Source organism: Photobacterium aquimaris (assembly GCF_002954455.1).
Classification (GTDB): domain Bacteria; phylum Pseudomonadota; class Gammaproteobacteria; order Enterobacterales; family Vibrionaceae; genus Photobacterium; species Photobacterium aquimaris.
Genome location: NZ_MSCC01000005.1, coordinates 85913 through 137544 on the forward strand (window position 1 = coordinate 85913; position 51632 = coordinate 137544).

Below are 51632 nucleotides of genomic sequence, written 5' to 3' on the forward strand. Positions count from 1 at the left end.
AGTTATCATCGAACTTATCGGTGAACTACTACTGTGAAGTATTAGTCTTAATGTGGTATTCCTGGGGTATTCGATTACCGATATCATCAGTGTACTGCTTCAAGTGTTTCTAGTTTGACTACGAAGCCCACTTAGAAGCAATCAGCTTCGATTACATCATCTGCTATTGATTATGCAACCTAACGGTTGTTTTTTTCATCTTAGCTATTTGCAAAGATGTTTGTAATATCAATATTGCCATATATATAAGGCAAACGCTCTTTTCCTAGCATTGATACGTTGTTCTTACTACTTTATAGCAACATTGTGGTTGGTTTTTATTTGTTTATAAAAGATAGAAAACACATGATAAGTTGTTATTTTTTTAAGTGTTTTTAATTTATTGCACCGTTAGATCACAGTTCAATTAACAGAGTTATCCACATAAGATATTCTGTGGGTAAGTTGGTTGATTAGATGTGATAGCTAGGTGTGAATAACTTTAGAACAAAAGTATAACTTAAAACTATTCTCCTTATTAATCGTAAAAAGCTAACAGGATAACTGTATGTTTTTTATTAATTAATTTATTTTTATCTACAATTTGCACACAGTTCATTTAGTCCTTTCTTTACTGGGATAACCGTCTTGATTATGTTATCCACTCCCTGTGTTTAATCTTTCTTTTTACTACGATTTTTGACGTCATTAAAAAAGTTTTCCACATATACCCAGAGTGTTATGCGTCTCGAGGTAAACCTTTTTCTATAATTCTCACTAAACGTTTGGTTGCATTGGGTAAAACATCAATAACCATTTGTTGACGTTTTTGATTTTGTTGCTCTAAAGCCCATTCAATATGCACATCGACGAGCGGGTGCTCACCCTGACGAGCGCTCAATGCCTCGATGATGTCAGCTTGGTAGGGCGCATTACCTAATGCAATCGTGATATTACGTAACCATTGGGTATGACCGATACGACGAATGGCTGAACCTTCGGTATTACGTAAGAATGTAGCTTCATTCCAAGCATAAAGCGTCACTAGATCTTGCTGGAATAACGTTTCTCGACAATGGTAGTCTGTTTCTGAGGTGATCTCTCCGTGACGATTAAATGGACATACTAATTGGCAATCATCACAGCCATAAATTCTATTACCTATTGCTGCGCGATATTGTTCTGGAATGATACCGTCAAATTCGATAGTTAGATAAGATATACAGCGTCGTGCATCAACGACTCCAGCTTCAATAATAGCGCCTGTTGGGCAACTGGTCATACAGGCGACACATTTACCACATTGATTGACAACAGGTGTATCAACTGGCAGTGGTAGATCAATTAACAATTCACCTAAAAAGAACCATGAGCCAGATTGGTCGTTAAGAATTAGAGAGTGCTTTCCTGTCCAACCTAATCCAGCTTTTTCAGCTAATGGACGCTCAAGAACTGGCGCAGAATCGACGAATGGTCGACAGCCAAACTCACCAACAACGGCTTCAATTCGTTGACCAAGCTGTTTAAGGCGGTTGCGAATCAATTTATGATAATCTCGCCCAAGAGAGTAGCGGCTAATATAGGCTGTTGTTGGTTGCTTAAGTGTTTGAGCAAAACCTGCTTGTGGCGGTAAATAATTCATTCTGACACTGATTACACGTACTGTACCTGGTAGTAATTCTTGCGGTCGTGCACGCATCATACCGTGACGTGCCATCCAGTCCATATCACCGTGATAGCCAGCATCAAGCCAGCGTTGTAATTGCGTTTCATGCTGCGACAAATCGATATCACTGATCCCTACAGCTTGAAAGCCGAGTTCTTGTCCCCAAGTTTTAATTTGAAGTGCGAGTTGTTGATAATCGATCGTCATAGTGTCAGCTTTATCTTCTTGCCAGTAAAAATCAGGGAACGGATTCTAGCACATTCTTATTTTAGAGTAGTCATAAGCTGACACCCTATTGTCAATAGTAGTAATCATTGCTGAGATAATCATTGAACGTGTAAAGCTGCACCTGTGCTGAATATATGCATGACATAAATTGAATGGCATTGCTTTATTGCGGTAAAATTGCGACGGTCATCGTAGACTGAGATCGTTATTTCACGCCGTATATCGCTTGGTTTTGATTTATCGTAAAGTAGCAGATTTATGTGCGCAGCGCGGTGAGCGTGGTATGCTTGCGGCAGATCTTTTTCCATTTATTCGTCAATTAGTCAATCCAAGATAAAATATAATGCAAACATTTGAAACTTCCCTTGCTGATGAGCAGGCAACGGTAGATTTTGGCCTTAAATTGGCTAAAGCCTGCACGCAACAAACAACAATATATCTCCATGGTGATTTGGGTGCAGGTAAAACCACATTTAGTCGTGGCTTTATTCGTGCACTTGGTCATCAAGGAAATGTAAAAAGTCCAACTTATACATTGGTTGAACCCTATGATCTCGCACCTTGGCAAGTTTATCATTTTGACTTATATCGTCTTGCCGATCCTGAAGAATTAGAATTTATGGGGATTCGAGATTATTTTACCAATGATGCTATTTGTTTAGTTGAATGGCCAGAAAAAGGTATAGGTATGTTACCAGAGCCAGATCTTGAGCTAGAACTGCGTTATCACGGTGAGCAAAGAATGGTATTAGTGACGTCGAATACGGACTATGGTTCAGCGTTGATCAACCACTTACAGTTAGGTTAAATTAGAATGGCGTTACGGACGTATGCAAATCTTTTAATTTTGGGAGTGGGATTAGTTAGTTCTACCGCTTTTGCTAATGAACTCAAAGGAGTTCGAGTGTGGCCGGCTCCTGACGAAACGCGTGTTGTGCTAGATATGCAAAGCCAAGCGGATTATTCGCAGTTTATGCTATCAAATCCGTCACGGTTAGTGGTCGACTTAAATAAAACTTCACTCAAAACCAAATTGCCAATCACTGTTGCTAAGAGTGAGATTTTAACTAAAGTCCGTAGTAGTAATGCACCCGAAAAAGGCACGACGCGATTAGTGTTTGAGCTTAAGCGTGCCACAACCCCTCAAATTTTCTCACTATCACCCACGCCTGATGGTAGCTATGGCTATCGATTGGTAATGGATTTACCTAATGGTTCTGGTGCTGGTGCTGTTGATAAAGAAGAACAAGCTGAAGAAAAAGCCACTGAAAATAATTTAGCCAAGTTGCCATCTGGTACTGCTGATATTGTGGTTGCTGTTGATGCCGGCCATGGTGGTGATGATCCTGGTTCTATCGGGCCAACTCATAAATATGAAAAGAACGTAACTTTGGCGGTTGCACGTAAATTAGCTGCAAAAATCAATGCGACAACAGGTATGCGTGCGGTCATGACCCGTCGTGGTGATTATTATGTAGGATTAAGTAAACGTTCAGAGATCGCTCGTAAAAATAAAGCGTTACTGTTAGTTTCCATTCACGCCGATGGTTTTAGTTCACCTAAGCCTCGTGGCGCGTCTGTATGGGTATTAAACACCCGCCGCGCTAATACTGAGATTGGTCGTTGGCTAGAGCAGAGCGAGAAACAATCAGAGCTACTTGGTGGTGGCGATGTACTTTCTAGTAATCCGAAAGATAAATATTTAGGTCGTGCGGTACTTGATCTGCAATTTAGTTATTCGCAGAAGGAAGGCTACGATGTGGCTAAGCGAGTATTAGCGAATTTACGTCATATTGCACGTTTACATAAAACAGTGCCGCAATATGCCAGTTTAGCGGTATTAAAATCGCCTGATATTCCGTCATTATTAGTTGAAACAGGCTTTATTACTAACCCGATTGAAGAGCGTGAATTAACCTCTAATGCTCATCAAAATCAACTTGCGAATGCTATTTATAAAGGTATTTTGCAATACTTCACAGCGCATCCGCCAGAAGGCACACTTTTTGCTTCGCGTTTGAAAGCTGGTGGTGCCAAGCATAAAGTGATATCAGGGCAAACATTAAGCGGTATTGCTGTTAAATATGGCTCTTCGATGACGGTCATTAAAGCGGCCAATAATTTGAAGTCAAATTCAGTTAATATTGGTCAAGTGTTAGTGATCCCTGGTACTGCGGTGACGACAGCACCAGCTGTTAAAACGACGGCAGTAAAGGTGACGTCCAAAGCAACGCCTGCTACCCGTATTGTGTGGCATACTGTGACTCGCGGTGAGTATCTTGGCAAAATTGCGGCTAATTATGGGGTAACCATGAGTAGCATTCGTCGAACTAGTCATCTAAAGTCTGATAATGTCATGGTTGGTCAGAAATTAAAAATTGCGGTTTCTGCCGTAAAAACTGTACGTCATAAAGTTCGCCGTGGTGAGTTTTTAAGTAAAATTGCGGCAAAATATGGGGTATCAGTAGCAACTATTCGTGATGCGAATAAGCTACGTTCTGATAAACTAGCAGTAGGACAGACGCTAATCATTCCAAGAAGTTAATTATGCCGATTCAGATTTTACCCGCTCGGCTGGCTAACCAGATTGCAGCGGGTGAAGTTGTTGAACGCCCAGCATCGGTAGTCAAAGAGCTTGTTGAAAATAGTATAGATGCCGGCGCCACTCGAATTGATATTGATATCGAAAAAGGTGGTAGTCGGCTGATTCGTATTCGTGATAATGGTAAAGGGATAGCTAAAGATGAACTTGGCTTAGCCCTGAGCCGGCATGCAACCTCCAAAATTGCCTCATTAGATGATCTTGAAGCCATAGTGAGCTTAGGATTTCGTGGTGAAGCGCTTGCCAGTATTAGTTCTGTATCGCGGTTAACCCTAACCTCTTGTACTGAAGGTCAAACGGAAGCATGGTCTGCGTATGCGGAAGGTCGTGACATGGATGTGCAGTTAAAACCTGCTGCACACCCTATCGGTACCACCTTAGAAGTATTAGATTTATTTTTTAATACCCCTGCACGACGTAAGTTTTTACGTACTGAAAAAACAGAATTCACCCATATTGATGAATTGATTAAGCGTATCGCGCTGAGTCGATTTGATGTCGCTATTACCCTGCGCCATAACGGTAAGTTAGTGCGTCAATACCGTATTGCTGACAATCCACTACAACAGGAGCGGCGCTTAGCTGCAGCTTGTGGGCCTGCTTTTTTACAGCATGCATTAGTGGTCGAATTAGCCCATGGTGATTTGAAATTATCAGGCTGGATTTGTAGTCCGCAAGGGGCTCGTAGTCAAAATGATATTCAATATTGCTATGTGAACGGTCGCATGATGAAGGATAAATTGATCAATCATGCAATTCGTCAGGCTTATGAATCAAGCTTACGATCGGAACAATATGCTGCTTATGTGTTGTATATTGAGGTCGATCCGCATCAAGTCGATGTTAATGTCCATCCAGCTAAGCATGAAGTGCGTTTCCATCAAGCGCGATTAGTGCATGATTTTATTTATCAAGCATTACAAAGTGCACTTCAGCAAGGGGCGAGTAGCGATGATGCGCCTCAATATCAAGCACCTATCAGATCCAGTGCGCATGCGCATACTGAAGTTACCACTGCGGCGATTGATCGTGTTTCTCATACTATTGCTGCGATGCCTGATTACCCGAATAAGGCTAAGCCTGAAAGTTGGTTAACAGCTTCAGATTCTTCTATTACCACGTCGACAGCGACATCCTCTTTCGATATAGAATCTCAGACTAACATGACTAATAAAGAAACTTTATTAGTAAATTCAGTTAGTAAAGATGCTCAACAGAGCTATAGTCAAAGGAGTAGCCAAAAATTATCGCCGCAATCAACCACGAGAGATCGCCAGCAAGGTGTAACATCAACAGTACCTGCTAATAGTACTTCTCGTCATTATGGTGAATCAGGCCCAACAGCAGCAGAGTTAAAGGCCTATCAACAACTGATTTCAACTAATCGTTCGGGATCAGCGCAATCGACACCAGTTACAGCACCATTAGATGTTAATACCACTCAGATAGCAGAACCTCGGCGAGAGTGGTCAAGCGAGACTCCGGCGCCGCCGACCAAGCGGATAAGTAGCAAAGATACTGGGTTAGGGAAACCGTTGGTTGTTGTTGATGAGCAGTTTTTATTATTAAGTCAGCAGCCTGAAATGGTGCTATTACATTTAGCGGTTGCAGAGCATTTACGTTATGTTGGTCAATTACAGTTGGCTCAAACGGTAGGTTTAAAGCCGCAGCCATTGTTGATTCCATTATCGGTGCCAGTTGAGGCTGAACTGATTCAATGCGCAGAGCAACACGGGCAATTATTAAAGCAGTTAGGGATACAGCTGAAATCGAAAGGACGTAATAGCATTATCATTCTGTCAGTTTGTATGCCATTAAGGCAGCAAAACTTACAACAGTTAATCCCAAATTTGTTAACCTATCTTCATTCTGTGAGCGATGATCCCGATGCTCAAGGATGGGATAACCTTTTATTCTGGCTCGCTAAACAATGCCATACGCCAGTAACAAGTTACACTTTGGCACAAGCGATTCAGTTAATTACCGAATTAGAGCAGCTATGGGGAGAAGAGTTGATGACATTTAGAAGCCAACTTGTTCGTCCGGTAGATATGCAAGCAGCGATAGAAGCATTTAAGTAATTTATGACGAAGCCACAAGCTATGACGAAGCCACAACCACAAGCTATTTTTTTAATGGGCCCGACAGCGTCAGGCAAAACTGATTTAGCTATTCGTTTACGTGAACAGCTACCAGTTGAGTTGATAAGTGTCGACTCCGCCCTTATTTATAAGGGAATGGATATCGGCACTGCGAAACCAGATGCGCATGAATTGGCACTAGCACCACACCGTTTAATCGATATTCGTGATCCAGCGCAAAGTTATTCTGCTGCAGACTTTCGTTCGGATGCACTAAAAGAAATGGCTGATATAGTGGCAGCAGGGCGGATTCCTTTGTTGGTAGGTGGTACTATGTTGTACTACAAGGCATTATTGGAAGGTTTATCACCATTACCAGCGGCAGATAATACTGTTCGTGCCGGAATCGAAAGTGATGCTGCTGCACGAGGTTGGCAAGCACTGCATGATGAATTGGTGGCCATTGATCCTGTTGCAGGTGCAAGGATCCATCCTAATGATCCGCAGCGATTATCTCGTGCATTAGAAGTTTTTCGTATTTCAGGTAAAACATTAACTGAGTTAACGAAAACTCAAGGTGAATCGTTACCTTATAAGGTTCATCAATTTGCAATTACGCCCACGGATAGGGCTGTACTGCATCATCGAATTGAGCTTAGGTTCAAAAAAATGATTGAAGCAGGGTTTGAGCAGGAAGTAAGGGCATTATATGACCGTGGTGATCTTCACCTAGAGCTTCCTTCCATTCGCTGTGTCGGTTATCGACAGATGTGGGAATATTTGGACGGGAAACATGACATAGATGAAGCGGTTTTCCGTGGTATCTGTGCTACTCGTCAATTGGCAAAGCGTCAAATTACCTGGCTTCGTGGCTGGAATGATTTGACTTGGTTGGATAGTAGTGATGTTGATAGCGCGTTACAAACCGTCACAAACTCAGTTAGATGTGATGTTTAATTAACGTGTATACTCTGAACTGCTTTGCGTATTTTTAGTTTTTGTTCGTTGCTAAATACAACTACAAACAAATAAGGAAAAGAAATAATGGCTAAGGGGCAATCTCTGCAAGACCCGTTTTTGAATGCGCTGCGTCGTGAAAGAATCCCGGTCTCTATTTACCTAGTAAACGGTATCAAACTACAAGGACAAATTGAATCATTTGATCAATTTGTTATTTTACTTAAAAACACCGTCAACCAGATGGTTTATAAGCATGCTATTTCTACTGTTGTGCCTGCTCGTCCGGTGAATCATCACCATGCGAGTGATCGTCCAGCAGGAACAGACCGTCCAGAGAAAACAGAAGAGTAAAATTATTTTCAAATAAGGAGTTGATTACTTGTTTGACCGTTATGAAGCTGGTGAGCAGGCTATTCTTGTTCATATTAATTTCACTCAAGATGAGGAGTGGGAAGACCTTAGCGAATTTGAAATGCTAGTGTCTTCTGCAGGGGTTAATGCACTGCATGTTGTTACGGGAAGCCGTAAAACACCACTTCCAAAATATTATGTGGGTGAAGGTAAAGCACAAGAAATCGCCGATGCTGTAAGAACTGTTGATGCAGATATAATTATTTTTAATCACGCATTGTCACCTGCACAAGAACGAAACTTAGAGCAGCTTTGTCAATGTCGAGTGATTGATCGTACTGGGTTAATTCTCGATATATTTGCTCAACGCGCACGTACCCATGAAGGTAAGTTGCAAGTTGAATTAGCACAATTACGACATATCTCAACTCGATTAATTCGAGGTTGGACTCACCTTGAGCGACAAAAAGGTGGTATTGGCCTTCGCGGGCCAGGTGAAACTCAGCTAGAAACCGATCGACGTTTATTACGAGAACGTATTAAAACAATCTTACGCCGTTTAGATAAAGTTGCTAAACAGCGTGATCAAGGACGCCGAGCGCGTAATCGAGCAGAAATCCCAACGGTGTCATTAGTTGGGTATACCAATGCGGGTAAATCAACATTATTCAATCGTATTACCGATGCTGGGGTATATGCAGCTGATCAGCTGTTTGCTACCTTAGATCCAACATTGCGTAAGATTGAAGTTGCAGATGTCGGTGCAGCGATACTTGCAGATACTGTTGGTTTTATTCGACATTTACCCCACGATTTAGTGGCTGCATTTAAAGCAACATTAAAAGAAACGCAAGAAGCAGATCTATTGCTTCATGTGGTTGATGCAAGTGATGATCGTTTTCGCGAGAACATTGAGGCGGTAGAAACCGTACTTGATGAAATCGATGCTGGCGATGTTCCTGTTTTACTTGTTATGAATAAAATTGATAACTTGGATAATGCACAGCCACGAATTGAGCGTGACGAAGAGGGTTTACCTCAACGAGTTTGGGTATCAGCCATGGAAGGGCAAGGCATAGACTTGTTATTCCAAGCCTTAACAGAACGCCTTGCAGGCACAATGATAAAACACAGTTTGCGTTTGCCGCCTGAGATGATCGGACGCTTACGCAGTAAGTTTTATCAGATGGGCTGCATTGTGCAAGAAGAATATGAATCAGATGGCTGTTTAATGATTGATATTCGCTTACCGATGGCAGAATGGTCGCGGTTACAAAAAAGAGAAAGTACTTCGTTAGATGACTACATCGTTGCTTAATGGATTGCTGAGTAATAAAAACTGTCGTCATATCACATTGATGGAGTTCTATAATGGCGTGGAATGAGCCTGGTAACAACGGCGGCCGTGATGATAAAGACCCTTGGGGTAATAAAAATCATGGTGGACGTGAACAAGGACCACCTGATCTGGATGAGGTTTTCTCAAAACTAAGTCGTAAGGTTGGTGGTGTGTTTGGTAATAAAAAAGGACCAACAGGCAGCGGTAGCGCTGTAGGTTTGGGTGCTGTTGCAGTTTTAGCTGTGGCTGTATGGGGATTTTCAGGCTTTTACACTGTAAGTGAAGCAGAACAAGGTGTTGTGCTACGCTTCGGTAAGTTTGATCAAATCGTCAAGCCTGGTTTGAATTGGAAGCCGACTTTTATTGATGAAGTCATCCCTGTTAACGTACAAGCAATTCGTTCGCTACGAGCTTCTGGCTTAATGCTAACCAAAGACGAAAATGTATTGAAAGTTGAGATGGATGTTCAATACCGTGTTGATAATGCTGAAAAGTATCTCTTTAGTGTTACCAATGCCGATGATAGTTTGCGTCAAGCAACAGATTCTGCACTGCGTGCGGTTATCGGTGATTCAACCATGGATCAAGCGTTAACTACAGGCCGTCAGACTATTCGTGCGAATACTCAAGCCGCTATTGATAAAATCATCTCAAAATACGACATGGGTATCCGTGTTGTGGACGTTAACTTCCAAAGTGCACGTCCACCTGAAGCGGTTAAAGATGCCTTTGATGATGCTATTGCAGCACGAGAAGATGAAGAGCGTTATGTACGTGAAGCAGAAGCTTACAGTAATGACATTTTGCCAAAAGCAACCGGTCGTGCTGAGCGTCTGAAGAATGAAGCAGAAGGTTATTCACAACGTGTTATTAATGGCGCTTTAGGTGATGTAGCACAGTTTGATAAGCTGCTGCCACAATACGAAGTTGCTAAGAAAGTTACTCGTGAGCGTATGTACCTTGATACGATGGAACGTGTATATAGCAATACCAGCAAGGTGTTAATTGATACTAAGTCTGGTGGTAATAACGTGATGTATTTACCGCTAGAGAAATTAATGAATCAATCAAATAACCAAGCGAAAAAGCCAGTAGATTCTGGCCGATTAAGTGGTATTGAATTGGAAAAAGTGGAAACACCGACGCCAGTCGCTCCAACACCACGCGCTGATACTGGCCGTCAAGGGAGATATTAATTATGCGTAAGTTAATCATCCCAGTAGTTGTGATTTTTATTGCACTATTATTGATGTCTATGTTTGTCGTTAAAGAAGGCGAGCGTGGTATCGTGGTGCGTTTCGGTCGTATTCTAAAAGATAACAATACCGAAGTTGCCCGTATTTACGAGCCAGGTTTACACTTTAAAGTGCCTGTGTTTGACCGTGTACATGATCTTGATGCACGTATTCAAACCATGGACGACCAAGCTGATCGTTTCCTAACTGCTGAGAAAAAAGACGTTATTATTGATACTTACGTTAAGTGGCGTATCAAAGATTTCGGCAAATATTACTTAGCAACAGGTGGTGGTAATACATCAACAGCAGAATCATTGTTAAAGCGTAAAGTGGTTGATAGCTTACGTGCTGAAATCGGTGCGAAAGAAATCAAGCAGATCGTATCTGGAGAAGACAGCATTTCAACACCAGCAACAGCGGATATTGCACAAACTAAAGCGGCTAAAGCTGCTCAAGCTGTAATTGAAGGTGTAGTACCGGTGAAGAAAGTTGAAGGCCAACGTGATCAAATCATGGCTGATGTACTTGAAGAAACGCGCGAAAGTGCGAAAGACTTAGGTATTGAAGTGGTTGATTTCCGTATTAAGAAAATCAACTTACCAGATGAAATCAGTGAGTCTATCTATCGTCGTATGCGTGCAGAGCGTGAGTCAGTGGCGCGTAGCTACCGTTCTCAAGGCCGTCAACGTGCTGAAGAGCTTCGTGCTCGTTCAGAACTTGAAGTGGCAACAGTTTTAGCTGACGCAAAGCGTAAAGCACAAGTTGTACGCGGTGACGCAGATGCGAAAGCGGCTGAGATTTATGCGAAAGCATATAATCAAGACCCTGAGTTTTACAGCTTTTGGCGTTCTTTGAAGGCGTATGAAACGAGCTTTAATTCGAAAAATGACATTCTTGTTGTTGATCCGAATAACGAGTTCTTTAAATACATGAACCATTCAGAGCTATCAGCAAAGTAAGCTCGCTTTAATAACAGCGTAATCGTTATAATAAAGACAAGGCCTTCGCCTTGTCTTTTTTTTGGATGAAATCTATGATGAATACAGTTTTGTTAGCTATTGGTTTAGTGTTAGTTGTTGAAGGCTTAGGACCATTATTAGCCCCTCAAGGCTGGCGTAATATGGTTAGCCAATTAAGCCAGCAAAACGATAACGTGCTGCGTCGTATTGGAGGCTGTCTGGTCGTTGCTGGTAGTGTTATTGCTTATATGATGTACATGAGAATGTAGATAAACAGCCATAAATAATCGTCGAAAGTAAGCGTATAAGAAGCGCTCTGAGCCAAAAATGACTGCAAGCTGGCGGCTAAGGTGCTAGAATCCTTTTTTAACTACTGATAGATGAAGAAAGATGGCAAATAATGTAGTCGTTCTTGGCACCCAATGGGGTGACGAAGGTAAAGGTAAGATCGTTGACCTCCTGACCGAAGATGCAAAATATGTGGTTCGCTACCAAGGTGGACACAACGCCGGTCACACCCTAGTTATTGATGGTGAGAAAACAGTTCTTCACCTGATCCCATCAGGTATCCTACGTGACAATGTTAAATGCATCATCGGTAACGGTGTTGTACTTTCTCCTGATGCACTAATGAACGAGATGGGTCCACTAGAAGCACGTGGTATTCCTGTTCGTGAGCGTTTGTTCCTGTCAGAAGCTTGTCCACTAATTCTTCCTTACCATATTGCTCTTGACCAAGCTCGCGAAGCGGCTCGTGGTAAAAAAGCAATTGGTACAACAGGTCGTGGTATCGGTCCTGCTTACGAAGATAAAGTTGCTCGTCGCGGTCTTCGTGTTGGCGATTTATTTGATAAAGAAGCATTTGCAGCAAAGCTTAAAGAAGTTATGGCTTACCACAACTTCCAACTTGAGCATTACTACAATGCTGAGCCTGTAAGCTATGAAGAAGTATTAGCAAAAGTACTTTCACAAGCTGATCTACTTACCTCAATGGTAATCGACGTAACGACTGAACTTGATGATGCGCGTTTACGTGGCGACAAGATCATGTTTGAAGGTGCGCAAGGTACGTTGCTTGATATCGATCACGGTACTTACCCATATGTAACGTCTTCTAACACTACTGCTGGTGGCGTTGCTGCTGGTTCTGGTTTTGGTCCTCGTCACTTAGGTTACATCCTAGGTATCGCAAAAGCATACTGTACTCGTGTTGGCGCAGGTCCTTTCCCAACTGAGCTATACGATGGTCTAGATAAGCAAGATCCAATTGGTAAGCACCTAGGTACTGTTGGTAACGAGTTTGGTGCAACGACTGGTCGTCTACGCCGTACAGGTTGGTTCGATGCTGTTGCTATGCGTCGTGCAGTACAAATCAACTCTATCTCTGGTTTCTGTCTAACTAAACTAGATGTATTAGATGGTCTAGAAGAGCTAAAAATCTGTACTGGTTACAAAACTAAGTCTGGTGAGATCCTAAACGTTTCTCCTATGGCTGCTGATGCGTACGAAGATCTAGAGCTAATCTACGAAACAATGCCAGGTTGGAGCGAAACAACATTTGGTGCTAAGACACTGGATGCGCTACCACAAGCAGCTCTTGATTACATCGCTCGTATCGAAGAGTTAACTGGTGTGCCAATTGATATTATCTCTACAGGTCCTGACCGTAACGAGACAATCATCAAAGTTCACCCATACGGTGAATAATCGCTGATGCGAATTTGAAAAAAACCAGCTTTCGAGCTGGTTTTTTATAACTCAATATTACCGTTATGCTGCTTTGTATTGAGTTAAAGTTTATTCTCAAATTGCCGATAGCTAATTATTCGACGTTTGAGGAATGCTAATGAAACCCTGGTTGATAATGTTTGCTACTTGGTTGGCAACACCTGTTCATGCGATTGCTATTATTGGGGAGGCTGTACCAGTTTATACCGAAGAACAGTTGAGTGCTTGGTTTGCAACCAATCACCATCTACGCCAAGTCAAAGCCGATGATTGTCAGTTAGTGCAAGATATTCAAGCGCGAGCAGAACAAATAGAATCACCGACCTATCAATTTCTTTACGGTGATATGTTGGCGTGGGGCGTGTGTGTGCCGAAAGATGTGGAACAAGGCGTATATTATATGCGTGCCGCCGCTCAGCAAGGTGTACCGGTTGCATTAGAACAACTGGGGCGCTATTACGCTCAAGGGGTGATTTTGCAACAGGATAAAGAGCGTGCAATTCCGTATTTACGCGAAGCTGCTGCCCTTGGTAATATTCGTGCACGAATTCAATTAGCACAATTATTAATTGCTGATAATGGCAGCCCATTAGATTATGAAGATGCCTATCGATGGTTGTATCAAACCGTAACTACCAATAAAAGCCAACATCAACAAATTCGACGTTTGCGGCAGCAGTTAGAGCAAAAGATGCCAGCCAATATTATCGCGCGGGCTAAACGGCGTTCATCATTTTGGTAATAGTTGTTAGTGATGAAAATAAAAACAGCACCTTATTTAGGTGCTGTTTTTGATTAAAACGATATCATTGTGTGGCCAGTAATTGACAAATATTACAGCACTTTATGCGGCCCAAAACACTCATAATGAATACGATCGTTGGTTACACCTAGTTCAATTAACTGCTTGGCGATAAATTGCATAAAGCCAACCGGACCGCAGCAATAAAAATGCATGGTTGGATCAGAAATCTGAGTGGCAATGTTATTGAGTTCAATTAAACCTTGATAGTCATAATCTTCTGCTGGACGATCGGTGGCAGTAGGGGCGTTATACCATGTTAATGCCGTAATATGCTGGTGGTGGTTAGCAAGGGTTTTAACATGATCTTTATACGCATGTTGGTGGCCATTTTCTGTAGCATGTAACCAGTTTACTGCTGCTTGATGTTGAGTGAGTGTTTCAAGCATTGCTAGCATTGGGGTTAAGCCAACACCCGCTGAAATAAGTGTTACAGGTGTTTGTGGCTCAACATTCAAGAAAAAATCACCAGCGGGAGCAACCAGTTTAACTTTATCGCCAATATTGATTTTATCGTGTAAATAGTTTGAGACAAGACCTTGAGACTCACGCTTAACGGAGATGCGGTAATTGGCATTATTAGGGGCAGCAGATAAGCTGTATTGGCGGATCTCTTGGTGCTCTAATTCATCGGCAGTAACATAAATACCTAAATATTGGCCTGACTTATAGTCAGCGACTTGGCCTTTATCAGCGGGAGTAAACGTAAAGCTGGTGATAGCATCACTATTTTGTTGTTTCTCCGTTACCACAAATTCACGCGTGCCACGCCAGCCGCCGGCTTTATTATCGTTTTCTTGGTAGATTTCTTGTTCTCGGTTAATAAAGATATTCGCTAGTACACCGTAAGCTTCGGCCCAAGCATCTAATACTTCTTGTCCTGGGGATAATAATTCATCAATAGTGGCTAATAGATGACTACCCACGATCTGATATTGATCGGCTGAAATTAAAAAGCTGGTATGTTTTTGGGCTATTTTTTCAACGGCAGGCAATAATACCGCTAAATTATCAATATTATTTGCATAAGCACAAACAGCATTAAACAACGCTTGTTGTTGATTTGAAGGATCGTCATTGTCTCTGTTTTGCTGGTTGCTCATGTTAAAAATATCTTTTAACTCAGGGTTGTGGCGAAACATACGCTGATAAAAGTGCTGGGTTACTGCAGGACCTGCAGCGGCAATGATGGGGGCGGTCGATTTTACGATATCAATGGTATTTTGAGTGAGCATTACTTTCTCTTTATAAGTTGTATTTATAATATATGTTATAAGTTGTATCTGATCTGTATCTTTTAGTCAAGAACAAGATTAAAATAGCAACAGGAGGAGTGAATGTGCAGTTAACCAGTTTTACCGATTATGGCCTACGTGCCTTGATATATCTTGCAAGCTTGCCTGAGGGGGAGTTAACAAGTATCACAAAAGTAACCGATACCTATGCTGTGTCGCGCAACCATATGGTCAAAATTATTAATAAATTAGGCCAATTAGGTTATGTAGAAACTGTACGAGGGAAAAATGGTGGTATTCGCTTAGGAATGCCTGCGGGTAATATTGTATTGGGGCATGTGGTAAGGGCGATTGAACCGTTACAAATCGTCAATTGTGCGCCTGATTTTTGTAATATTACTCCTGCTTGTCAGTTAAAGGGGATCCTTGCTGATGCGCGTAATGCTTTTTTAAATGAGCTAGATAAGTACACATTACTGACTTTGGTAGATAATAATCCACCGTTACGTGTCTTATTGGGATTGCCTGCAGAACACTAAGACTATTTGATAATAGTCTAGCATCACACTACTCCCTATTATTTAGTGGAATTGGTTTTTATAGCCAGTTCCCATCTGTTCACCTAAGAGCTGGGTATACTAAAGGTATAGCTGGCCAACAGGAACTGTTTATGTCTAAAGGTACTACCGATTTACCGGTTGATCCTTTTCGCGAACGCGAAGCATCTAATTACGAAAACCCTATTCCAAGCCGTGAGTTACTGTTAGAAGTGATCCGTGGTTTTAGTGCACCCGTTAGCCGCGACCAGTTATTTACTGCGTTAAAGCTTGAAGGTGATGATCAATATGAAGGTCTACGTCGTCGCTTACGTGCGATGGAACGTGATGGCCAATTAATTTTCACTCGCCGTCAGTGTTATGCATTGCCTGAGCGTTTAGATTTAATTAAAGGTTACGTTATTGGCCACCGTGATGGTTTTGGCTTTTTACGTCCTGAAGGTACATTCAGTAAAGATACTGACTTATTGTTACCTGCCCATCAAATGCGTAGTGTGATCCATGGTGATTACATTTTAGCGCAAGCGGATGGCGAAGATAAGCGTGGCCGCCGTGAAGGCCGTGTGGTGCGCGTATTAGCTGAATCAACCACTCAAATTGTGGGTCGTTTCTTCCTTGAAGATGGCATGGGCTATGTGGTACCTGATGATTCTCGCATTGCGCAAGATATCATTATTCCACAAGATGTGCGTCAAGGTGCTCGTATGGGCAATGTGGTAGTGGTTGAGATCAATCAACGTGCCACTCGTCAACATAATGCCGTTGGTCGTATTGTTGAAGTACTGGGTGAGAATATGGCACCGGGTATGGAGATTGAAATCGCATTACGCACTCATGATATTCCCCATGTGTGGCCATCTGAAGTTGATAACCAAGTTAAGCATCTGACCGAAGAAGTACCAGAAGAAGCTAAGCTGGGCCGAGTCGATTTACGTCAATTACCATTGGTGACTATCGATGGTGAAGATGCACGTGACTTTGATGATGCGGTGCACTGTCAGCGTAATCCTGATGGTGGCTGGCGTTTATGGGTCGCGATTGCTGATGTTAGTTACTATGTACGTCCAAAATCAGCATTAGATAATGAAGCGCTAAAGCGAGGTAACTCGGTTTACTTCCCGGCGCAAGTGATTCCAATGTTGCCTGAAGTGCTGTCAAATGGTCTCTGTTCACTTAATCCACAAGTCGATCGCTTGTGTATGGTGTGTGAGATGACAGTTTCTGAAGGCGGTAAGCTGACAGGCTACAAGCATTACGAAGCGGTGATGAATTCACATGCGCGCTTAACTTACACCAAAGTAAGTAACATGCTTGAAGGTGACGAAGAGTTGCGTCAACGTTACGCGCCTTTAGTGCCGCACCTTGAAGAACTTTACAGCATGTTTAAAGCACTAAAAGTGGCACGTGAAGCACGTGGTGCGATTGAGTTTGAGACTGTTGAAACTAAGTTTGTCTTCAATGCAGATCGTAAGATCGAGAACATCGTACCGCTAGTGCGTAATGAAGCGCATAAAATCATCGAAGAATGTATGATTTTAGCCAATATCGCTTCAGCACAATTTGTTGAAAGTGCTAAAGAGCCAGCGTTATACCGTGTTCACGACACCCCGGGTGAAGAGCGTCTACAAGGTTTCCGTGATTTCTTAGGCGAGCTAAGTTTAGAACTTGGTGGTGGTTTAGAGCCAAGTCCGAAAGATTACGCTGCATTAGCGAATTTAATTCAAGAGCGTAATGATCGTGAATTAATTCAAACTATGCTGCTGCGCTCAATGAAACAAGCGATCTATCAAGCAGATAATATTGGTCACTTTGGTTTAGCCCTAAGCCAATATGCGCACTTTACGTCGCCAATTCGTCGTTACCCAGACTTAACCTTGCACCGTGCGATTAAATTCTTAATTGCTAAGCAAGCAGGCAATACTAAGAACGATACGCCTACTGGTGGTCATCATTATTCATTTGATGAAATTGATGCTATTGGTGAGCAGTGTTCAACCACTGAACGTCGCGCCGATGATGCTACTCGTGATGTGTCTGATTGGCTTAAGTGTGAGTACATGCAGGATCACCTTGGCGATGAGTTTGAAGGTGTGATTGCTAACGTTACCGGTTTTGGTTTCTTTGTCCGCCTTAATGAATTAAACATTGATGGTTTAGTGCATATTTCAAACCTTGCTAACGATTACTATCAATTTGATCCTGTGGGTCAACGCTTGGTAGGTGAGAGTTCAGGTGTGATTTATCGTTTAGGCGACACTGTTCACGTCAAAGTGGCGGCGATTAACCTTAATGATCGTCAATTAGATTTTGATATTGTTGGTGCCGAGCGTAAGCAGCGCGGTGCGGGTAAAACTGCCAAAGGGCGTGAGAAAAAGCAACGCATGCGCAAAGCTGAAGGCCTTAAACGTCAGGGAATGCCTGCGTTTAAAGTTGAAAATGGCGAAGCGGTAGCTGATGAATCACGTTCTAAAAATAAACGTGAGCGTTCTTCGGTACGTAAAAAATTAAAAGAAGGCGCGATTCCAGCTGCAGATGCTAAAGATGCTAAAAAGAAAAAGCCAAGAAATAAAAAACCACGCAAGTTATCGGATGAAAAGCCGCTGACTGATCCTAAAAAGAAGCCCAAAGTTCGCAAGAAGAAAAAGCAACGTGCGGGTAAATCTGAACGTGCAGCAAAGAAGAGTTAATTGATGAGTAATGATATGATTTTTGGCATCCATGCCGTTAAAGCCGTGCTTGCATCTGATCCTGTGCGTTTTATTGAGGTATTCGTACTCAAAGGACGTGAAGATGAGCGTTTACTGCCGCTAATTACTGAGTTGCAAGACTTAGGTATCACGATTCAAGAAGCAGGCCGTAAAGCATTAGATGACAAAGTTGATGGCGCTTCTCATCAAGGCATTATTGCGCGTGTACGTCCAGGTAAGCAATATAACGAAAATAACCTTGATGACCTATTAGCAACCAAAGAAAATCCGTTACTACTGATTTTAGATGGTGTGACAGATCCTCATAATCTAGGTGCATGTCTACGTAACGCTGATGCTGCTGGTGCTGTAGCCGTGATTGTACCGAAAGATCGTTCGGCACAACTTAATGCGACCGCAAGTAAAGTAGCCTGTGGCGCGGCTGAAATTATGCCGTTGGTGCGTGTAACTAACCTTGCTCGTACTATGCGTGCGCTACAAGATAAAGGTGTATGGATTGTTGGTACTGCAGGCGAAGCAACCCATGATATTTACCACAGCAAACTAACAGGGCCATTGGCGATTGTGATGGGTGCTGAAGGTGAAGGTATGCGTCGTTTAACCCGTGAAACCTGTGATGATTTGATTAAGATCCCAATGGCGGGCTCAGTATCAAGTTTGAACGTATCTGTTGCTACTGGCATTTGTTTGTTTGAAGCGGTACGTCAACGCGGTTAATGCGTGATTAAGCGTAAATAACCGCATAATTATTTAAACCCGTTCAGTCAATACTGCGCGGGTTTTTTATTATTGAGCCGTATAAAAAACCACCATCGAGAAAAGCAGTTATCATCCTAAAGGCAAGATTGACTGAGACAAGAGTACATTTGATTGAAATGAGGCTAGTGATGATAAAATAAGCTTGCCTAGATTGATCATTCTCTGTACTATCCGTCATCCAAATTCTCGGTTCTTTTTTTTAGTTCCTTGCTTCCCCAGGATAACCGAGCCGACAAGGGAAGCTGAATAATCCGTAAGGAGCAACCTATGCGTCATTACGAAATCGTATTCATGGTGCACCCTGATCAAAGCGAGCAAGTTGCTGGCATGATCGAGCGTTACACTGCTGCTATCAAAGATTCTGGTGGTCAAATTCACCGTCTAGAAGATTGGGGCCGCCGTCAAATGGCTTACCCAATTAACAAACTGCACAAAGCACATTACGTTCTTATGAACGTAGAAGCTGAGCAGGCTGTTGTTGACGAGCTTGAGTCAAACTTCCGCTTCAACGATGCAGTGATCCGTAACATGATCATGCGTACTAAAAACGCTGTTACTGAGCCATCTCCAATGATGAAGGCTAAAGAAGAGCGTTTCACTAAGCGTGAAGATCGTGCTGAAGCACAATCTGAAGGCGAAGCAGCTGCTGAGTAATTTGTTTAAATGACTAATCGTCTGGTGTTGACTGGTACTATTGCCAAGCATCCCAAGCGAAGCCAATCTCCGGCAGGCATTCCTCATTGTCACTTTGTGCTTGAGCATCGTTCTGTGCAGCGGGAAGCTGACTTACCACGCCAAATATATTGTTATATTAACGTGGTAATCAGTGGTAAAGGTCAACAAATACTCACTCAAGATTTAGTTGTCGGAAGCAATATTAAGGTGGAGGGATTTATCTCTTACCAAACCGGCCGTAATGGTATCGGGAAATTAGTTTTGCATGCCGATCATATTGACTTAATTTAGATCAGGAGATAGCCCATGGCTCGTTTCTTCCGTCGTCGTAAATTCTGCCGTTTTACAGCAGAAGGCGTACAAGAGATTGACTACAAAGACGTAGCAACTCTAAAAAACTACATCACTGAAGCTGGTAAGATTGTACCTAGCCGTATCACTGGTACTCGCGCTAAATACCAGCGTCAGCTAGCTCGCGCTATCAAGCGTTCTCGTTACCTAGCACTTCTACCGTACACAGATAAGCATCTGTAAGCGGCAGTCGTTTTTAGAACTTAATAGAGGACAAGATAATGCAAGTTATTCTACTTGATAAAATCGCTAACCTAGGTGGCCTTGGCGACCAGGTTAACGTTAAAGCGGGCTACGCTCGTAACTTCCTTATCCCACAAGCTAAGGCAGTTATGGCGACTAAAGCGAACGTTGAAATGTTCGACGCACGTCGTGCAGAGCTAGAAGCTAAAGTTGCTGAGCAACACGCTGCTGCTGTAGCACGTGCTGAAGCACTAAACACGCTTGAAGGTGTTGTTATTGCATCTAAAGCTGGTGACGAAGGTAAACTATTCGGCTCAATCGGTACTCGTGACATCGCTGAAGCAGTTGCTGCTGCAGGCGTTGCACTTGTTAAGAGTGAAGTACGTCTACCTGAAGGTGCACTACGTACGACTGGCGAATTTGAAGTTAGCGTTCAGCTAAGCTCAGACGTATTCGCAACTGTTAAACTAAACGTTGTTGCTGCAGAGTAATCGCTTTTAGCTTTAATAGTAAAAAACCAGCCTTCGGGCTGGTTTTTTATGTCTATAATTTGGGATATTGGTAACTAAAGCGTATAAATTATTGATATCGTGGTGGTTGAATCAGAATTTTTCATGGTTTCAGGCACCCAAGAATAATAGGTCTGGGTATAACCAATATTTAAAGCGATATTATCGGTAATGTCATTGGTCGCATTTAATGAGCTTTCAATGGTAGTGTTACTTTTACCTGATACCATATTTACTTTAGCACTTAATGTGAGTGTTTTAAGTGGCTTCCATTGCATATCGACCGTACTTTGCAATATCGGCTCATTGACGACTTCTTGTTTAACAATACTGTCACTCTTAATCTCATCAAGATTAGGGTTTTGATGACGAAAACCTGGACCAATATCGACTAAGGTTTGAAAGCTCTCATAGCTAAAGAGACGGTAACCGATACCGGTTGAAACCAGTGAATCTACATAATAGGGCCCATAGCGGTCATCAATATAACTACCGTTGCCATACCAGTAATACCCATCACGGATCATACGTTTTGCTTTTAAACTTGCTGATAATTTACGTTTATCTTCTTCGCCATTTTTTTTTGCCATAATATATTTGGCATCAGCAGTGGTTTGATAACGGCCCTTAGTATAGGTGAGCGCAATATTACCATTCATGGTTTGAGAATTAGAATTACCCGATAGTGCTTGATAACCTAAGCCGATACTGCTGGTCAGTGGTGAGGGTTCATTTGACGCTTCAGTTGTTGGTTCTTCACTGGCATTGGCTGCGGTAGTGGCAAGCAACAGCAATGTGAGTATATATCTTGCCAAAAGTCCTCCGCTGGCAGCTGGTGTAACAATAAAAAATATTAAGCGCAGTATTCTAACGTAAATTTGTCAGCTTTTGGTTAGGAATGCTGGTCATACTTTTGGTTAAATTAAAAAGGAGGATAATTGTTAGCGTTGCAAGTGCGCAATCATCATGGTTTATAGCTACGCAGGAGCAGGGGATAGGTTATACTATCGAGCTCCGTTCTTGGTTTTGGTAAATGCACAATTGCTATGACAGATAATCGTAAATCGAAACAATTAAAAGATAATCAAATGGACGCCATTAAGATGCCACCGCATTCGCTTGAGGCTGAGCAATCAGTACTTGGCGGCTTAATGCTGGATAATGAGCGTTGGGATACTGTTGCTGAGAAAGTGGTTGCTAAAGACTTTTACAGCCGTCCTCATCGGATTATTTTTGAGGCAACCGCAGCCTTATTGGAAGGTGGACAGCCACTTGATTTGATCACGCTGTCTGAACATCTTGAGCGATCTGACAAGTTAGATGATGTCGGTGGGTTTGCTTACCTTGCTGAGTTAGCTAAAAATACGCCATCGGCAGCCAATATTTTAGCATATGCTGATATTGTAAGGGAACGCGCGCTGATCCGTGACATGATAGGTGTTGCCAATGAAATTGCCGATGCTGGTTATGATCCACAAGGGCGCACCAGTGAAGACTTACTGGATATGGCTGAAAGTAAAGTTTTTGCCATCGCCGAGCAACGCACTAACGATAAAGAAGGTCCGCAAAACGTTGATACTATTTTAGAGCGGACACTTGAGCGGATTGAGTTGTTGTATCAATCACCGCAAGATGGCGTAACGGGTGTATCAACTGGCTTTACTGATCTCAACAAAAAAACGGCAGGCTTACAGGGCTCAGATCTAATTATTGTTGCGGCACGTCCATCTATGGGTAAAACCACCTTTGCGATGAACTTGTGTGAAAATGCCGCCATGGATCAAGAAAAACCTGTATTAATTTTCTCACTAGAAATGCCCGCAGAACAAATCATGATGCGTATGTTGGCATCATTATCGCGTGTCGATCAAACCAAGATCCGTACCGGGCAATTAGACGACGAAGATTGGGCACGAATATCATCAACAATGGGTATTCTGATGCAAAAAAAGAATATGTTCATTGATGATAGTTCAGGCCTAACACCGACCGAAGTACGTTCACGTGCACGTCGTATTGCACGTGATAATGGTGGTCTGAGTATGATTATGATTGACTACCTTCAGTTGATGCGTGTCCCTGGCTTACAAGAAAATCGTACTCTTGAGATCGCTGAAATCTCACGTTCACTAAAAGCATTAGCAAAAGAATTAAATGTGCCCGTTGTTGCTCTGTCTCAGCTTAACCGTTCATTGGAGCAACGAGCAGATAAACGTCCTGTTAACTCTGATTTGCGTGAATCTGGCGCCATCGAGCAGGATGCTGACTTAATCATGTTTATATACCGTGATGAGGTTTATCACGAAGATAGTGCCCTCAAGGGGATCGCTGAAATTATCTTAGGTAAGCAACGTAATGGTCCAATTGGTACTGTACGTTTAACCTTCCAAGGCCAGTTTTCACGTTTTGATAACTATGCTGGCCCAGCCTTTGATGAAGAGTAAGCCTTAAAAATTATTTAGGATATTGGATGAAAGCTGCAACTGCACATATTGATACCCAAGCTTTGGCACATAACCTGAGTCAAATCCGCCTGCAGGCACCAAACAGTAAAATTCTGGCGGTTGTTAAAGCCAATGCATATGGGCATGGGTTGTTAGATGTGGCGAAAAGCCTTACCAATGTTGATGCCTATGGTGTAGCACGAATAGAAGAAGCATTAACGCTGCGTGCTGGTGGAGTAGTAAAACCGATTTTATTGCTAGAAGGTTTTTACGCATCAACCGATTTGCCGGTATTGGTTACTAATAATATTCATACCGTAGTGCATTCGATAGAACAACTTGAAGCACTTGAACAAGCTGACTTAGATGGTCCGGTACGAGTGTGGGTGAAAATTGATACAGGCATGCATCGTTTAGGGTTACGTCCAGAGCAAGTACCTCAATTTATGCAGCGTTTAAATGACTGTAATAATGTTGCTAAGCCATTACGCTTTATTAGCCACTTTGGTAATGCAGATGACTTAGGTAGCGATATAACCGTCAAGCAAATCGAGTGTTTTTCAACTTTAACCAAGCCTTATGAAGGTGAGCGTTCACTAGCAGCATCTGCTGGTGTCTTAGCATGGCCTGATAGTCATTTTGAGTGGATTCGACCTGGTATTATTATGTATGGTGTATCGCCATTTGATCAATTAGACCGCATGGCATCGAGCTATAACTTACAACCTGTGATGACGTTAACCTCAAGTTTAATTGCGGTACGCGAAGTCAAAAAAGGTGAGCAGGTTGGTTACGGTGGTATTTGGACCAGTGAACGGGATACTAAAGTAGGCGTTATTGCAATTGGCTATGGTGATGGTTACCCACGTTGTGCACCAAATGGTACACCTGTAATGGTAAATGGCCGTATTGTACCTACAGCTGGTCGTGTATCGATGGATATGTTAACTGTTGATCTTGGGCCTGATGCGACAGATAAAGTCGGTGATGAAGCCACACTATGGGGTAAAGGTTTACCCGCTGAAGTGGTAGCACAATATACTGGCGTGATTGCTTATGAATTAATGACCAAGTTAACACCTCGAGTGGCGATGACCTATTCATAATTCAAGTTATAATAACATCCGCGGCATTGTCCGCGGCTGTTAGTTGTTATTCGCCTTGAACGGTAATAACAATGCATCGTGAGCCACCGTGATCGCGGTGCTCACCTAAGTAAATTCCTTGCCACATACCTAACGCAAGTTGACCATCAGTAATTGGAATACTAATACTATTACCAAGTAATGACGTTTTGATATGAGCTGGCATGTCATCATCACCTTCATAGGTATGCTGATAAAAAGCCGCCCGCTCAGGAACACTGTGATTAAAATGTGCCTCCATATCATCACGAACAGTTGGGTCTGCATTTTCATTAATGGTTAAGCTGGCTGATGTATGCTGAATAAAACAATGTACGATCCCAACCTTTAATGATTGAATTACTGTTAAATTTTGCTCTATCTCGGCGGTTATTAGATGAAACCCTCGCGCTCTCGGAGTAAGATGAATCGTCTTTTGATACCACATAGCTATTTACCTATCGGTGAAACCTTTTAGTCTAATTAGTGATTACCATTATCATCTTATTGATAAATACAGGTATGATGTTGTCGTATTTTCGTGATTTGACGCAATGACGATAATGTTATTTTAAAATCATAATTAGTTGCAACAGATAGCATTATTATTAGATACCTAGCATGTTAGGTAACAGGCATAGATCAAGGATCTTTCGAAGGTGATATGATTCGAGGGATGAACATAACAACATCGGGAACATTATTATGTTAAAGAACATTAATCCAACACAAACCAATGCATGGCAAGCTCTAACTGAACATTTTGAACAAGCTCAAGATTTTGAATTAAGTGATTTATTTGCTAATGATAGCGAGCGTTTTGCCAAGTTTTCTGCTCAGTTTGGTTCTGATATTTTATTGGATTACTCAAAGAACCTGATCACGGAAGAAACTTTGACTAAGTTGTTTGCATTAGCGAAAGAGACCGAATTAGAGGCCGCTATTGCAGATATGTTCAACGGTGTGAAAATTAACCGAACTGAAGATCGTGCTGTGCTTCATGTTGCGCTACGTAATCGCAGTAACACGTCAATCATTGTTGATGGTGAAGATGTTATGCCTGCGGTTAATGCCGTATTAGCTAAAATGGAAAACTTCACTAATCGCATCGTTAGCGGTGAGTGGAAAGGTTATACTGGAAAAGAAATTACGGATGTCGTTAACATCGGTATTGGTGGTTCAGATCTTGGTCCTTACATGGTCTCTGAAGCACTATCAGCATACAAAACCCGTCTAAACATGCATTTTGTTTCAAATGTTGATGCAACCCATATTGTTGAGACGTTAAAAGACTTGAACCCTGAAACAACATTATTCTTAATTGCATCAAAAACATTTACTACTCAAGAAACAATGACCAATGCGTTATCTGCACGTGATTGGTTCTTAGCAATGGCTGAAGATAAAGCTCACGTGGCGAAGCACTTTGCTGCGCTTTCTACTAATGCTGAGTCAGTGGCTGAGTTTGGTATTGATACTGATAACATGTTTGAGTTCTGGGACTGGGTTGGTGGTCGCTACTCACTATGGTCTGCGATTGGTCTTTCAATTAGCTTAGCGGTTGGCTTTGATAACTTTGTTAAGTTACTTGAAGGTGGCCATGCAATGGATAACCACTTTGTTCAAGCACCACTAGAGCAAAAATTACCAGTGATTTTGGCGTTAATTGGTATTTGGTATAATAATTTCCACGGTGCTGAAACAGAAGCGATCCTTCCTTACGATCAATATATGCACCGTTTCCCTGCTTACTTCCAGCAAGGTAACATGGAATCTAATGGTAAGTATGTTGATCGTGGCGGCAAGCCAGTAGATTACCAAACGGGTCCTATTATTTGGGGTGAGCCAGGAACAAATGGTCAACATGCGTTCTATCAGCTTATTCACCAAGGTACTAAGTTAATTCCATGTGACTTTATTGCACCGGCAATTAGCCACAATCCATTAGGTGATCACCATCCTAAATTAATGGCTAACTTCTTCGCCCAAACTGAAGCATTGGCATTTGGTAAGAGCCGCGAGACTGTAGAAGCTGAATTTGTTGCTGCTGGTAAATCACAGCAAGAAATCGATGAGTTAGCTGAATTTAAAGTGTTTGAAGGTAACCGTCCAACGAACTCGATTCTACTTAAAGAAATTACACCATATACATTAGGCGCACTGATTGCGTTATATGAGCATAAAATCTTTACTCAAGGTGTTATTTGGAACATCTTTAGTTTTGATCAGTGGGGTGTAGAACTTGGTAAGCAGCTGGCAAATCAAATTTTACCTGAGCTAAATAGCAACGAAGGTGTTGTGAGCCACGATAGCTCAACCAATGGTTTGATCAATGCATTTAAACAATGGCGTGCATAATGCCTATTATTGGTTAAAGAGTTAGCCGATAAAATAAAACGCCGCAATCATAATGATAGCGGCGTTTTTTATTTTTTGCTGTTTGTCAGTTATAGCGTAACAACATCGCTAGCTTGGGGGCCTTTCTGACCATCAGTTACGATAAACTCAACACTTTGGCCTTCACGCAATGTTTTACGTCCTTGTGCCTGAATAGCACTGAAGTGAACAAACACATCTTTACCATCGGCTGCAGAAATAAAACCAAAGCCTTTATCATCGTTGAACCACTTTACGGTTCCAGTCAGTTTACTCATGTACGTCTTTCCTTTATAGACTAATAGTAGTAGTCACAGCTGATAGGTAACTAGGTGCTTATGACTGGCTCAGTCTAGATCGAATTTATAACAATGAGTAGTTTTTTATTATGCTTTTATGTTTGAGCTAACGTTAATTAATCTGTGTTGAATATCATTACGATAGTTTGTGAGTGGCGAAATAGTGCTATCAGTATTTTTGATAGCACTAACATTGGATTAGTCGTGGTTTGCTTGCTGGCATTTATGACAAATACCATGGCTTTCAATTACGTGATGCTTGCTCGTAAAACCATATTGCTCTGATTTTATACGTAACAGCTTTGCTAGTTCATCATCGTGGGTTTCTTCAACAAATCCACATTTATCACAAATTAATAATTGTGAGCAATGCTCTGCATGACCGAGTACACAACAAGCAATATAGCTATTGGTTGACTCGACTTTATGCACAAACCCTTGTGCTAATAGAAAATCTAACGCGCGATAAACCGTTGGTGGCTTAGCTTGGGGTTCTGATGCTTTAAGTAAATCAAGTAACTCATAAGCGCTAATAGAACTATGATGATTAATGATCAGTGCCAGTACTTTTAAGCGCTGGGGTGTCATTCTTACCCCGCGTTGATCACAGAGCAGTTGTGCTTTGGCTAGCAGTTGAGTTTGAACCGTCATAGAGCCTCAAAAAAACGTCATTATGTTGTTATTTTATCACAGCTATTTGAAAACATACTCACACTTAGTATTCAATAGCGATGATGAAAGAGGTTACGTGTTAATGATCACGTTATCATCAATGATGATCGTCATAGTGGCTTATAAAGATACTTACAATGGCTATGTCGCGGGCGCTGGATAGCGGTAGTGAAAGTGTACCGTCATCCTAAGGTAACCGCACACTGATTAAGAGGATTATTTTAATTGCTGAAGGTGCTCACTAATAGCAACCATGACATTGTTAATGTTAACTGTCAGAGATTGATTAGTTTTTGGATACCATAGTCCAACCTCATCATTGTCATTGAGAGTGATGATCAGCTTGGAACCAGCCTTTAATGCTCGATTGTGTTGATGCTTTATTTTGCTATGACTGAGATCTGTTAGAACTTGTAGTTTAGGCAATTGATGACGAATATTATAGGCAACCAGCAATGCATTACCAAGTAGCTATAGAAGCGTTTGGATGGAGTAATGATGCCATTGTGGAGGAGCAATTACAGTTACAATACGAATTCTTTAAAGTACTCGCGCTTGAGAAAGAAGTAGAATTGCGGATCAACTTCATTGGCAGTCTGAGTGAGTTCTCGTGTTTTCGAAATGCGCTAACAGCTTACTTTCAACCATTTAGTATTCTATTGGATAGTCAACGCCAAGCATGGTTATCCACGACACCTGAAAAACTGTTAGTTGATTATCCAATAGAACTTAAGCCAGTTATTACCTAAGCATCTAAGTTGAATCAGTTTTTGGCAGAGACTGCTGTCGAGCGATTTCAACAACTGCAACAACTTCTTAATAATATGGGAGTACCTTATATTGTTACGCCAAATCTTTACCCTGCTTCACACTATTCTGACCTGTTGTTTGAGTGGCATAGCGAGCGTATTGCACCACATAGTTTATTGTGCCGTGGCGGTCGTTATGATGAATTTATTAATCTAGAATTAATCTGTAAACAACAGCATGAGGCGGGGTTATCGCTTGATACTATTCGTGGTCGTATATCGCATTTAATTCAGCGTTAATGTTTACTTGATGAGGGCTATGAACATCATACAAATAGTCTTTATTATCGGATTATAAAAACTAATGACTAAGTAGTATTTTTTTCATTTCTCAACCAATGCAAAATACCTATAATGACGCCCATCGAAACGTGACCGATGCCTTAAATATTTAGAAATTAGGCGATGGTTATACATAAACAGCTTAATCTTTAAGGTAGAAAAATGACTGGTATCATTAATAAAATCGTTGCTCTTTACACGCCTGTATTCTCTTCAATGTACAAAAGCGGTAACATGACTAAGTAACGTTTTTGTTGTTAGCCAAAGCATTGCTCTGACGTTAACAAGAATTCCGATAAGGCCTTGAACAAACTATTGTTCAAGGTCTTTTTTGTTATTAAAAATCCTATACCACCCTCTGTATTATTTTATAAAGCTTAGCGCTCACACTGTTTGATAATCCATTCATTATTATCGAGTTGCTACACATGTGGTTACATTTTATTGAAGGTATTAATGTTATTTAGGTACTGTCATTCAGGCTCGGGCAAGATAACTAATAGTCTTATAATTCATTAAGTTGCGGTACAGTTAACCTATTTTAGTTTATGAATGACAAATAAATTCAACGCTCAAAACACGTTGTAAGATATTTATTTATAAGCGGTGTTACCGTAAACAAAAGGGATTAACTAATGAAAAAAAGTTTATTAGCAGTGGTATTATTTTCGAGTGCATTATCATCAAATGTGATGGCGCAAAGTAATATAGATAGCTTTATTGGCGGCGGTATAGGTTACCAGACAGATACTTTTAAAGGCGATGCAAAAAAACATAGTGAGGATGCCAGTTATCAATTACGTGCCGGTGTTATCATTAATGACCACCATCGTTTGAGTGCGACATATGGTTATAAAAAAGATCGTTACTCGATTGAGGATGCTAAAGTAAAACATACTCAAAATCTCTTCTTAGCTTCTTATGACTATTTGATGCCTGTCACTTCTACAATTAACCTTTTTGCGGGCCCGTCAATGGGAGTTTCACATGATCGAATCTCATACTCTAATGCTGGTGCACAAAGTGCGACTGATTTTGTTTGGGGGGGGCAAGTAGGTGCAAATATCCAATTGACGAATACTATCTCAAGCGATTTAACCTACCGTTATTTAGATCAAAACTATAACCAAGCCAATACACGTCTAAAAGCAACTGAACAAGTTGTATGGTCTGTTGATTATAAATTTTAGTTACTAAAGTAAAATAAATTTTTGCGTTCGAAACTCTATCCGTGAGTTTCGAGCGCTTTTTTGGTTTAGGGTAACAATGGTGGCAGTAGCTATTTTAAGGTAGAATCCGCGCCTCAAACGATATTTTAGGACAGTTCGTGTTTCCTAAATTGTCCCTCATCCGTTTCTAATTGCTAAAAAAAGCCTAAATAGGATGAGTATATTGCAATACCCGTAAGTGGTATTTGCCATAACCACTTAATATGTAAGGAATATTGTAGTATGTATCCTACCGCTCGTTTTTCCGTCGCTCCCATGCTGGATTGGACTGACCGTCATTGCCGTTACTTTCATCGCTTAATGAGCAAAGAAGCATTGTTGTACACTGAAATGGTAACAACAGGTGCGATCATTCATGGTAAAGGTGATTTCTTAGCGTATAACGAAGAAGAGCATCCATTAGCGTTACAACTGGGTGGCTCAAATCCAGTCGATCTTGCGCGTTGTGCTAAGTTAGCTGCTGAGCGTGGTTATAATGAAATTAACTTAAACGTTGGTTGTCCATCTGATCGCGTCCAAAATGGTATGTTTGGTGCTTGCTTGATGGGTGAAGCAGATCTTGTGGCACAATGTGTGGCTGCGATGCGTGAAGTCGTTGATATTCCTGTTACCGTAAAAACCCGTATTGGTATTGATGATCAAGATTCGTATGAGTTTTTAACCCATTTTATTCAAACGGTATCAGAGAAAGGCGGTTGTGATAACTTTACTATTCACGCCCGTAAAGCTTGGTTAAAAGGCTTAAGTCCAAAAGAAAACCGTGAAATTCCTGAACTGGATTACCCACGTGTTTATCAATTAAAGCAAGATTTTCCACAGCTGACGATGGCAATCAATGGTGGCATTAAAACTTTTGAAGAAATGGAACAGCACCTACAGCATCTTGATGGTGTGATGGTCGGTCGTGAAGCATACCAAAGCCCATACTTAATGGCAGAGGTTGATCAGCGTTTATTTGGTAGCGACCGCCCTGTAATGAAACGTCGCGAAGTAGTTGAGGCGATGTATCCTTATATCGAGCGCCAACTAGCGAATGGTTCATATTTAGGCCATATTACCCGCCACATGTTGGGTTTATTTCAAAGTATGCCTGGTGCTCGCCAATGGCGTCGTTATATCAGTGAGAATGCCCATAAGCCAGGGGCTGGTATTGAAGTGGTGCAACAAGCGTTAGCAAAAATTCCCGCTGAATTGGATGTGTAGCGATATAGATTGATGTGGTGAATTTTACGAGTGTAAGGTGAAATTGACTAATAAATGGTAAACGCCAATATTTGATATATTGGCGTTTTTTTATACCTATGAAAAATAAGTAAAATAATTAATTTAGAGTTGGCGTGAATTGTGCACTATTGTAAGTAATAATAAATTCAGCACTGTGGTTGTATGTGAATGACACAGTAAAAGAAAAGGATAATCTATGTTTGAGTTTCTGTTTTTAGTCGCTTTTACCTTGGTGTTGGTATTTACCGGTGTCAGTCTGATTGGGTTATTGATAGCTGTTGCTGCGGGGTTTGCCGTTATGGCAGTTGTCGGAATGTTAGGCTTGGTATTTAAACTGCTACCATGGATCATTGTTATTGCATTAGGGATTTGGTTTTTCCGTGAGCGTAACGCTGATAAACAGCAGGCGTCACGTCATCGTCGCTATTAACTGCGATTGATTGCAGAGTTTTTATACGGCTTCTGATATAATTTTGTGCGATTAATTACATAAAATGATAAAGAGCGGAGACTCGACATGAAAAAAGTGGTGCTTTCAATTGCAGCAGCAATGACGCTAGCTGCAGCCCTTCCAGCCCAAGCTGATACCTTATTAGGTGTTAAAGTGGGTGCGGATGCATGGTTTACAAATGCAAAAGTAAATGGTCATAAAAGTGATGATACCTCAACATCTTATTACGCATCTTTTGAGCACTTTATTCCGTTAGTGCCAAATGTAATGGTGCGTTATAACGATATTGATACTGGTAATGTGAATTTTGAGCAAAGTGATTTTACCGCTTACTATGAAATTCTTGATAATGACTTAGTCGCACTTGATTTGGGTGTAACAATGACTAAGTTTGCTGGTGTTAAAATTCAGCATCAGAACAGCTTTAGTGATTGGCAGCCAACAGTTTATGCTGCTGCCGAGTTAGGTATTCCCGCAACACCACTTGCAGTATTTGCCCAAGCTAATGCAGGTAAATATGACGGTACGCGTTTGTTTGATGGTCAAGCAGGTGTGAAATACACCTTAGGTTTGGTTGCTGCTGATCTTAATCTTCGTGCAGGCTACCGTATGATGGATTATGACTTTAAGAAATCCAATTCAAGTGATGTTGAGCTTAATGGATGGTTTGCTGGCGTAGAAGTTGATTTTTAATTAACTGTTAAACAATATTCTGTGATCCAGTTATAAAACCACGATTTTATCGTGGTTTTTTTATTGGCGCTAATTGGTTTTATGTACCACCTTTAAAGGTAAGTAAACTGATTAGATAATATCGGTATTAGGGGGAGTAAGTGATGACATTAACTGAATTGAAACACCTATATGCTCGCCAAGATCTTGTTGAAGCACTGGTCGAGCCATCGATTAATAGCGGTTATATTGTTGAATTTCGTCACCGTGGTGGTGGTTTAGTACCGTTAACAGATATCACAGGTAGTGAGCAATGCTATGGTGATGTTGATAGTGCCACGCAACAGGCGTTTAATGTTGGTTTTAAACAGGTTAGAATCGCTGACGAATATTAAATCCTATCTATTCCCCCTGATTTAAAAACCAAATAGTGTTATCACTGTTTGGTTTTTTGTGCGATTAACCTTACAAATGGTTATAAAACATTCTTATCTATTCTTTCTTGTTATTAGTTTAAATAGCTACTCTAACATAACGCAATGAATAGGGATCGTCGTGCTATGTCAATCAATCAACTATCAGCTTTAGCTAGCCCACTTAATGATCAACAGATAGATCAACTTAAGTTAGCTGCTGCAGAATCATCACCACAACAGCTGGCTTGGATCAGTGGTTATTTTTGGGGCTTGAGCCAATCTCAATCGCCCGCAACAGCAGCTGCTCCTGCGTCAAATGTACTTGCAGTAGCTAAGCCTGCCGGCCAATTAACCATTATTTATGCCTCACAAACAGGCAATGCCAAAGGGGTTGCTGAAGCGTTACAACAACAAGCTCAAGCACAAGATATCGCTGTTAAGCTGGTTTCTGCCGGTGATTTTAAAGGTAAAAATCTCACTAAAGAAACCCATGTCATCATTGTTGCCTCAACACATGGAGAAGGTGAGGCCCCTGATGATGCAATTGAGTTACATGAATTTTTACAATCAAAGAAAGCCCCTAAATTACCAGACTTACATTATGCCGTTATTGGTTTAGGGGATTCGAGTTATGAGTTTTTCTGCCAAACGGCAAAAGATTTTGATCAATATCTAGCGAAATTAGGTGCTCAGCCAATGCTAGAGCGATTAGATTGTGATGTTGATTATGATGCTGCGGCAGCTGAATGGCAGTTGCAGGTATTGGAAAAAACCCAGCAAACGTTATCAACCGCTGAAGCTGAAGTGGTGCAACTACCTGTAGGCCAGCATCAAGCAGCTACTACGGTTTATAATAAACACCACCCATTTAGTGCCAGTTTATCGGTTAGTCAAAAAATCACTGGCCGTGGCTCAGACAAAGATGTACGTCATATTGAGATTGACTTAGAAGAGTCAGGATTAACTTACCAACCCGGTGATGCGTTAGGAGTGTGGTTTGAAAATGATCCACAATTGGCAGATACCATTTTAGCCAAACTTGGCTTAGAAGCAGATACTTCAGTCGATATAGATGGCGGCACTTTAAGCCTTCGTGATGCACTAATTACTAAATATGAAATTACCGCATCAAATCCACAGTTTGTAACTAAATATGCCGAGCTTTCAGGTAGTAAAAAGTTACAAAAGCTGGTGGCTGATCGTGAAAAGTTGCGCGAGTATGCTGCCAAAACTCAAATCATTGATGTACTCGCTGAGAAGAAAACTGCCTTAACTGCAGAGCAATTAATCGGTTTATTACGCCGCTTAACGCCACGTTTATATTCTATTGCCTCAAGCCAACAAGAAGTGGGTGAAGAAGTGCATTTAACCGTTGGTGTGGTTGAATTTGAAAAAGCGGATGAGCCGCGACAAGGTGGCGCATCAAGCTTTTTAGCCCAGCGCTTAGAACAAGGTGGTGCAGTGAAAGTGTTTGTTGAAGCCAACAATAACTTTAAATTGCCTGTCGATGATTATACGCCTGTAATAATGATTGGTCCGGGAACCGGTATTGCACCGTTCCGTGCCTTTGTTCAAGAGCGTGAAAACCGTGAAGCAAGTGGTAAGAATTGGTTATTTTTTGGTGATAGAACCTTTACTGAAGATTTTCTCTATCAAGTTGAGTGGCAAAAATATTTAAAATCTGGGGTTGTGACTCAAATGGATGTGGCCTTTAGTCGTGATCAAGCTGAGAAGGTGTATGTTCAGCAACGTATTTTAGAGCAAGCAGCACAGGTATGGCAGTGGTTACAACAAGGCGCACATGTTTATGTGTGTGGTGATGCAACTCACATGGCAAAAGATGTTCATCAAGCATTGTTAACTGTGATTGAGCAACAAGGGAATAAAACGCGCGAGCAAGCTGAGCAGTATCTCAATGAGCTGCGTAAAACTAAGCGCTATCAAAGGGATGTGTACTAATGACAGAGCAAAAATTATCAGATAACGAACGTTTAAAGCGCCAAAGTAATTTTCTTCGTGGCACCATTGAGCAAGATCTTGATGATCGCATTACCGGTGGTTTTACCGCTGATAACTTTCAGTTAATTCGTTTTCATGGCATGTATCAGCAAGATGATCGTGATATTCGTGCTGAGCGTGCCAAGCAAAAATTAGAGCCGCTACAAAATGTGATGTTACGTGCGCGCATGCCGGGAGGAGTGATCACTCCAAAGCAGTGGCTTGCGATTGATAAGTTTGCCGATGAGCACACCTCTTATGGCAGTATCCGTTTAACAACTCGTCAAACGTTTCAGTTTCATGGGGTACTAAAACCTAATATTAAGCTGATGCACCAAACGCTAAATAAAATTGGCATTGATTCGATTGCAACAGCCGGAGATGTTAACCGTAACGTACTGTGTACCACTAACCCAGTAGAATCCGAGCTTCACCAACAAGCGTATGAGTGGGCGAAAAAGATCAGTGAACACCTGTTACCTAAAACCCGTGCTTATGCGGAAATTTGGTTAGACGGAGAAAAACTAGAAACAACTGATGAAGAACCAATTTTAGGCAGTAATTATTTGCCGCGTAAGTTTAAAACCACAGTAGTTATTCCGCCGCAAAATGATGTTGATGTTCATGCTAATGATCTTAACTTTATTGCGATTGCAGACAATGGTCAGTTAGTTGGTTTTAATGTTTTAGTCGGTGGTGGGCTGGCAATGACTCACGGTGATCACTCGACTTATCCTCGTCGTGCTGATGATTTTGGTTTTATTCCATTAGAGAAAACATTAGATATTGCAGCTGCGGTAGTCACCACTCAACGTGATTGGGGTAATCGTTCCAACCGTAAAAATGCCAAGACCAAATACACCTTAGATCGCGTCGGTAGTGATGTATTTAAAGCAGAAGTAGAAAAGCGCGCTGGTATTAAGTTTGAGGACAGTCGACATTATGAGTTTACCGATCGTGGTGATCGTATTGGTTGGGTTGAAGGTATCGACGGTAAGCATCACCTAGCGCTGTTTATTGAAAATGGACGTTTATTGGATTATCCAAATAAGCCACTAAAAACAGGTGTGGCTGAAATTGCTAAGGTTCATCGCGGTGATTTTCGCATGACGGCTAATCAAAACTTAATTGTAGCGGGTGTATTGGCAAAAGATAAAGCCAAGATCGAGCAGATAGCCCGTGATCATGGTTTGATGGATGACAGTGTCAGTGAACAACGTAAAAGCTCGATGGCTTGTGTTTCGCTGCCAACCTGTCCACTGGCGATGGCGGAAGCTGAGCGTTTTCTACCTGAATTCGTGACTGACGTTGAAGAAATTTTAGCAAAACATGGCTTGAATAAAGATGAAAATATTATTCTACGTGTTACGGGGTGTCCAAATGGTTGTGGCCGCGCGATGTTGGCCGAAATCGGCCTCGTAGGTAAAGCTCCAGGACGTTATAACCTTCATTTAGGTGGTAACCGTAACGGTACTCGTGTACCAAAAATGTACCGTGAGAATATTACCGTGGCTCAAATTATGGATGAAATGGATAGTTTAGTTGGGCGCTGGGCAACAGAGCGTCAACAGAATGAAGGCTTTGGTGATTTTACCATTCGTGCTGGCATTATTGATGAAGTAAAAATATCGATGAGGGATTTCTATGCCTAAATTTCAACTGGCTGAGTTGCTTGAACTGCCAAAAGTGAGTCAAATTATTCAGTTGGCTGAGATTAATGCCATGCTGGAGACACTGACAGCGCAACAACGGGTGCAATGGGCATTAGAGAACCTTGAGGGTGAGTTTGCGTTAGCTTCTAGTTTTGGAATCCAATCGGCAGTGATGCTACATCTAGTCACGCAAGCGAAAGCGAATATTGCAGTAGTGTTAACCGATACCGGGTATTTATTTCCTGAAACCTATCAGTTTATTGATAGTTTAACCAAACAATTAAACCTTAATCTTCATGTCTACAGCGCCAAACAAAGTGCCGCATGGCAAGAAGCACGTTATGGTCAATTGTGGCTACAAGGTGTCGATGGAATTAAACAATATAACCAGCTTAATAAAGTCGAGCCGATGCGACGAGCATTAAATGAACTGAATGTGAGCACGTGGTTTTCTGGTTTACGCCGTGAGCAAGCAGATTCTCGAGCGACATTACCAATATTAGCGATTCAAAATGGGCGGTTTAAGTTTTTACCCGTGATAGATTGGAGTAATGAAGATATCGATACTTACTTACAACAACACGGGTTACCTTATCATCCATTAAAACAGCAAGACTATTTATCGGTCGGGGATACCCATACCACCGTTAAATGGCAGCCGGGTATGACTGAGCAAGAAACTCGCTTTTTTGGTCTTAAGCGTGAATGTGGATTACATGAAGATAATGATACCGAATCGCATGGTTCTGGTATTTGATGACACGATAAATATCGAGATTTAATAAAAAACAAGGCAGCGTTTAGACGCTGCCTTGTTGGTTATTGCTGTTGAATCAGCTTATTTTGCAGCCGCTGCCGGTGCCCATACCTTATCTAATGCACCTAAAAGGGCATTACTTGCACCTTGTTGGCCTAAGAATTGAGTGATAACAGGAATGAATTTATTGATCATACTTGGATCCATTCCTAGCAGTGAGAACACTTTATCAATGTTAGCTTGGTTACTTAATAATTGACCTAGTCCCATTGGTAGTGAGTCTGTTAGCTTTTCTGCGCCAGGGATTAATTTTGAAAGTTCACTGCCTTGTGGGCCTGAAAGTTGGCTCGCTGCTAAACCTAATAAAGCGCCTGCGCCACCTGCTGCTTGTTCAGGTTTGACACCAAGCTCAGAAATAAGAGTTTTTGTGAGTGGGTTTTGTGCCACTTGGCTGACCACTTGATCTGCACTTTCGCCACCGAAAATATCAGACAAACTAAAAGCGTAGCTCATGGTGCTTGATGATAATAATGCAACTGCAGCGAGAGTCGTTACGATACGACATTTTTTCATTGGGAGACTCCTTAGTAAAGATAAATACCGAAGTCTTTAAAATTAGAAATTGACTTGGGTATGTCAATCCTAGTGAAGATTTATCAAATTGTAATGCTTTTTTTATTGATTAACGTTTATTGCAACTATAAAAAACGACGCTTAAAGCGCCGTTTATTTATATGTTCAGCTTACGATATTAAAGAATATCTAGTAGCTCAACTTCAAATACTAGTGCAGCATACGGAGGGATTGCAGCGCCTGCGCCGCGCTCACCGTAAGCAAGGTTTTGTGGAATAGATAGTTTCCACTTAGAACCTACTGGCATCATTTGAAGAGCTTCAACCCAACCAGCGATAACGCCAGTTACAGGGAATTCTGCAGGTTGACCACGAGATACAGAGCTGTCAAAAACAGTGCCATCTGTTAGCATACCGTGGTAGTGCACACGAACTTGCTTGTCAGAAGTTGGAATTTCACCGTTACCTTCAACTAGAACTTCGTATTGAAGACCTGAATCAGTAACTGTAACTTCTGGACGCTGTGCATTTTCAGCTAAGAATGCTTCACCGTCAGCAGCTGCTAGTTTAGCTTGCTCTTGACGTGCAGCGTCTGCTGCTGTGTGAAGTTCACGTAGTGCATTGTTGATTTCGTCAACTTCGATTTCTGGCATCTCGCCAGCAAGAGAAGCTGCAATACCTTTAGCAATTGCTGCTACGTTTAGGCCTTCAAGACCACTTTGTGCTAGTTGTTGGCCCATTTGTAGACCAATACCGTAGCTTGCTTTAGTCTCAACTGTATCTAGTTTAACGTCAGACATTATTGTCATCTCTTAATGTAGAATGAATTAAAGTAAGCAGGATAACAGTTTCGCCCCCATTGGGTAAATGTTTGTAACTAATATTCGCTAATTGCGTGACATATGAAGCTTCGGAGTGCTGTATATGGGAAAGGTAAATCGCCGTTCAAATAAAAAAAATGGCCGCCGTCAACCGCCAGTAACATTAAACATTGGTGTGATGAAGGCAAAGTGCGGTGAGCGTATAGCTGGCATTGGTCAGGTATGGCAGCGTTTTCCACGTTTTCATCGTTGGGCGTTGATCATTTTAATTCCGATATTTATTGGCGTGCTAATGTTGCCGTCAGAACAAGAATTAGAAGGAGGGGCGGGTAATGTGCCGATGCGACGTGATATCTTACTAAACCTAGGCAATAGTGATGTTGCCAATCAAGTCAGCTCTGGTCCAAATATTCAGGCAGAAAATAATCCTGATAGCAGTGGTAAGCAAAGTGTGGTTAAGCGTACCGATGTGGTATTAGATAGCGCTGATATTAAAGAAGATGCAGGAATGAAAGCTACGGGAGGAATGGAAGATCGCGGCCCTGCGCCTGAGCGTAAACCTATAGCATCAAAAATTTACCCAATTAATGGCGGTAAGGTCTATACCATTGATCCTACGACTCATAAACCAGTCGTGGTATCAAAAGCTGCTCAACCTCAAGCCCAACCAACATCAGTGGCAGCGAATCAACCTGCGGGTATTGCTGGTAAGTGGTACAGTTTGAAAGTACCTGCTGGAGAAACGCTAGCCAATATTTTCCGTGATAAGAATTTACCGTTAGGTGATCTTTATGCAATGGCGAATATTGAAGGTGCGGGTAAGCCAATTAGCCGTATTCAAGCTGGACAAATATTACGTTACCGTCAAAATAGCCAAGGTGAAATTGAGGGCTTACAAATTCAAGGCAATGGTATTTCTGCGTCGTATGCAAGAAATGCGAGTGGACACTTCTATCGTCAATAAATTTGATTGTGATTGGATCTAAACCAACCAGCCGCTAATGAATCTGTCTTACTAATAAGTCAGCTCGGCGGCTGATTTGTTTTTAATCGCTACCATGGATAAAGGTATTGTTACGATAACGACGTTTTGGCCACGGCGCCATTGGCATAATAATCAGAAAAATCCCTAAGCCAGTAAGCCAGTCAGGTGTTTCGTTAAACCATAGATAACCAAAAACTGTCACGAATATCAGCCCTGAATATTCAGCAAGGCCAATTTTATAGGTCTCACTTTGACGATATGCTGCAACACAGCTTCCTTGATAGCCTAATGTGAATATCGCGCTTGCCGCAATCAATAGCCATTGCTCACTCTGTAATGGTTGCCAATATTGATATGCTAATAGACTCGATACTGGTAATGATAAAATTCCCGTCCAAAATAGAGTACTGATAATCGGCTGCTGTGGTGGCAGTTTTCGCACTAAAACATTATACAGCGCTAAGGTAGACGCCGTACCTAAAGCAGCAAATGCCGCCCAATGAAATTGCTCAGGCCGTAATACGATCACTATGCCTATAAAGCCGATTGCAGTTGCCAGTACTTTTTGTTTATTTGGGCGTTCACCTAAAATGATCATTGAGAGTGGCAGCATCAATAACGGCGCAGCATAAAACAGGGCGTTGGCGGTTGCTAATGGTAAATAAGTTATGGCAATGAGTAACATGCCGCTACCAGCTAATACCAGATGCGCACGAATAGCATTAATTTTCCAATGGCCAATATCACGTTGGGCTGAGGGTAATCGTAACCATAACGGTGTAATCAGCATCACACTTAATAATTGGCGAATAAACATATATTGAAATACTGATACGCTGCCATTTAATAGTTTTACAGTCACATCAGATAATGATGACGATAAATTGCCGCAAATTAAAATCGCAATACCTATTGAAACGGCAGACCACCGCATTACACCAGCTCTTGCAATAATTGCATATCAACGTGAGGGATACCGTCTTCAAGGTACATTTCAGAGGTCTGAGTAAAGCCGTGTGATTGATAGAAATCAACTAAGTATTGTTGAGCGCCAATTTCAATTAACTGCTGCGGCCAAATTGCCTCTGCATGTGCTAACCCTTGACGCAGTAATTGATGGCCTAGCCCTGATTTACGTTGGTTTTGTGTCACGACTACTCGGCCAATGCTGACATTGTCATAGGTTACACCTGGTGCTAATAGACGTAAGTATGCGACTAACTCATTGTTAGCATAACCGAGTAAGTGATAAACATTGTCGGCACGATCATGATCATCAAGATCGGGGTACACACAGTTTTGTTCAACACAAAATATGTCGGAACGCAGTTTTAAAAGGTCATAAAGCTGGTGGGTGGTCAGCTGTTCAAAAGGTAAACATTGCCAAGTTGTCATGATTGAAGTCCTTGTTAAGTATTCTGCGAGTGTATCGGTATTTATTCGTTATGAAATTAACAATGGTTAACTTTTCTCAATAATATCGTCACTTGCAATCCGTTTTTTGATACGGCTGAGGCTGATAGAAGTAATCCCTAAGTAAGACGCTAATTGGTAATCGGTAATACGGCCGACTAGCTCTGGAAAATGGTCGCAAAACAATTGCAATCGCTGCTCAGGCGTGTGCATTAACATAAAGCGTTCTTTGTGTTCTTTATGCAGTAATTGGCGTTCTAATAATGCTTGATAAAGTGGATGTTGTTGCTGACGCCATTGTTGAAATAAGCTGATTGGCAACATGATTAATTGACTGGCAGATAATGTTTCTAATAAAAATGCCGAAGGTGCGTTAGTGATTAAACTTTCAAAGCCAATAATTACATCTTGATCCCAGTAGAACTCTTTACTGAATTGTTTACCTTGATCCGTAAGGTAACACGCATGACAAAGACCATTTAACAGAAAGTAGCAATGGGTTGGTGTTTGTCCTTGGTGTAATAGAATATGTCGAGTGGGTAGTTCTAGTTGTTCAGCAACGGCAACCACATCGTTAATGGTTGCTGTATCAGCACCAAGTTGGGTTAAAAAAGTGGTTAATTCAACGTGGTTTTTAGATGGCATAGGTAATCTAACATTTAAAGAGGCAGTAGCAGTAGTGTATCAAAAAAATACCGCAACCAAGGTTGCGGTATATAGATGTTACTTAAGGCGGAGACTATTTTTTAGACTGAAGATCCAATTGGTAAATTGCAAATCCACCCGGAGTGGTGCTTACTTGGTGCATCGGGTATTGGCCTTTATCTTTAATAAACGTTGCCGCTTTATCACTGTTAGCTGTTTCAAATTGAATCTTTAACTGCTTATCACTTGTCAGCGGCGTGAAGTGCCAGTTGTTATCAGCACTTGGTACTACTTGACCTTTTTGTTTGCTCACTCGACTGATGTAATCTGACAATACAGTGCGATTCTCATCTGGTGATGCAAAGGCAATAAATGCTTCACCTGTACCAGCAAACTTGCCGCTGTAAGCGCGATAGTTATTGGTTGCGATTAAGAACGTTTGCTTTAGATCAATCGGTTTACCATTAAAGCTTAAATCTTTAATTCGGTTCGCGGTTGGATTAATTAGCTTACATTCGCCATCGTATTTAGCTGGTTGTGAAATATCAATGTTGTATTTAACGCCATCAATGACATCAAAGTTATAAGTACGGAAACCATCCCAGTTAATTAAACCTTGTGGTTTATCACTATTAACATCAATTTGGTTAAATTGTGCTGCTGAACATTCAAGCCACTCTTGAACTTCTTTACCCGTCACTTTCATTGCAACCAGTGTATTTGGGTATAAGTATAAGTCAGCTGCATTACGGAACGTCAGTTGTCCAGCTTCTACTTCAGTGTAGTTACCTGCGTCATTACCACGACCACCTGCTTTAAAAGGTGCGGCGGCAGATAATACTGGTAGACCATCAAGATCAGGATCGCCTTGAATAAAGCGTTCGACATAATCTTTTTGGGCTAAGTTAACAATTTGCACTGTTGGATCATCTTGAACCAAAGCCAAATAGCTGTACATCACATCACTGGCTTTACCAATTGGCTGATTCACAAAATCACGAGTAGCGTTATGATCAATTTTTACCGCTGCAACTAATTTAGGATCAGCTTTTACTAATGGTTGTTGGTTGGCTTTATCAAAGATCGGACGAGCTTCTGTTTGGGCTGAGGTTACTTTCCAGCTATTACCGTCTTTGTCTAATACTAAATCCATAATACCGACGTGATCGCCCCAGCGGCCAGGCATTACTGCAGGAATACCATTGATAGTGCCTTTTTCAATATCAGCACCAGGTAGGCTGGCAAAATCTTTACTTGGGAATACCGCATGTGAGTGACCAAATGCGATTGCATCAATCCCTTCAACTTGAGTCAGGAAGTAGACTGAGTTTTCTGCGCCCACTTTATATGGGTCAGCTGATACGCCTGAATGTGGAATGGCGATAATAATATCGGCACCTTCCGCTTTCATTTGTGGAATAAACTTTTCAGCGGTTTGTTTAATGTCTTTGGCTTCTACTTTGCCTTCAAGATTGTTTTTATCCCAAACCATAATTTGCGGTGGTACAAAACCGATATAACCAATTTTTAGTTTTTGGTTGTTGCCATCGTTATCTTTAAAGGTGTAATCCTTAATAAGATAAGGTGTGAATAAGTTTTTACCCGTTTTTAGATCATATACATTAGCATTGATGTAAGGGAAGTTAGCACCTTCAATACTGGTATCAAGGAAATCTAAACCATAGTTAAATTCGTGGTTACCAATATTACCAACAGCATAGCCAAGCTGGTTCATGACTTTATAAACCGGATGAACTTCGCCTTTTTTTATGCCTTTTGCCGCCATGTAATCACCCATAGGACTACCTTGCAACAAATCACCGTTATCCACTAACACACTGTTTGTTACTTCTGCGCGTGCTTTCTCAACCAAAGTCGCAGTACGTACTAACCCAGTCTTATCGGTAGGCTTATCCTTGTAATAATCATAATCCATCACATTAGTATGAATATCTGTTGTTTCAAGAATACGTAATTTAATGGTTTCTGCATTTGCAGGGCCGGCAAGCAGCAGTAGTCCGCCCAATACCGCGATAGATAAAGGTTTAACAGCTAGTGTCATGTGAATCTCCAAAAAGGATAGGCAAGGAAAGCGCGCCTAAAATAGCAAATCTTATGCGAATACTATCGGCATCAATCACATAATTGTGCTTTAACTCTCATTTTTTATATGCATAGCCGTTATTAAGCCATCAGCAAATAGCAATTACACGCTTAAAAGTAAAAAGCGTTAATTAGATTAAGAAAGAAAAAGCATAACTTAGGTTCGAAGTGATATTTGAATATGCTTCATTAGGCTTGTTGTTAGCTATTTATATTTAGTTTGTATTTATTCATGGTTGATCATTCTATTTGGTGCAAAAAAATTAAGGATCAATGTCCCAACCAAACTTTTGGGTATAAAAAATGAAACTTTAGAATTTCAAGTAATATCGAAGCCTCTCTATAGTGGTAACAGAGCAACAATGGAGAGTGAACAATGGATTATTTGCCAATATTTGCAGACTTAAAACGTCGACCATGTCTGGTTGTCGGTGGTGGCAATAGCGCATGGCGCAAAACAAGGATGTTATTAAAAGCTGGAGCTGATGTCGGCGTGATTGCGTCAAAGCTTAATGCGGATTTTGAAGCTGCTATTGCTGCTGGCCAAGTGCGTTATATTGGCGAAGAATTTTCACCAAACGATCTCGACGGTATTTTTTTGGCCATTGCAGCAACACCACATAAAGCACTTAATGCGTTGGTGTATCAATCAGCCAATCAACGTCAAGTGTTAGTTAATGTGGTGGATGATACGCAGCGTTGCAGTTTTATTGTACCTTCTATTGTCGATCGTTCTCCTATCATTGTAGCTATTTCATCATCAGGTAAAGCCCCTGTTTTAGCGCGGTTATTGCGTCAAAAATTAGAAGCAATACTGCCTCAGCATTTAGGCAAGATGGCGACGTTGGCTGGTGGCTTTCGAGGCTATCTTGCAGCCAAACTTCCTTCATTTTCGAGTCGTCGCGCCTTCTGGGAGCAAGCATTTAATGGTCGCTTTGCTGATCTGGTTGCCGTTGGTCGCGATACAGAAGCGCAGCAAGCATTACAACAACAATTACATCAGCATACATCACCTGTCGGTCAAGTCGCTTTAATTGGTGCCGGCCCTGGTGATGCAGGATTATTAACCTTACGTGGCTTGCAATTAATGCAGCAAGCAGATGTGGTGCTGTATGACTACCTTGTCTCTGATGAAGTGATGGCATTAGTACGCCGTGATGCAGAGCTCGTCTGTGTCGGAAAAAAAGCCGGTTTTCACAGTGTGCCGCAACAACAAACTAACCGATTAATTGTTGAATATGCACAACAAGGTAAGCGAGTAGTAAGGCTGAAAGGTGGTGACCCATTTGTGTTTGGACGTGGCGCTGAAGAATTAGAAGTGCTAGCAGAAGCTGGTATTGATTTTCAAGTAGTACCGGGTATTACCGCAGCTGCTGGCGCAACCGCTTATGCTGGTATTCCATTAACCCACCGTGATTACGCGCAAACAGCGATGTTTATAACCGGTCATTTAAAGCCCGATGGTAAGCAGCTTGATTGGTCAACTTTAGCGCGTGGTAATCAAACTTTAGTGATTTATATGGGGTTAATGAAATCGAGCCACATTCAACAGCAGTTATTACAACATGGCCGCGCCGCTGAAACGCCTATCGCCATTATTGAGCGCGGTACACAAACCACCCAAAAAGTATTAACCGGACAATTAGATCAACTTGCCGATTTAGCACAGCATGCTGCTTCGCCATCGTTAATTGTGGTCGGTGAAGTCGTCAAGTTGTCACATAAATTAGCTTGGTTCACAACAAAGGAACAGTTATCACCGCAACCTGAAGCGGTAGTGAAGCTGGCATAGCATGGAGAGAGAGATGGACCCGAAACGTTTAACCCACCTCAAGCAACTCGAAGCAGAAAGTATTCATATTTTGCGTGAAGTCGCCGCTGAGTTTGATAACCCTGTAATGATGTATTCGATTGGTAAAGATTCATCAGTGATGTTGCATTTAGCCCGTAAGGCTTTTTATCCCGGAAAAATTCCATTTCCGCTATTGCATGTTGATACCACTTGGAAGTTTCGTGAAATGATTGAGTTTCGTGATCGTACCGCCAAGAAATACGGTTTTGATTTATTAGTCCATCAAAATCCAGAGGGAATCGCGATGGGAGTGGGGCCATTTACTCATGGTTCGTCAAAGCATACCGATATCATGAAAACTCAAGGCCTAAAACAAGCACTCGATAAATATGGTTTTGATGCCGCATTTGGTGGCGCTCGCCGTGATGAAGAAAAGTCGCGAGCCAAAGAGCGTGTGTATTCTTTCCGTGATAAAAACCACAGTTGGGATCCTAAAAATCAGCGCCCTGAATTATGGAAAACCTATAACGGTCAGATTAATAAAGGCGAAAGTATTCGCGTGTTCCCGTTATCCAATTGGACTGAGCTCGATATTTGGCAATATATCTTCCTTGAGCAAATTGAAATTGTGCCACTGTACCTATCCCAAGTACGGCCAGTTGTAGATCGTGATGGCATGCTAATTATGGTAGATGATGAACGTTTAGAGTTACAACCAGGCGAAACTATTGAGCAAAAAAGTGTCCGGTTTAGAACCTTAGGATGTTACCCATTAACGGGAGCGGTGGAATCAACTGCTGATACTTTACCGGGGATCATCGAAGAAATGCTGGTGGCTACTTCAAGTGAACGCCAAGGACGCGCTATCGATCATGATCAATCGGGCTCAATGGAATTGAAAAAGCGCCAGGGTTATTTCTAAGGAGAGAATAATGAACAGTGTCATAGAACAACAGGTGGCAGAACTGGGTATCGAAGCTTACCTTGATCAACACCATAATAAATCGCTGCTACGGTTTTTAACCTGTGGCTCCGTTGATGACGGCAAAAGTACTCTCATTGGTCGTCTGTTACATGACTCACATCAGATTTATGAAGATCAACTGGCGGCTATCCATACCGACAGTCAAAAAGTCGGTACCACAGGTGATAAACCGGACTTAGCCTTATTAGTCGATGGTTTACAAGCAGAGCGTGAGCAAGGGATCACCATTGATGTTGCTTATCGTTATTTCTCAACTAAAGCACGTAAGTTCATTATTGCCGATACTCCAGGGCATGAGCAATACACCCGTAATATGGCAACAGGCGCATCGACGTGTGATGTTGCGGTTATTTTGATTGATGCACGTAAAGGCGTGTTAGATCAAACGCGTCGTCATTCTTACATTGCTAGCCTATTAGGTATTCGCCAGTTTATTGTGGCGGTAAATAAAATGGATTTAGTTGATTTCGACCAAACGCGTTTTGAAGAAATTCAGCAGCAATACCTTCAATTCTCAAAAAAGCTTAATCCTAAGATCAATATTCAAGTGTTGCCATTATCAGCATTAGAAGGCGATAACGTTGTCAGTCAAAGTGCCAAGATGGCGTGGTATCAAGGTAAGCCGTTATTGACCCTATTAGAACAGGTAGATTTATTATCTGGTGATGACTCGTCAGCATTACGTTTTCCTATTCAATATGTAAATCGTCCTAATCTTGATTTTCGAGGGTTTGCTGGCACATTAGCTGCCGGTGAAATTCATGTAGGACAGCGTGTAACCGCATTACCTTCAGGAAAAACATCCACAGTTGAGCGTATTGTTACTTTTGATGGTGATTTGGAGACCGCAGCTCAAGGGCAAGCAATTACCGTTACCTTAGCGGATGAAATTGATATCAGCCGTGGTGATACTTTGATTGCAGCCGAAGACGAAGTGCCATTAAGTAATAATGTACTGGCTGATATCGTGTGGATGGGGGAGACCGCACTCGTGACTGGGCGTCAGTATGATATTAAAGTCGCAGGTAAAAAAACCTTAGGCAGTGTGAGTGCTATACGTCATCAAGTTGATATTAATAGCCTTGATACTTTTGCTACCGAGACGCTACCACTTAACGGCATTGGTCTGTGTGAAGTCAATCTTCATGATGCGATAGCTGTAGATAGTTATCAGACCTGCAAAGACACAGGCGGATTTATCATTATCGATCGTTTAACCAATGTCACTGTTGGTGCTGGTTTAGTTCGTGAAGCACTCGCCGATCAGCAAAGCAGTCGTTATTCAGCGTTTGAAGTTGAATTTAACGCGCTCGTTCGTAAGCATTTCCCACATTGGGATGCCAAAGATATTGGTCAATTACTGGAGTAACGTGAATGAGCTGGGAACAAGCTACTGTGCTGGCAATGCTAGTAGTGATTATTCTCTGCTTGCTCACTACGAAGATTAAACCCGCGTATTTATTTGCTGGCAGTGCATTTATTGGTTTTCAAACAAATTTGATTGAATTACCAGCCATTGCCGCAAATTTTACCAACCCGTCGTTATTAACTTTAGTGTTATTGATTTTAGTATCGATAGCACTTGAAAAAACCCGCTTGATAAGTTGGGTCGGGCGACAAATTTCACAAGGTGGTCATAGCTCGGTTGTCGCAAAGCTTGGAATATCAACCGCGTTATTATCTTCATTTACTAATAACACTGCAGTAGTGGTGTCGTTAATTGGAGCGATAAAACGTAATCAGCGTCATGCTCCTTCTAAATTATTACTGCCTTTATCTTATGCTGCTATTTTAGGAGGGACACTGACCCTTATTGGAACATCGACCAACCTTATTATTAATAGTTTTGTGGAAGATGTTGGCTTACCGAGTCTGGGCTTTTTTGCACCGTCCATGATTGGCTTAGCAGTATTAGTGATCGGTTTAATGATTTTAATACCCTTGAGTTATTTATTACCTGATAACGACGATCATAGCGAAGAGCAATTACCTTATTTTTTAGAAGCGCGCGTCAAAAGTGATTCTCCATTGATTGGAAAAACGGTCGCAGAAAATGGATTGAGAGCATTACGACGGTTATTTTTAGCTGAATTAATTCGTGATGGTAAAACCATTGCACCTGTTTGTCCTAACACACACTTACAAGCAGGTGATCGGTTATTGTTTTGTGGTGATATTGAAAGTGTTACCACCTTACAAGAAATCGACGGTTTGCATCTCTTTGGGCAACATCACTTAAATGGCCAGTCGATGATGGAGGTAGTGGTTAGTCATTCTGCTGCTATTTGTGGCCGTACTTTAAAAAATGCCCAATTTCGAGAAAACTTTGATGCCGTCGTGGTCGCAATTCGTCGTGGTCATGAACGATTAGCGGGTGGGTTAGGAAACATTGAATTACGCGCAGGCGATACGTTAGTTATTGTGCCGGGAAAACTGTTTAATCAAAAGCGCGCTATGCTTGAACGTGAATTTGTATTGGTTAATGGTCTTGATTCAAGTACACGTTTAGATAAACGTCGTAGTGCCACCGTATTAGTTGGATTTTTAAGTGTTATCGTATTGGCATTAATTGATTGGTTACCCTTAATAAAAGGATTAGCTATTTATTTGGTGTTACTCGTTGGATTAGGACTTATTTCTTTTACAGAGCTTCGACGCCGATTTCCGATTGATATTGTGGTGATTGTTGGATCTGCATTAACACTAGCGCAATTAATGATCACCAGTGGCTTATCACATCATATGGGACAAGCTTTGATCACCGCCTTCAATGGCTGGGGAATATATGGCGGGTTAATTGCGGTTTATTTACTAACATTAGTTCTGACAGAATTGATCACTAATAATGCAGCTGCCGCCTTGGCTTTTCCTATTAGTTATAGCTTAGCGCTTGGGTATGGCGTAGATCCAATGCCGTTTATTATGGCTGTATTGTTTGGTGCTAGTGCGAGTTTTATTTCTCCTTATGGTTATCAAACCAATCTACTGGTGTATAGCGTTGGTAATTATCAAATTAGAGATTATCTGAAATTGGGGTTACCGCTCTCGATTGTGTATTCCACAGTAGTGTTGATCTTGATCCCATTAGTCTTTCCTTTTAACTAAATTAACAATGGAATATGTTATGAATACCACACCAAAGTCTCATGATGATAACAATAATATTGTCTGGCATAGCTATAGTGTGACCAAGCAACAACGAGGACAGCAAAAGCAACAGCAACCTTGTGTATTATGGTTTACAGGATTGAGTGGTGCCGGAAAATCGACAATTGCTGGCGCGCTAGAGCATAGGTTACTAACATTGGGTTACCATACTTATTTATTAGATGGTGATAATGTTCGGCACGGATTGTGTAAAGATCTTGGTTTCTCAGCTCAAGATCGACGTGAAAATATTCGTCGTATCGGTGAGGTTGCCACATTAATGGCCGATTCAGGATTGATCGTACTGAGTGCGTTTATTTCTCCTCATCGTGAAGAAAGACAAATAGTACGAGATTTACTGCCACAGGGAGAGTTTATCGAGGTGTTTGTTGATACACCTTTAGCCGAATGCGAAAAACGTGACCCGAAAGGACTGTATAAAAAAGCACGAGCAGGTGAAATAAAACAATTTACAGGAATTGATGCAGAGTACCAATCGCCTTTAAAACCTGAAATTCATTTAGCCGCTGATAGTCATAATATTAATGAATTGGTTGAGCAATGTATTAATGCTTTACGTAGTCGAAGTATAATTGCTTGACTATCGGTAATAGGAGTACCGTAAGTGACCACATTACTTGATGCTATATATGCCATTGCATTGGATGCAGGTAAATCGATAATGACGCATTATCACAGTAATATAGCTATTGAAAATAAACACGATAATAGTCCCGTCACCATTGCTGATCTTGCAGCAAATGAAATTATTATTAGTCAATTACAGCAATTGACTCCCGACATTCCTATCATATCAGAGGAATCACCACAGACAGATTGGCAGCAGCGTCAACATTGGTCATCTTTTTGGCTGGTGGACCCACTTGATGGTACCAAAGAGTTTATCAATAAGAATGGCGAGTTCACTGTTAACATTGCGCTGATTGAGAATGGAAAACCTATTTTAGCTGTTGTCTATGCTCCAGCATTAAATAAAGCGTGGTTGGGTGATGGAAAAACAGCTTGGGTTGTTACTAAAGCTGGCAAAGAGGTCATTCGTCTTTTACCGTCTACTATCCCGACAGTTGTTGGTAGTCGTTCACATCCTTCGGTTGAGTTAGAGGCTTATCTTCGACAACTAGGTGAGCATAAATTAGTGGCGGTAGGCTCATCATTAAAGTTTTGTTTAGTAGCTGAAGGACGAGCTCAATATTATCCTCGCTTAGGACCAACAATGATGTGGGATACTGCTGCAGGTCAATGTATTGCTGAAAGTGCTGGTGCGACAGTGAATGATCTCGATGGTTTACCGCTTCGTTATGATCGTGAAACGTTGCTGAACCCTGCTTTTGTTGTTTCATAATCATCATAAATTAACCAAAAGTGATAGGTTGATTAAATAGTCAGCACCATTATTCAAATAAAGACTATCAACTAAGAGTCTTTCTGTATGAAAATTGACTCTTTTGTGGCTTTTGGTTTATATGACTAGCATTCGCACCAAAAAAACAAATAAACAATTGTCATCCTTCCGATTCTATCTATAATGCACCCCAACGACACGGAATACGTGCGGTTAGTAACTTGATTACAACCTGTGTATAACTTGTCTGTAAGCGGTTTATAAAAATCACAAGCTTTAATTGAGGTTTTACTTTCAATATAAGGTGTGAAAATCGCAGTCTTGATTTGAATTTTATTCAAATGGTAAGAAATATTAAATATATCTTACGCAAGGCAGGTCATTAAAGGGTTTTGAAAAATAAATTCAAAAAAACTTGTTGACTTTAAATTGGCGCGGAGTAATATACGCAGCCTCAGTCAATACGATGTATTGCGCTAATGTTCTTTAAT

51 protein-coding genes are annotated in these 51632 nt (G+C 41.4%); 38 read left to right on the forward strand and 13 right to left on the reverse strand.

Going from position 1 to position 51632, the window contains the following annotated elements; translation table 11 throughout:
- Nucleotides 1–718: 718 nt before the first annotated feature.
- Entirely contained in the window at nt 719–1852 is a 1134-nt protein-coding gene (queG, locus tag BTN98_RS19165; RefSeq protein ID WP_060998683.1) for a tRNA epoxyqueuosine(34) reductase QueG, read from the reverse strand.
- A gap of 364 nt (nt 1853–2216) precedes the next feature.
- On the opposite strand from queG, the gene tsaE reads away from it, so the two are divergent.
- The 11 genes from tsaE to motX all read left to right on the forward strand — a co-directional run bounded on the left by tsaE (nt 2217) and on the right by motX (nt 13873).
- The gene (tsaE, locus tag BTN98_RS19170) at nt 2217–2681 is read left to right on the forward strand and encodes a tRNA (adenosine(37)-N6)-threonylcarbamoyltransferase complex ATPase subunit type 1 TsaE (protein WP_060998684.1); all 465 of its coding nucleotides are present in this window, start codon (nt 2217–2219) and stop codon (nt 2679–2681) included.
- 6 nt (nt 2682–2687) lie between these two features.
- The gene (locus tag BTN98_RS19175; protein WP_060998685.1) at nt 2688–4418 is read left to right on the forward strand and encodes an N-acetylmuramoyl-L-alanine amidase; all 1731 of its coding nucleotides are present in this window, start codon (nt 2688–2690) and stop codon (nt 4416–4418) included.
- A 2-nt stretch (nt 4419–4420) separates the two neighbouring features.
- On the forward strand, nt 4421–6556 hold the full coding sequence (gene mutL / locus BTN98_RS19180) for a DNA mismatch repair endonuclease MutL (protein WP_060998686.1): 2136 nt from the start codon (nt 4421–4423) through the stop codon (nt 6554–6556).
- A 21-nt stretch (nt 6557–6577) separates the two neighbouring features.
- The gene (gene miaA / locus BTN98_RS19185) at nt 6578–7513 is read left to right on the forward strand and encodes a tRNA (adenosine(37)-N6)-dimethylallyltransferase MiaA (protein ID WP_060998730.1); all 936 of its coding nucleotides are present in this window, start codon (nt 6578–6580) and stop codon (nt 7511–7513) included.
- A gap of 87 nt (nt 7514–7600) precedes the next feature.
- Entirely contained in the window at nt 7601–7867 is a 267-nt protein-coding gene (gene hfq / locus BTN98_RS19190) for an RNA chaperone Hfq (protein WP_060998687.1), read from the forward strand.
- Between the two features lie 28 nt (nt 7868–7895).
- Nucleotides 7896–9185 (forward strand): ribosome rescue GTPase HflX, encoded by a 1290-nt coding sequence (gene hflX / locus BTN98_RS19195; RefSeq protein WP_060998688.1) that lies wholly within the window; start codon nt 7896–7898, stop codon nt 9183–9185.
- 53 nt (nt 9186–9238) lie between these two features.
- Nucleotides 9239–10402, forward strand: a complete 1164-nt coding sequence (hflK, locus tag BTN98_RS19200; protein WP_060998689.1) for an FtsH protease activity modulator HflK — start codon at nt 9239–9241, stop codon at nt 10400–10402.
- Nucleotides 10403–10404: 2 nt separating this feature from the next.
- The gene (hflC, locus tag BTN98_RS19205) at nt 10405–11403 is read left to right on the forward strand and encodes a protease modulator HflC (protein WP_060998690.1); all 999 of its coding nucleotides are present in this window, start codon (nt 10405–10407) and stop codon (nt 11401–11403) included.
- A 74-nt stretch (nt 11404–11477) separates the two neighbouring features.
- On the forward strand, nt 11478–11672 hold the full coding sequence (locus BTN98_RS19210; RefSeq protein WP_060998691.1) for a DUF2065 domain-containing protein: 195 nt from the start codon (nt 11478–11480) through the stop codon (nt 11670–11672).
- Nucleotides 11673–11793: 121 nt separating this feature from the next.
- Complete coding sequence (locus BTN98_RS19215; RefSeq protein WP_060998692.1) at nt 11794–13110, forward strand: adenylosuccinate synthase; 1317 nt, start codon at nt 11794–11796, stop codon at nt 13108–13110.
- Nucleotides 13111–13249: 139 nt separating this feature from the next.
- Entirely contained in the window at nt 13250–13873 is a 624-nt protein-coding gene (gene motX / locus BTN98_RS19220) for a flagellar protein MotX (RefSeq protein WP_060998693.1), read from the forward strand.
- Between the two features lie 92 nt (nt 13874–13965).
- On the opposite strand, the gene hmpA is transcribed toward motX, so the two are convergent.
- Complete coding sequence (gene hmpA, locus BTN98_RS19225; RefSeq protein WP_060998694.1) at nt 13966–15168, reverse strand: NO-inducible flavohemoprotein; 1203 nt, start codon at nt 15166–15168, stop codon at nt 13966–13968.
- A 104-nt stretch (nt 15169–15272) separates the two neighbouring features.
- Here hmpA and nsrR point away from each other — a divergent pair, with 104 nt between their 5' ends.
- From nsrR to rplI, 7 genes are all read left to right on the forward strand, one after another.
- The gene (gene nsrR, locus BTN98_RS19230) at nt 15273–15707 is read left to right on the forward strand and encodes a nitric oxide-sensing transcriptional repressor NsrR (protein WP_036788819.1); all 435 of its coding nucleotides are present in this window, start codon (nt 15273–15275) and stop codon (nt 15705–15707) included.
- 131 nt (nt 15708–15838) lie between these two features.
- On the forward strand, nt 15839–18412 hold the full coding sequence (gene rnr, locus BTN98_RS19235) for a ribonuclease R (protein WP_060998695.1): 2574 nt from the start codon (nt 15839–15841) through the stop codon (nt 18410–18412).
- Between the two features lie 3 nt (nt 18413–18415).
- Nucleotides 18416–19150, forward strand: coding sequence for a 23S rRNA (guanosine(2251)-2'-O)-methyltransferase RlmB (rlmB, locus tag BTN98_RS19240; RefSeq protein ID WP_060998696.1), 735 nt, complete (start codon nt 18416–18418; stop codon nt 19148–19150).
- Between the two features lie 309 nt (nt 19151–19459).
- Nucleotides 19460–19846: a 30S ribosomal protein S6 gene (gene rpsF, locus BTN98_RS19245; RefSeq protein ID WP_036788814.1), complete on the forward strand. Its 387-nt coding sequence runs from the start codon at nt 19460–19462 to the stop codon at nt 19844–19846.
- 9 nt (nt 19847–19855) lie between these two features.
- Nucleotides 19856–20158, forward strand: a complete 303-nt coding sequence (gene priB, locus BTN98_RS19250) for a primosomal replication protein N (RefSeq protein WP_060998697.1) — start codon at nt 19856–19858, stop codon at nt 20156–20158.
- A 15-nt stretch (nt 20159–20173) separates the two neighbouring features.
- A complete protein-coding gene (gene rpsR / locus BTN98_RS19255; RefSeq protein ID WP_005421136.1) occupies nt 20174–20401 on the forward strand; it encodes a 30S ribosomal protein S18 in 228 nt (75 codons plus the stop codon).
- A 38-nt stretch (nt 20402–20439) separates the two neighbouring features.
- Nucleotides 20440–20892 carry a 50S ribosomal protein L9 gene (gene rplI, locus BTN98_RS19260; protein WP_060998698.1) on the forward strand — a complete coding sequence of 151 codons (453 nt, stop codon included), beginning with the start codon at nt 20440–20442 and terminating at the stop codon, nt 20890–20892.
- Nucleotides 20893–20966: 74 nt separating this feature from the next.
- Here rplI and BTN98_RS19265 read toward each other — a convergent pair whose 3' ends face one another.
- Entirely contained in the window at nt 20967–21725 is a 759-nt protein-coding gene (locus tag BTN98_RS19265; protein ID WP_060998699.1) for a DUF481 domain-containing protein, read from the reverse strand.
- Between the two features lie 231 nt (nt 21726–21956).
- Between BTN98_RS19265 and BTN98_RS19270 the strand changes: the two genes are divergently transcribed.
- Both BTN98_RS19270 and alr read left to right on the forward strand, forming a co-directional pair.
- Nucleotides 21957–23354, forward strand: a complete 1398-nt coding sequence (locus tag BTN98_RS19270; RefSeq protein WP_036788807.1) for a replicative DNA helicase — start codon at nt 21957–21959, stop codon at nt 23352–23354.
- A 26-nt stretch (nt 23355–23380) separates the two neighbouring features.
- Nucleotides 23381–24460 (forward strand): alanine racemase, encoded by a 1080-nt coding sequence (gene alr, locus BTN98_RS19275; RefSeq protein WP_060998700.1) that lies wholly within the window; start codon nt 23381–23383, stop codon nt 24458–24460.
- A 46-nt stretch (nt 24461–24506) separates the two neighbouring features.
- Here alr and BTN98_RS19280 read toward each other — a convergent pair whose 3' ends face one another.
- A complete protein-coding gene (locus tag BTN98_RS19280) occupies nt 24507–24926 on the reverse strand; it encodes a secondary thiamine-phosphate synthase enzyme YjbQ (protein ID WP_060998701.1) in 420 nt (139 codons plus the stop codon).
- Nucleotides 24927–25183: 257 nt separating this feature from the next.
- Between BTN98_RS19280 and pgi the strand changes: the two genes are divergently transcribed.
- A complete protein-coding gene (pgi, locus tag BTN98_RS19285; protein ID WP_060998702.1) occupies nt 25184–26836 on the forward strand; it encodes a glucose-6-phosphate isomerase in 1653 nt (550 codons plus the stop codon).
- Between the two features lie 89 nt (nt 26837–26925).
- Here pgi and BTN98_RS19290 read toward each other — a convergent pair whose 3' ends face one another.
- The 3 genes from BTN98_RS19290 to BTN98_RS19300 form a co-directional block, all read right to left on the reverse strand.
- Nucleotides 26926–27132: a cold-shock protein gene (locus BTN98_RS19290; protein ID WP_060998703.1), complete on the reverse strand. Its 207-nt coding sequence runs from the start codon at nt 27130–27132 to the stop codon at nt 26926–26928.
- A 219-nt stretch (nt 27133–27351) separates the two neighbouring features.
- Nucleotides 27352–27804, reverse strand: coding sequence for a zinc uptake transcriptional repressor Zur (gene zur / locus BTN98_RS19295; protein WP_060998704.1), 453 nt, complete (start codon nt 27802–27804; stop codon nt 27352–27354).
- Between the two features lie 237 nt (nt 27805–28041).
- Nucleotides 28042–28281 carry a hypothetical protein gene (locus tag BTN98_RS19300; protein WP_060998705.1) on the reverse strand — a complete coding sequence of 80 codons (240 nt, stop codon included), beginning with the start codon at nt 28279–28281 and terminating at the stop codon, nt 28042–28044.
- Between BTN98_RS19300 and BTN98_RS19305 the strand changes: the two genes are divergently transcribed.
- The 10 genes from BTN98_RS19305 to BTN98_RS19350 all read left to right on the forward strand — a co-directional run bounded on the left by BTN98_RS19305 (nt 28281) and on the right by BTN98_RS19350 (nt 37315).
- Nucleotides 28281–28574: a hypothetical protein gene (locus BTN98_RS19305; RefSeq protein ID WP_060998706.1), complete on the forward strand. Its 294-nt coding sequence runs from the start codon at nt 28281–28283 to the stop codon at nt 28572–28574. The two genes, BTN98_RS19300 and BTN98_RS19305, sit on opposite strands and share 1 nt — an antisense overlap.
- 9 nt (nt 28575–28583) lie before the next feature.
- Nucleotides 28584–28874 carry a hypothetical protein gene (locus tag BTN98_RS19310; RefSeq protein WP_060998707.1) on the forward strand — a complete coding sequence of 97 codons (291 nt, stop codon included), beginning with the start codon at nt 28584–28586 and terminating at the stop codon, nt 28872–28874.
- A 677-nt stretch (nt 28875–29551) separates the two neighbouring features.
- Nucleotides 29552–30106 (forward strand): porin family protein, encoded by a 555-nt coding sequence (locus tag BTN98_RS19315; RefSeq protein WP_060998708.1) that lies wholly within the window; start codon nt 29552–29554, stop codon nt 30104–30106.
- Nucleotides 30107–30367: 261 nt separating this feature from the next.
- Nucleotides 30368–31348, forward strand: a complete 981-nt coding sequence (dusA, locus tag BTN98_RS19320) for a tRNA dihydrouridine(20/20a) synthase DusA (protein ID WP_060998709.1) — start codon at nt 30368–30370, stop codon at nt 31346–31348.
- Between the two features lie 217 nt (nt 31349–31565).
- Nucleotides 31566–31799: an envelope stress response protein PspG gene (gene pspG, locus BTN98_RS19325; protein ID WP_060998710.1), complete on the forward strand. Its 234-nt coding sequence runs from the start codon at nt 31566–31568 to the stop codon at nt 31797–31799.
- A gap of 87 nt (nt 31800–31886) precedes the next feature.
- On the forward strand, nt 31887–32513 hold the full coding sequence (locus BTN98_RS19330) for a TIGR04219 family outer membrane beta-barrel protein (RefSeq protein ID WP_060998711.1): 627 nt from the start codon (nt 31887–31889) through the stop codon (nt 32511–32513).
- A gap of 143 nt (nt 32514–32656) precedes the next feature.
- Nucleotides 32657–32887: an RNA-binding protein gene (locus BTN98_RS19335; protein ID WP_060998712.1), complete on the forward strand. Its 231-nt coding sequence runs from the start codon at nt 32657–32659 to the stop codon at nt 32885–32887.
- A gap of 165 nt (nt 32888–33052) precedes the next feature.
- Nucleotides 33053–34867: an assimilatory sulfite reductase (NADPH) flavoprotein subunit gene (locus BTN98_RS19340; protein ID WP_060998713.1), complete on the forward strand. Its 1815-nt coding sequence runs from the start codon at nt 33053–33055 to the stop codon at nt 34865–34867.
- Complete coding sequence (gene cysI / locus BTN98_RS19345; RefSeq protein ID WP_060998714.1) at nt 34867–36558, forward strand: assimilatory sulfite reductase (NADPH) hemoprotein subunit; 1692 nt, start codon at nt 34867–34869, stop codon at nt 36556–36558. The genes BTN98_RS19340 and cysI overlap by 1 nt, the downstream gene beginning before the upstream one ends.
- Nucleotides 36551–37315: a phosphoadenylyl-sulfate reductase gene (locus BTN98_RS19350; protein WP_060998715.1), complete on the forward strand. Its 765-nt coding sequence runs from the start codon at nt 36551–36553 to the stop codon at nt 37313–37315. Before cysI ends, BTN98_RS19350 begins: the two co-directional genes overlap by 8 nt.
- Before the next feature lie 81 nt (nt 37316–37396).
- Here the strand turns inward: BTN98_RS19350 and BTN98_RS19355 are convergent, their stop codons facing one another.
- Complete coding sequence (locus tag BTN98_RS19355; protein WP_060998716.1) at nt 37397–37888, reverse strand: DUF2780 domain-containing protein; 492 nt, start codon at nt 37886–37888, stop codon at nt 37397–37399.
- 178 nt (nt 37889–38066) lie between these two features.
- Nucleotides 38067–38687 (reverse strand): BamJ family beta-barrel-assembly machinery protein, encoded by a 621-nt coding sequence (locus tag BTN98_RS19360; RefSeq protein ID WP_060998717.1) that lies wholly within the window; start codon nt 38685–38687, stop codon nt 38067–38069.
- Nucleotides 38688–38811: 124 nt separating this feature from the next.
- Here BTN98_RS19360 and BTN98_RS19365 point away from each other — a divergent pair, with 124 nt between their 5' ends.
- The gene (locus BTN98_RS19365; RefSeq protein ID WP_082732175.1) at nt 38812–39672 is read left to right on the forward strand and encodes a LysM-like peptidoglycan-binding domain-containing protein; all 861 of its coding nucleotides are present in this window, start codon (nt 38812–38814) and stop codon (nt 39670–39672) included.
- Nucleotides 39673–39754: 82 nt separating this feature from the next.
- On the opposite strand, the gene BTN98_RS19370 is transcribed toward BTN98_RS19365, so the two are convergent.
- The 4 genes from BTN98_RS19370 to BTN98_RS19385 all read right to left on the reverse strand — a co-directional run bounded on the left by BTN98_RS19370 (nt 39755) and on the right by BTN98_RS19385 (nt 43813).
- Entirely contained in the window at nt 39755–40627 is an 873-nt protein-coding gene (locus BTN98_RS19370; protein WP_060998718.1) for a DMT family transporter, read from the reverse strand.
- Complete coding sequence (locus BTN98_RS19375; protein WP_060998719.1) at nt 40627–41088, reverse strand: GNAT family N-acetyltransferase; 462 nt, start codon at nt 41086–41088, stop codon at nt 40627–40629. Before BTN98_RS19375 ends, BTN98_RS19370 begins: the two co-directional genes overlap by 1 nt.
- 66 nt (nt 41089–41154) lie before the next feature.
- The gene (locus BTN98_RS19380; protein WP_087854600.1) at nt 41155–41751 is read right to left on the reverse strand and encodes a Crp/Fnr family transcriptional regulator; all 597 of its coding nucleotides are present in this window, start codon (nt 41749–41751) and stop codon (nt 41155–41157) included.
- Between the two features lie 94 nt (nt 41752–41845).
- Nucleotides 41846–43813, reverse strand: a complete 1968-nt coding sequence (locus BTN98_RS19385; RefSeq protein WP_060998720.1) for a bifunctional 2',3'-cyclic-nucleotide 2'-phosphodiesterase/3'-nucleotidase — start codon at nt 43811–43813, stop codon at nt 41846–41848.
- 417 nt (nt 43814–44230) lie between these two features.
- Between BTN98_RS19385 and cysG the strand changes: the two genes are divergently transcribed.
- The 6 genes from cysG to cysQ are packed head-to-tail and all read left to right on the forward strand — an operon-like array spanning nt 44231 to nt 51141.
- Nucleotides 44231–45646: a siroheme synthase CysG gene (gene cysG / locus BTN98_RS19390; RefSeq protein WP_060998721.1), complete on the forward strand. Its 1416-nt coding sequence runs from the start codon at nt 44231–44233 to the stop codon at nt 45644–45646.
- A 13-nt stretch (nt 45647–45659) separates the two neighbouring features.
- Entirely contained in the window at nt 45660–46568 is a 909-nt protein-coding gene (cysD, locus tag BTN98_RS19395; RefSeq protein WP_060998722.1) for a sulfate adenylyltransferase subunit CysD, read from the forward strand.
- A 10-nt stretch (nt 46569–46578) separates the two neighbouring features.
- On the forward strand, nt 46579–48000 hold the full coding sequence (gene cysN / locus BTN98_RS19400) for a sulfate adenylyltransferase subunit CysN (RefSeq protein ID WP_060998723.1): 1422 nt from the start codon (nt 46579–46581) through the stop codon (nt 47998–48000).
- A gap of 5 nt (nt 48001–48005) precedes the next feature.
- Nucleotides 48006–49736, forward strand: a complete 1731-nt coding sequence (locus BTN98_RS19405; RefSeq protein WP_060998724.1) for an SLC13 family permease — start codon at nt 48006–48008, stop codon at nt 49734–49736.
- Nucleotides 49737–49755: 19 nt separating this feature from the next.
- Nucleotides 49756–50379, forward strand: coding sequence for an adenylyl-sulfate kinase (cysC, locus tag BTN98_RS19410; RefSeq protein ID WP_060998725.1), 624 nt, complete (start codon nt 49756–49758; stop codon nt 50377–50379).
- A gap of 24 nt (nt 50380–50403) precedes the next feature.
- Nucleotides 50404–51141 carry a 3'(2'),5'-bisphosphate nucleotidase CysQ gene (gene cysQ / locus BTN98_RS19415; protein WP_060998726.1) on the forward strand — a complete coding sequence of 246 codons (738 nt, stop codon included), beginning with the start codon at nt 50404–50406 and terminating at the stop codon, nt 51139–51141.
- Nucleotides 51142–51632: the final 491 nt, after the last annotated feature.

Coding starts and splice junctions, on each gene's coding strand:
- BTN98_RS19290 (WP_060998703.1), bottom strand. CDS start 27,132: ATGAGTAAACTGACTGGAACCGTAAAGTGGTTCAACGATGATAAAGGC.
- priB (WP_060998697.1), top strand. CDS start 19,856: ATGACTAATCGTCTGGTGTTGACTGGTACTATTGCCAAGCATCCCAAG.
- BTN98_RS19405 (WP_060998724.1), top strand. CDS start 48,006: ATGAGCTGGGAACAAGCTACTGTGCTGGCAATGCTAGTAGTGATTATT.
- hfq (WP_060998687.1), top strand. CDS start 7,601: ATGGCTAAGGGGCAATCTCTGCAAGACCCGTTTTTGAATGCGCTGCGT.
- BTN98_RS19215 (WP_060998692.1), top strand. CDS start 11,794: ATGGCAAATAATGTAGTCGTTCTTGGCACCCAATGGGGTGACGAAGGT.
- cysD (WP_060998722.1), top strand. CDS start 45,660: ATGGACCCGAAACGTTTAACCCACCTCAAGCAACTCGAAGCAGAAAGT.
- BTN98_RS19365 (WP_082732175.1), top strand. CDS start 38,812: ATGGGAAAGGTAAATCGCCGTTCAAATAAAAAAAATGGCCGCCGTCAA.
- BTN98_RS19210 (WP_060998691.1), top strand. CDS start 11,478: ATGATGAATACAGTTTTGTTAGCTATTGGTTTAGTGTTAGTTGTTGAA.
- miaA (WP_060998730.1), top strand. CDS start 6,578: ATGACGAAGCCACAACCACAAGCTATTTTTTTAATGGGCCCGACAGCG.
- BTN98_RS19330 (WP_060998711.1), top strand. CDS start 31,887: ATGAAAAAAGTGGTGCTTTCAATTGCAGCAGCAATGACGCTAGCTGCA.
- hflC (WP_060998690.1), top strand. CDS start 10,405: ATGCGTAAGTTAATCATCCCAGTAGTTGTGATTTTTATTGCACTATTA.
- pspG (WP_060998710.1), top strand. CDS start 31,566: ATGTTTGAGTTTCTGTTTTTAGTCGCTTTTACCTTGGTGTTGGTATTT.
- tsaE (WP_060998684.1), top strand. CDS start 2,217: ATGCAAACATTTGAAACTTCCCTTGCTGATGAGCAGGCAACGGTAGAT.
- rplI (WP_060998698.1), top strand. CDS start 20,440: ATGCAAGTTATTCTACTTGATAAAATCGCTAACCTAGGTGGCCTTGGC.
- BTN98_RS19280 (WP_060998701.1), bottom strand. CDS start 24,926: ATGTGGTATCAAAAGACGATTCATCTTACTCCGAGAGCGCGAGGGTTT.
- BTN98_RS19355 (WP_060998716.1), bottom strand. CDS start 37,888: ATGAAAAAATGTCGTATCGTAACGACTCTCGCTGCAGTTGCATTATTA.
- BTN98_RS19340 (WP_060998713.1), top strand. CDS start 33,053: ATGTCAATCAATCAACTATCAGCTTTAGCTAGCCCACTTAATGATCAA.
- cysG (WP_060998721.1), top strand. CDS start 44,231: ATGGATTATTTGCCAATATTTGCAGACTTAAAACGTCGACCATGTCTG.
- rpsR (WP_005421136.1), top strand. CDS start 20,174: ATGGCTCGTTTCTTCCGTCGTCGTAAATTCTGCCGTTTTACAGCAGAA.
- zur (WP_060998704.1), bottom strand. CDS start 27,804: ATGACGGTTCAAACTCAACTGCTAGCCAAAGCACAACTGCTCTGTGAT.
- BTN98_RS19385 (WP_060998720.1), bottom strand. CDS start 43,813: ATGACACTAGCTGTTAAACCTTTATCTATCGCGGTATTGGGCGGACTA.
- mutL (WP_060998686.1), top strand. CDS start 4,421: ATGCCGATTCAGATTTTACCCGCTCGGCTGGCTAACCAGATTGCAGCG.
- BTN98_RS19375 (WP_060998719.1), bottom strand. CDS start 41,088: ATGACAACTTGGCAATGTTTACCTTTTGAACAGCTGACCACCCACCAG.
- cysI (WP_060998714.1), top strand. CDS start 34,867: ATGACAGAGCAAAAATTATCAGATAACGAACGTTTAAAGCGCCAAAGT.
- hmpA (WP_060998694.1), bottom strand. CDS start 15,168: ATGCTCACTCAAAATACCATTGATATCGTAAAATCGACCGCCCCCATC.
- cysN (WP_060998723.1), top strand. CDS start 46,579: ATGAACAGTGTCATAGAACAACAGGTGGCAGAACTGGGTATCGAAGCT.
- rlmB (WP_060998696.1), top strand. CDS start 18,416: ATGAGTAATGATATGATTTTTGGCATCCATGCCGTTAAAGCCGTGCTT.
- BTN98_RS19315 (WP_060998708.1), top strand. CDS start 29,552: ATGAAAAAAAGTTTATTAGCAGTGGTATTATTTTCGAGTGCATTATCA.
- dusA (WP_060998709.1), top strand. CDS start 30,368: ATGTATCCTACCGCTCGTTTTTCCGTCGCTCCCATGCTGGATTGGACT.
- pgi (WP_060998702.1), top strand. CDS start 25,184: ATGTTAAAGAACATTAATCCAACACAAACCAATGCATGGCAAGCTCTA.
- rnr (WP_060998695.1), top strand. CDS start 15,839: ATGTCTAAAGGTACTACCGATTTACCGGTTGATCCTTTTCGCGAACGC.
- BTN98_RS19270 (WP_036788807.1), top strand. CDS start 21,957: ATGACAGATAATCGTAAATCGAAACAATTAAAAGATAATCAAATGGAC.
- BTN98_RS19335 (WP_060998712.1), top strand. CDS start 32,657: ATGACATTAACTGAATTGAAACACCTATATGCTCGCCAAGATCTTGTT.
- hflK (WP_060998689.1), top strand. CDS start 9,239: ATGGCGTGGAATGAGCCTGGTAACAACGGCGGCCGTGATGATAAAGAC.
- queG (WP_060998683.1), bottom strand. CDS start 1,852: ATGACGATCGATTATCAACAACTCGCACTTCAAATTAAAACTTGGGGA.
- cysC (WP_060998725.1), top strand. CDS start 49,756: ATGAATACCACACCAAAGTCTCATGATGATAACAATAATATTGTCTGG.
- BTN98_RS19380 (WP_087854600.1), bottom strand. CDS start 41,751: ATGCCATCTAAAAACCACGTTGAATTAACCACTTTTTTAACCCAACTT.
- BTN98_RS19350 (WP_060998715.1), top strand. CDS start 36,551: ATGCCTAAATTTCAACTGGCTGAGTTGCTTGAACTGCCAAAAGTGAGT.
- BTN98_RS19175 (WP_060998685.1), top strand. CDS start 2,688: ATGGCGTTACGGACGTATGCAAATCTTTTAATTTTGGGAGTGGGATTA.
- alr (WP_060998700.1), top strand. CDS start 23,381: ATGAAAGCTGCAACTGCACATATTGATACCCAAGCTTTGGCACATAAC.
- BTN98_RS19305 (WP_060998706.1), top strand. CDS start 28,281: ATGCATTACCAAGTAGCTATAGAAGCGTTTGGATGGAGTAATGATGCC.
- rpsF (WP_036788814.1), top strand. CDS start 19,460: ATGCGTCATTACGAAATCGTATTCATGGTGCACCCTGATCAAAGCGAG.
- motX (WP_060998693.1), top strand. CDS start 13,250: ATGAAACCCTGGTTGATAATGTTTGCTACTTGGTTGGCAACACCTGTT.
- BTN98_RS19370 (WP_060998718.1), bottom strand. CDS start 40,627: ATGCGGTGGTCTGCCGTTTCAATAGGTATTGCGATTTTAATTTGCGGC.
- BTN98_RS19360 (WP_060998717.1), bottom strand. CDS start 38,687: ATGTCTGACGTTAAACTAGATACAGTTGAGACTAAAGCAAGCTACGGT.